47 protein-coding genes are annotated in these 56410 nt (G+C 73.5%); 22 read left to right on the plus strand and 25 right to left on the minus strand.

All coding sequences use genetic code 11. The features are described from left to right. Positions 1-290 precede the first annotated feature (290 nt). Positions 291-1046 carry a BTAD domain-containing putative transcriptional regulator gene (locus tag ACIGXM_RS09855; protein WP_396558771.1) on the plus strand — a complete coding sequence of 252 codons (756 nt, stop codon included), beginning with the start codon at positions 291-293 and terminating at the stop codon, positions 1044-1046. A gap of 45 nt (positions 1047-1091) precedes the next feature. Here the strand turns inward: ACIGXM_RS09855 and ACIGXM_RS09860 are convergent, their stop codons facing one another. Then, positions 1092-2294, minus strand: a complete 1203-nt coding sequence (locus ACIGXM_RS09860) for an FAD-dependent oxidoreductase (protein ID WP_396558773.1) — start codon at positions 2292-2294, stop codon at positions 1092-1094. A gap of 222 nt (positions 2295-2516) precedes the next feature. Here ACIGXM_RS09860 and ACIGXM_RS09865 point away from each other — a divergent pair, with 222 nt between their 5' ends. Then, complete coding sequence (locus ACIGXM_RS09865) at positions 2517-4616, plus strand: HAD-IIB family hydrolase (RefSeq protein WP_396558775.1); 2100 nt, start codon at positions 2517-2519, stop codon at positions 4614-4616. Positions 4617-4644: 28 nt separating this feature from the next. On the opposite strand, the gene ACIGXM_RS09870 is transcribed toward ACIGXM_RS09865, so the two are convergent. Beyond that, a complete protein-coding gene (locus ACIGXM_RS09870; protein ID WP_396558777.1) occupies positions 4645-5292 on the minus strand; it encodes a phosphatase PAP2 family protein in 648 nt (215 codons plus the stop codon). A gap of 336 nt (positions 5293-5628) precedes the next feature. Between ACIGXM_RS09870 and ACIGXM_RS09875 the strand changes: the two genes are divergently transcribed. Both ACIGXM_RS09875 and ACIGXM_RS09880 read left to right on the plus strand, forming a co-directional pair. Then, a complete protein-coding gene (locus ACIGXM_RS09875) occupies positions 5629-6606 on the plus strand; it encodes an aminoglycoside phosphotransferase family protein (RefSeq protein ID WP_396558779.1) in 978 nt (325 codons plus the stop codon). Then, on the plus strand, positions 6603-7130 hold the full coding sequence (locus ACIGXM_RS09880) for a DUF6817 domain-containing protein (protein WP_396558781.1): 528 nt from the start codon (positions 6603-6605) through the stop codon (positions 7128-7130). Before ACIGXM_RS09875 ends, ACIGXM_RS09880 begins: the two co-directional genes overlap by 4 nt. A gap of 148 nt (positions 7131-7278) precedes the next feature. On the opposite strand, the gene ACIGXM_RS09885 is transcribed toward ACIGXM_RS09880, so the two are convergent. Next, positions 7279-7797 (minus strand): SgcJ/EcaC family oxidoreductase, encoded by a 519-nt coding sequence (locus ACIGXM_RS09885; protein ID WP_396558783.1) that lies wholly within the window; start codon positions 7795-7797, stop codon positions 7279-7281. A 182-nt stretch (positions 7798-7979) separates the two neighbouring features. On the opposite strand from ACIGXM_RS09885, the gene ACIGXM_RS09890 reads away from it, so the two are divergent. The 5 genes from ACIGXM_RS09890 (at position 7980) to ACIGXM_RS09910 (ending at position 11429) form a co-directional block, all read left to right on the plus strand. Next, positions 7980-8666, plus strand: coding sequence for a ribonuclease H (locus tag ACIGXM_RS09890; RefSeq protein WP_396558785.1), 687 nt, complete (start codon positions 7980-7982; stop codon positions 8664-8666). 401 nt (positions 8667-9067) lie between these two features. Then, positions 9068-9652: an aminoacyl-tRNA hydrolase gene (pth, locus tag ACIGXM_RS09895; protein WP_396558787.1), complete on the plus strand. Its 585-nt coding sequence runs from the start codon at positions 9068-9070 to the stop codon at positions 9650-9652. Positions 9653-9928: 276 nt separating this feature from the next. Then, positions 9929-10243 (plus strand): hypothetical protein, encoded by a 315-nt coding sequence (locus tag ACIGXM_RS09900; RefSeq protein WP_396558789.1) that lies wholly within the window; start codon positions 9929-9931, stop codon positions 10241-10243. A 214-nt stretch (positions 10244-10457) separates the two neighbouring features. After that, complete coding sequence (locus ACIGXM_RS09905) at positions 10458-10868, plus strand: hypothetical protein (protein ID WP_396558791.1); 411 nt, start codon at positions 10458-10460, stop codon at positions 10866-10868. Between the two features lie 42 nt (positions 10869-10910). Next, complete coding sequence (locus tag ACIGXM_RS09910) at positions 10911-11429, plus strand: hypothetical protein (RefSeq protein WP_396558793.1); 519 nt, start codon at positions 10911-10913, stop codon at positions 11427-11429. A 64-nt stretch (positions 11430-11493) separates the two neighbouring features. On the opposite strand, the gene ACIGXM_RS09915 is transcribed toward ACIGXM_RS09910, so the two are convergent. Genes ACIGXM_RS09915 through ACIGXM_RS09930 form a run of 4 tightly spaced genes read right to left on the minus strand, consistent with a single transcriptional unit; the run spans position 11494 to position 15678 of the window. Further along, positions 11494-12315, minus strand: a complete 822-nt coding sequence (locus ACIGXM_RS09915; protein ID WP_396558795.1) for a class I SAM-dependent methyltransferase — start codon at positions 12313-12315, stop codon at positions 11494-11496. Positions 12316-12342: 27 nt separating this feature from the next. Continuing rightward, positions 12343-13104 carry an SDR family NAD(P)-dependent oxidoreductase gene (locus ACIGXM_RS09920; RefSeq protein WP_396558797.1) on the minus strand — a complete coding sequence of 254 codons (762 nt, stop codon included), beginning with the start codon at positions 13102-13104 and terminating at the stop codon, positions 12343-12345. Further along, positions 13097-14530, minus strand: coding sequence for an aldehyde dehydrogenase family protein (locus tag ACIGXM_RS09925; protein WP_396558799.1), 1434 nt, complete (start codon positions 14528-14530; stop codon positions 13097-13099). Before ACIGXM_RS09925 ends, ACIGXM_RS09920 begins: the two co-directional genes overlap by 8 nt. Continuing rightward, positions 14530-15678, minus strand: coding sequence for an AMP-binding protein (locus ACIGXM_RS09930; RefSeq protein ID WP_396558801.1), 1149 nt, complete (start codon positions 15676-15678; stop codon positions 14530-14532). Before ACIGXM_RS09930 ends, ACIGXM_RS09925 begins: the two co-directional genes overlap by 1 nt. A gap of 594 nt (positions 15679-16272) precedes the next feature. Here ACIGXM_RS09930 and ACIGXM_RS09935 point away from each other — a divergent pair. Further along, positions 16273-18072, plus strand: coding sequence for an alkaline phosphatase family protein (locus ACIGXM_RS09935; protein WP_396558803.1), 1800 nt, complete (start codon positions 16273-16275; stop codon positions 18070-18072). An 87-nt stretch (positions 18073-18159) separates the two neighbouring features. Here ACIGXM_RS09935 and ACIGXM_RS09940 read toward each other — a convergent pair whose 3' ends face one another. Then, positions 18160-18852 (minus strand): uracil-DNA glycosylase, encoded by a 693-nt coding sequence (locus ACIGXM_RS09940; RefSeq protein ID WP_396559164.1) that lies wholly within the window; start codon positions 18850-18852, stop codon positions 18160-18162. Between the two features lie 248 nt (positions 18853-19100). Between ACIGXM_RS09940 and ACIGXM_RS09945 the strand changes: the two genes are divergently transcribed. Continuing rightward, entirely contained in the window at positions 19101-19238 is a 138-nt protein-coding gene (locus tag ACIGXM_RS09945; RefSeq protein ID WP_396558805.1) for a hypothetical protein, read from the plus strand. A gap of 37 nt (positions 19239-19275) precedes the next feature. Here ACIGXM_RS09945 and ACIGXM_RS09950 read toward each other — a convergent pair whose 3' ends face one another. Beyond that, entirely contained in the window at positions 19276-20670 is a 1395-nt protein-coding gene (locus ACIGXM_RS09950) for an NADP-dependent succinic semialdehyde dehydrogenase (RefSeq protein WP_396559166.1), read from the minus strand. Positions 20671-20781: 111 nt separating this feature from the next. Between ACIGXM_RS09950 and ACIGXM_RS09955 the strand changes: the two genes are divergently transcribed. Then, complete coding sequence (locus tag ACIGXM_RS09955) at positions 20782-21582, plus strand: DNA-formamidopyrimidine glycosylase family protein (RefSeq protein ID WP_396558807.1); 801 nt, start codon at positions 20782-20784, stop codon at positions 21580-21582. A gap of 30 nt (positions 21583-21612) precedes the next feature. On the opposite strand, the gene ACIGXM_RS09960 is transcribed toward ACIGXM_RS09955, so the two are convergent. The 3 genes from ACIGXM_RS09960 to ribA form a co-directional block, all read right to left on the minus strand. After that, positions 21613-22071: a hypothetical protein gene (locus ACIGXM_RS09960; protein WP_396558809.1), complete on the minus strand. Its 459-nt coding sequence runs from the start codon at positions 22069-22071 to the stop codon at positions 21613-21615. A gap of 266 nt (positions 22072-22337) precedes the next feature. Then, entirely contained in the window at positions 22338-22838 is a 501-nt protein-coding gene (locus tag ACIGXM_RS09965) for a VOC family protein (protein ID WP_396558811.1), read from the minus strand. A 42-nt stretch (positions 22839-22880) separates the two neighbouring features. After that, positions 22881-23621 (minus strand): GTP cyclohydrolase II, encoded by a 741-nt coding sequence (ribA, locus tag ACIGXM_RS09970; protein WP_396558813.1) that lies wholly within the window; start codon positions 23619-23621, stop codon positions 22881-22883. 94 nt (positions 23622-23715) lie between these two features. Between ribA and ACIGXM_RS09975 the strand changes: the two genes are divergently transcribed. The 4 genes from ACIGXM_RS09975 to ACIGXM_RS09990 all read left to right on the plus strand — a co-directional run bounded on the left by ACIGXM_RS09975 (position 23716) and on the right by ACIGXM_RS09990 (position 31765). Then, a complete protein-coding gene (locus tag ACIGXM_RS09975) occupies positions 23716-24189 on the plus strand; it encodes a MarR family winged helix-turn-helix transcriptional regulator (protein WP_396558815.1) in 474 nt (157 codons plus the stop codon). 105 nt (positions 24190-24294) lie between these two features. After that, positions 24295-25803, plus strand: coding sequence for a CHAD domain-containing protein (locus ACIGXM_RS09980; protein WP_396558816.1), 1509 nt, complete (start codon positions 24295-24297; stop codon positions 25801-25803). A gap of 499 nt (positions 25804-26302) precedes the next feature. After that, positions 26303-30334 (plus strand): Pls/PosA family non-ribosomal peptide synthetase, encoded by a 4032-nt coding sequence (locus tag ACIGXM_RS09985; protein ID WP_396558817.1) that lies wholly within the window; start codon positions 26303-26305, stop codon positions 30332-30334. 39 nt (positions 30335-30373) lie between these two features. Beyond that, positions 30374-31765 carry an aspartate aminotransferase family protein gene (locus ACIGXM_RS09990; protein WP_396558819.1) on the plus strand — a complete coding sequence of 464 codons (1392 nt, stop codon included), beginning with the start codon at positions 30374-30376 and terminating at the stop codon, positions 31763-31765. 285 nt (positions 31766-32050) lie between these two features. On the opposite strand, the gene ACIGXM_RS09995 is transcribed toward ACIGXM_RS09990, so the two are convergent. Then, entirely contained in the window at positions 32051-33271 is a 1221-nt protein-coding gene (locus tag ACIGXM_RS09995; RefSeq protein ID WP_396558821.1) for a DUF4190 domain-containing protein, read from the minus strand. Between the two features lie 187 nt (positions 33272-33458). Here ACIGXM_RS09995 and ACIGXM_RS10000 point away from each other — a divergent pair, with 187 nt between their 5' ends. Together ACIGXM_RS10000 and dacB are read left to right on the plus strand one after the other, a co-directional pair. Then, positions 33459-33812 carry a hypothetical protein gene (locus tag ACIGXM_RS10000; protein ID WP_396558823.1) on the plus strand — a complete coding sequence of 118 codons (354 nt, stop codon included), beginning with the start codon at positions 33459-33461 and terminating at the stop codon, positions 33810-33812. A 167-nt stretch (positions 33813-33979) separates the two neighbouring features. Further along, entirely contained in the window at positions 33980-35572 is a 1593-nt protein-coding gene (dacB, locus tag ACIGXM_RS10005; RefSeq protein WP_396558825.1) for a D-alanyl-D-alanine carboxypeptidase/D-alanyl-D-alanine-endopeptidase, read from the plus strand. Between the two features lie 87 nt (positions 35573-35659). On the opposite strand, the gene ACIGXM_RS10010 is transcribed toward dacB, so the two are convergent. The 9 genes from ACIGXM_RS10010 to ACIGXM_RS10050 all read right to left on the minus strand — a co-directional run bounded on the left by ACIGXM_RS10010 (position 35660) and on the right by ACIGXM_RS10050 (position 46260). Beyond that, positions 35660-37381, minus strand: coding sequence for an acyl-CoA dehydrogenase (locus tag ACIGXM_RS10010; RefSeq protein ID WP_396558827.1), 1722 nt, complete (start codon positions 37379-37381; stop codon positions 35660-35662). A 26-nt stretch (positions 37382-37407) separates the two neighbouring features. Beyond that, the gene (locus ACIGXM_RS10015) at positions 37408-37950 is read right to left on the minus strand and encodes a PadR family transcriptional regulator (RefSeq protein WP_396558829.1); all 543 of its coding nucleotides are present in this window, start codon (positions 37948-37950) and stop codon (positions 37408-37410) included. A gap of 77 nt (positions 37951-38027) precedes the next feature. After that, positions 38028-38771, minus strand: a complete 744-nt coding sequence (locus ACIGXM_RS10020) for a PIG-L deacetylase family protein (protein ID WP_396558831.1) — start codon at positions 38769-38771, stop codon at positions 38028-38030. Positions 38772-38854: 83 nt separating this feature from the next. Next, on the minus strand, positions 38855-39658 hold the full coding sequence (locus ACIGXM_RS10025) for a methyltransferase domain-containing protein (RefSeq protein WP_396558833.1): 804 nt from the start codon (positions 39656-39658) through the stop codon (positions 38855-38857). A gap of 168 nt (positions 39659-39826) precedes the next feature. Further along, positions 39827-41011 carry an ABC transporter substrate-binding protein gene (locus tag ACIGXM_RS10030; protein ID WP_396558835.1) on the minus strand — a complete coding sequence of 395 codons (1185 nt, stop codon included), beginning with the start codon at positions 41009-41011 and terminating at the stop codon, positions 39827-39829. A gap of 32 nt (positions 41012-41043) precedes the next feature. Continuing rightward, complete coding sequence (locus ACIGXM_RS10035; RefSeq protein WP_396558837.1) at positions 41044-41469, minus strand: roadblock/LC7 domain-containing protein; 426 nt, start codon at positions 41467-41469, stop codon at positions 41044-41046. Next, on the minus strand, positions 41466-43700 hold the full coding sequence (locus ACIGXM_RS10040; RefSeq protein WP_396558839.1) for a nitrate- and nitrite sensing domain-containing protein: 2235 nt from the start codon (positions 43698-43700) through the stop codon (positions 41466-41468). The genes ACIGXM_RS10035 and ACIGXM_RS10040 overlap by 4 nt, the downstream gene beginning before the upstream one ends. A gap of 397 nt (positions 43701-44097) precedes the next feature. Then, complete coding sequence (locus tag ACIGXM_RS10045; RefSeq protein ID WP_396559168.1) at positions 44098-44859, minus strand: ArsR/SmtB family transcription factor; 762 nt, start codon at positions 44857-44859, stop codon at positions 44098-44100. Between the two features lie 123 nt (positions 44860-44982). Further along, positions 44983-46260, minus strand: a complete 1278-nt coding sequence (locus ACIGXM_RS10050) for an MFS transporter (protein ID WP_396558841.1) — start codon at positions 46258-46260, stop codon at positions 44983-44985. Positions 46261-46406: 146 nt separating this feature from the next. Between ACIGXM_RS10050 and ACIGXM_RS10055 the strand changes: the two genes are divergently transcribed. Beyond that, positions 46407-47504, plus strand: a complete 1098-nt coding sequence (locus tag ACIGXM_RS10055) for a DUF5937 family protein (protein ID WP_396558843.1) — start codon at positions 46407-46409, stop codon at positions 47502-47504. Between the two features lie 89 nt (positions 47505-47593). Here ACIGXM_RS10055 and ACIGXM_RS10060 read toward each other — a convergent pair whose 3' ends face one another. From ACIGXM_RS10060 to ACIGXM_RS10070, 3 genes are all read right to left on the minus strand, one after another. Next, positions 47594-49897, minus strand: coding sequence for a HelD family protein (locus ACIGXM_RS10060; protein ID WP_396558845.1), 2304 nt, complete (start codon positions 49895-49897; stop codon positions 47594-47596). Between the two features lie 452 nt (positions 49898-50349). Then, positions 50350-50892, minus strand: coding sequence for a GNAT family N-acetyltransferase (locus ACIGXM_RS10065; RefSeq protein ID WP_396558847.1), 543 nt, complete (start codon positions 50890-50892; stop codon positions 50350-50352). A gap of 107 nt (positions 50893-50999) precedes the next feature. Beyond that, entirely contained in the window at positions 51000-51899 is a 900-nt protein-coding gene (locus tag ACIGXM_RS10070) for a helix-turn-helix transcriptional regulator (protein ID WP_396558849.1), read from the minus strand. 115 nt (positions 51900-52014) lie between these two features. On the opposite strand from ACIGXM_RS10070, the gene ACIGXM_RS10075 reads away from it, so the two are divergent. The 3 genes from ACIGXM_RS10075 to ACIGXM_RS10085 all read left to right on the plus strand — a co-directional run bounded on the left by ACIGXM_RS10075 (position 52015) and on the right by ACIGXM_RS10085 (position 56392). Beyond that, on the plus strand, positions 52015-53643 hold the full coding sequence (locus ACIGXM_RS10075; RefSeq protein ID WP_396558851.1) for an MFS transporter: 1629 nt from the start codon (positions 52015-52017) through the stop codon (positions 53641-53643). A 252-nt stretch (positions 53644-53895) separates the two neighbouring features. Continuing rightward, positions 53896-54783 carry a 4Fe-4S domain-containing protein gene (locus ACIGXM_RS10080; protein WP_396558853.1) on the plus strand — a complete coding sequence of 296 codons (888 nt, stop codon included), beginning with the start codon at positions 53896-53898 and terminating at the stop codon, positions 54781-54783. 244 nt (positions 54784-55027) lie between these two features. Continuing rightward, entirely contained in the window at positions 55028-56392 is a 1365-nt protein-coding gene (locus ACIGXM_RS10085; protein WP_396558855.1) for an amidase, read from the plus strand. Positions 56393-56410: the final 18 nt, after the last annotated feature.

Here is a 56410-nt window from a genome sequence, read left to right on the forward strand (position 1 = left end):
CCCCGCGCCCCGCCCCCCCCCCCCCCCCCGGGGGGGGGGGGGGGGGGGGGGCCGCCCCCCCCCGGGGGGGGCGCGGCCCCCCCCCCCGCGGGGGGGGCGGGGCCCCCCCCCCCCCACGGAAGGTCTTCGGTCGCTACCGTCGATCGGTCGCTACTTCCCTGGAGCCGGCGGCGCAACAGTTGGATCGTTTGCGGATAGCATGACGAGATGGCGAGGGGGCGCCGACCAATGCCCTTGCCCGAAGACCGGTTGGCAACCGCCAACCCCGAGATCTTCGAGCGGAGTCGAGAGTGAACGCCTTCAGGATTCTCGGGGCACTCGAGTTGTTCGACGGGCTGGTCTGGAAGCCCGTCGAAACACCGAAGATCCGGATCCTGTTAGCCGTGCTGCTGTCCGCCTCCGGCCGGGTCATCTCGATCGAGCGACTGGTCGAGGAACTCTGGTACGAAGGTGCGCAGCAGAAATTCGATCAACGCAACCTGGTCCAGCAGTACGTGATGCGGCTGCGCCACCAACTCGGCGACCGGGACCGCAGCGTCCTGGTCACCAAGGCCCCCGGCTACCGTCTGGTCTTCGACCCCGCCCGGTTGGACGCCCACCGCTTCGAGGTCCTGCACGCGGAGGGCCAGGACCTGTTCGCCGCCGGCGCCGACCAGCGGGCGTTCACCGTGCTCGGCGACGCCCTCGCGCTCTGGCGCGGCGGCGCCATGGACGACGTCCCCACCTCTCCCATCGTCCGGGCTGAGGCCGAACGCCTCGAGGAGGCCCGCCTGGCCGCCGCCGAGATGCGGATCGACGCCAGCCACCGGATCGGCGGCCACGCCGCCACGCTCGCCGAACTGCGCGCCCTGCGCCGCTCCAACCCGCTGCGTGAGGGCCTCTGGGAGAAGGAGATGATCGCCCTCCTGGAGTGCGGCCGCCGCGCCGACGCCCTCGACCTCTACCAGCGCGCCCGTCGCACGCTCCACGAGGAACTCGGCCTCGAACCCGGAACCGCCCTGCGCCGCCTCCAACAGCGCATCCTCACCGAGGACTTCGCCCGCTAGTACCCCCTACCGGTCCGGCGCCGGCCCGGCTGCCACCGGGGCTCCTCAGGCGGGTCGACGCGTTCCCGGCAGCGGGGTGTCCCAGTCGAGGAGTCGCAGCAGTTCCTCGTCCACCCGCGGGGCGGGGCGTTCGGAGTCCCGCGCCGGTGGCCCGTCGGTGCCGGGCGGCGGGGTCCGGTCCGTGGTCCTGCTGGTGGTGAGTTGGGCGCTCACCGTGATGTTCCGTTCGACGCGGGGCCGGCGGTGCCGCTCGTAGGCGTCCAGCGCCGCGCCGGGGGTGTCCGCGTCGCGTAGCGCCTTGGCCAGCACCACGGCGTCCTCGAGCGCCATCGAAGCGCCCTGGCCGGTCGCGGGCGAGGCCGCGTGGGCGGCGTCACCGATGAGCACCGTGCGCCGGCCGTGCCAGCGGGTACCGGGGCTCAGGTGCAGGGCGTTGGTCGCCATCAGCCTGTCGTCCGTCGCCGCGACGATGTCCGCGGCGGGCGTGCGATCGGGCCGCAGGATCGGCAGGAGGTGATCCCGCCACTGCCCCGGCGTCGTCCTGGTGACCACCTCGGCGGTCAGCGCCGGGCCGGGCACCCGGGCGAACCAGAAGGTCTCGCCGGCGGGGGAGACCAGGTAGCCGAACGCGGCGCCGCTGCCGCGAACCATGGTGATCCGGCCCGCCGCGTCGTCGGGCGCCGCCGCCTCGGTGGTGTACCCGTAGAAGACACGCTGACCCGCGTAGTCCGGCCCCGCCGCGGTCGGGTCGAGCTGGGACCGCACGGTGGAGTGCAGCCCGTCGGCTCCGACGACCAGGTCGCCGCTGGCCGAGTCGCCGTCCGCGAAGGTGACCGTGACGCCGGTCGCGCTCTCGGTGACGGAGGTGAGCCGTGCCGCGTACCGGATCGGGATCCCACGGCGCCGGACCTCGCTCTGCAGAACCGCGCCGAGTTCGGCGCGGCGCAGGCAGCGGTAGCGGGCCAGCGGGTTCTCGTGCTCGCCGAGCGGCACGGCAGCCAGTTGGGCTCCGGCCTCGTCGACGACGTCCATGGTGGTGATCGGGAATCCGATGTCGGCGACCGGTTCGGCCGCGTCGAACTGCGCGAGGGCGCGCATGCCGTTGCTGGCCAGGGTGAGGAAGGCGCCGATGTCCTCCCCGGTGCTCGGGTGCGCCTCGTGGACGGTGACCTCGAATCCCGCCTTGTGCAGCGCCAGGGCGGCCGCTGCCCCGGCGATTCCACCGCCGATGACCATGATCCTCACCAACGCGGTCCCCTTCCTCGCGCCACCCGACCGACTCCGACGGATGCCTACAACGTCCCCTGCCGACTCTAGCGTTGGCGTCAAACCGTGATCACGCCCGTCGTGCGCGACGCCTGACCGGCGTCCGCCCGCTTTGCCGACTGATCGTCAGAAGTACGGCGGACTAGTCGTGTTGGGCGAAACCGTCTCTTCGCTCAATTGTGTGATCCTGTTAACATCCGGCAGATGTTGAGGATTCTGGTCACCGACCTGGACGGCACGCTCCTGGGCGGTGACGAGGCGGAGCGGCGTCGGCTGCACGCCGCTCTGGCCCGCCATCCCGAGGTGACGGTGGTGCTGGCCACCGGCCGCGGCCTCTCCTCGGTGCGCGAGATCCTGCGGGATCCGCTGGTGCCGAAGCCCCGCTGGATCATCGCCGACGTCGGCGCGAGCGTGATCGACGGGGAGGAGTTCGCACCCGTGTCGGCCATCCAGGACCAGCTGCGCGCCAGCTGGCCCGGCCGACGGCGGGTGCGCGAGGCGATGGCCCGCTTCCCCGAGCTGTCCTACCAGGAGGGCGTGGCCCAGGACGGTCGCTGCTCGTACCACCTGGCCCCGGACGCGCTCAGCGAGCGGATCACCGCGGCCGTCCACGCGCTCGGATGCGGCTGGCTCTACTCGGGTGACCGCTACTTCGACGTGCTGCCCGCGGGGGTCTCCAAGGGCAGCGCGCTGCGGGCGCTGGCCGAGAAGCTCGACTGGCCGGTGGAGTCGATCCTGGTCGCCGGCGACTCGCTCAACGACCTGTCGCTCTTCCAGCTGGGTGCGCACGGTGTGATCGTCGGCGGGGCCGAACCCGCCCTGCTCGCGGCGGTCCCCGAGTCCGCCCTGGTCCACCGGCCCGAGGAGCGGGGTGCGGCCGGGATCCTGGCCGCCCTCGACGATCTGGGGTGGATACCGGAGTCCGAGCGCGCGGGCCGCGGACACCCGTTGGTGGTCGGCTACCACCGCCCGCCGGTGAGCTGGACGCCTCAGGGGTGGCAGCCGCCCGCCAGTCCCAACGGCATCCTGCCGACCCTGAACAGCCTCTTCTCCAGCGGCCTTCCGGGAGTCTGGGTGGCCGCCGCCGTCGGCGACCCCGGCCTCGACCCCGCCGCCGCGCAGCACCCCGGTGAGCCGCTGTCGCTGCTCCCGCTGACCGCCGGCGAGTGGGCCGGCTACTTCCACCGGGCCTGCAAGGAGACCCTCTGGCCGGTGCTGATGTCCGAGCCGGACCGGCTGCGCTTCGACGCCACCGCGTGGGCGGACTACCGCACCGTGAACGCGCGCTTCGCCGAACACATCGGCCGGCAGGCAGCGCCCGGGGCGACCGTCTGGCTGCACGACTACAACCTGTGGTTGGTACCCGGGCTACTCCGCGGCGCCCGGCCCGACCTGCGGATCGGACTGTTCCACCACACGCCGTTCCCGTCTCCGGAGATCTTCGCCGCCCTGCCCGGGCCCGTCGCCACCGAGATCCGCACCTCACTCGGCTCGCTGGACTGGGCCGGGTTCCACACCGAGGCCTTCGCCGACCGCTTCCGGCACACGCTCGCGGGCCGGTCCGGGAGCCGGCCCGGGCTGCCGCGCCTCGGCGTCCACCCGCTCGGCATCGACCGCCCGGCGATCGAGGAGCTGGCCCGCGACCGGCTGGCGCACCGTCGAGCGGGGCACGGTCCGCTGGTGCTCTCGGTGGAACGCCTCGACTACGCCAAGGCCCCGGTGCAGAAGGTCGAGACGATCGCCCGGCTGCTCGCCCGGCACCCCGAGCTGCGCGGGCGGTTGACCTTCCGGCTGGTCTGCCCGCCACCCGAGCCGGGCATCACCGCCTACGACACCACTCGCAGGCTCCTCGAACAGCGCGTCGACGACGTCAACCACACGTGGTCGGAGGGGAGTTGGCGCCCGGTCGACTACCTTCCGCGTGGCCTCCCGTTCGCCGAGGTGATCGACCAGTATCTCTCGGCCGACGTGCTGTGGGTGACCTCGCTCCAGGACGGGATGAACCTGACCGCCAAGGAGTTCATCGCTGCCCAGGCGGTCCTGGCCCGGTCGACCGCCGGACGGTCCGGCGTGTTGGTGCTCTCCGACCGCACCGGCGCCGCCACGGAACTCGCGACCGCCGCGCTGCTCACCGACCCCCGGTCGCCCGAGGACCTCGCCGCCACCCTGACCCGCGCCTTGGCCCTCACTCCCGCCGAACGCCGTGCCCGCCTGGACCGCCTCTCCGCCCTGCTGGGCCACGAACGCCCCGCCGACTGGGCGGCCCGGATCGTCCGGGCCATCCGGAGCCCCGCCGGCGGTTGATCACGGTGGGGCGGCGGCCTCGCCGGGCTCAGCGCGCGGCGTGGGCTCCGGCGGGGGAGGCGGTGAGCAGCGGTTCGAGCGCTCCGGCGCGCAGCCGCGTCACCAGGGGGAGCGCGGCACGGCCGAGGAACCGGCTGGCCAGGAGGGCGACCGGCAGCGCGAGGACGGCGGCGCCGATGACGTCATGCGGGTAGTGGTCCCCGAGGTAGACCCGGGTGAATCCCTCGAAGAAGGCGAAGGCGAGGGCGATCGCGCTCAGTCGGCGGTCGAGGAGGTAGAGGGCGGCCACGGACGCGAAGGCCGTGGTGCTGTGACCGCTGGGGAAGGCGTAGTCGCTGCGGACCGGGCAGCTGTCGACGAAGTAGGCGTGCGGCAGTGAGTAGCACGGCCGTACTTCGGCCACCAGCTTCTTGGCCACCTCGGCGACGGCGAAGGCGAACCCGACGGCGACCGGTGCGGCCAGGGCGAGCGTCATGGCGCGGGTGTCGCGCCGGCGGGCGTTCCACCAGCCGATCAGCATGAGGATCGCGAACACGCCCAGGCCCGCGTTGGTCCACAGGTCGATCGGGGTGTTGAGCCACTTCGTGTCTCGGGCGAAGTCGGTGACGCTGGTGAACAGGGAGCCGTCGATGCCGGAGCCGTCGAAGGCGAGCGGGACCGCGGAGTGGGCTGTCATGGGGGCGGTTCTCTCTGGGTCGGTCGGGGCTGCTGCCCGAAAGGTCTACGCGACTGTAGACGGTGAACGGGTGAGATCTTACTCATGAACGCCAGGCGTACGGCAGTCGCCCTCTGACGGCGGGCCAGGTACTGGAGCGCGGTCTGGTTCTCGGAGCGCGTGATCGCTCGCCATCGCCGGTGGCACCGTTCGCCGCGGGGGATCGTCACCATGAGTGACGCTTCCGCACCCGCGAGCTGCGCCGCGAACGGCCGCCCGGTGCCCTGGTCGGAGATGTGGTCCTCCTGGTCGGAGGGTTGCCTGGCGGCGGCGTCCGGCCGGCCGTAGGGTGCCCGGATGATCGGGATTCCAGAGGAGTTCGTGCGGACCACCGTCGAGCGGGAAGGAGAGCCCGGAGCGGCATGGCTCGCCGAACTGCCCGGGATCGTGGATGAGTTGCTCGGACGCTGGGGGTGCGTGCCGGACGGCGAGGTCATGCACGGGGGCGTCGGGGTGATCGTCCCGGTGCGACGGCGGGTTGAGGAGAGCGCGGTGCTGAAGGTGTCGTTCCCGCACCCCGGTAACGTTCACGAGCCGGATGCGTTCACGGCGTGGGGCGGGCGCGGAGCCGTCCTGCTGCACGAGCGCGACGACGAGCGGTTCGCGATGCTGCTGGAGCGGGTCCGGGCGTCGACGCTGGCGGAGGTCGAGGACGACGACGAGGTGGTGACGGTCGCCGGGCGGATCAATCGCCGCCTGGCCGTCTGCGCGCCGTCCGGCCTGCCCCGACTGCGGGAGCAGGCCGACGTCTGGGAGGAGCAGCTGCGCGGGGACGCCGAGGAGCTGACGCACACGCTGTCGCGTGACGTGGTGGACGCCGCCATGGCGACCGTCCGCGAGCTGGGCCGCGTCCAGCCGGACACCCTCGTCCACGGCGACCTCCACGCGAGGAACATCCTGCGCGCGGACCGTGAGCCGTGGCTGGCCGTCGACCCCAAGGGGTACGCGGGAGATCCCGCCTACGACGCCGGCACACTGCTCAAGTCGCGCGCGCTGACGCTCCTCGAGGCGGACGACCTGCGCAGGGCTGTCCACCGCACCGTGGACGTCTTCGCCGATGCGGCCGAACTCGAACGCGCCCGGCGCTGGGCCCAGTTCCATGCCGTCCGGGCCGCGTTCCGGGGCCGCCGCCACGGGTTCCGGGTGGCCCGCGACGGACCACGCTTGGACCGGCTCATCGAATTCGCGGATCGCCTGGCGGAGTTGCTCACGGAGCGCGCTCCTATGATCGGGACCAGGCAGAATCCGACCCTCGGAAAGGCGGTAGCACCGTGACCGAGCAGGCACTGGCGATGTTGCGGGCGGCCGGAGCGGAGGCGATCGACCATCCCGGCGGCCATCTGATGGCTCATCTGCGCCGGGTCAGCGCCCTTCTCGCCTCCTGGGGCGCCCCTCCGGTGCTGGTGTCGGCCGGATTGTGCCACGCCTTCTACGGCACCGACGGATTCCCCGGCGCGCTGCTGCCACTGGAGCGGCGGGGCGAGCTGGTACAGGCCATCGGCGACGAGGCCGAGGCGCTGGTGTACTTCTACGCGTCCTGCGACCGCAAGGCCTCCTACCACACCCTCGCCGCGGACGACGCCGAGTTCGCCGACCGTTTCACCGGCGCGCGGACCCGGCCGACCGCCCAGCAGCGCCGGGACTTTGCCGAACTGACGGCGGCCAACGAACTGGACATCGCCGCCGTCAGCCCGGAGATGCGCGACCGCTTCGGCCCCGCGCTGCTGGAACTGTTCACCCGTTGGCGGCCCTTGCTGTCCGAGCCCGCCTGGGAACACTGCCGCGACGTACTGGGCTGATCGAGACGTCCAGCGGATCCGACAGTGGCTCCGGACCGTGGGGGAGGGCTGTCGCGGCCGGGTCCCGGGCCGACCCGGGACCCGGCCGAGGGTACCGAGGGGTACCGAACAGGCCTTCCGGGTCCGGTGGTTGACGCCCGAGGACGCGTCAACCGGTGGGCACCGCGGAGGAATGATGGTTGATGATCAGCCACTTGCCTCCGCGCAGCTCGTAGACGAAGGTGTAGCGGGCGTCGACCTCGGTCTTGCTGCCGTCCTTCTGCGTCAGCGTGAACTGGTAGAGGCCGGTGTCGATCGCGGTGGTGGGATCCGGGATGTTGATGAACCGCTCCTGGATCTTGCCGACCGGCTTGTTCACCAGGAAGTGCTGGAAGTAGTCGACTATCCCGGCCCGGGTGGTGCGGATTTCGGCGGAGACGGTCGGTAGCAGTACCGCGTCGGGAGCGTAGAGGTCCGCGACACGGTTCGGGTCGCCGGTGGCCAGGGCCGCGTTCCACTGGTCGAACAGGGCGGCGATCTGTCCCGCGGAGGGCATCTGGGTGCTGCTGACGGCGGCAGTGCGGTCGACCGGGTACAGAGCGTGGCTTCCGGTTGCGTACGTCGCTCCGGTGCCGGCGAACAGGGTGGCGGTGGCGAGCGCGATGCCCATGGCGTGCCTGCGTCTCATGGCGCTCCTCCTGCGTGGTCGGTGATCAGACGGAGGGATAGCCCCAGGCTGACCCACCACAGCCGATCCGGCACGTCGGAGCGGCCCGGAGCACCTTCTCGCCGGGACGGTCCCGGCGTGGACCGTGACTGCCGACCGCTCGGTGTGACCGGCCGGGGCGCGGCGCCTGCGATCATAGGGGCATGGTCGAACGAGTCATCGCAGCATGTGACGGAGCAGCCAAGGGCAACCCGGGCCCGGCTGCCTGGGCCTTCGTGGTCGCGGACAGCACCGGAACGCCCCGGCGCTGGCAGGCCGGCCCGCTCGGGCACAGCACCAACAACGTGGGCGAGTTGACCGCCCTGGAGCAGTTGCTGGAGGCGACGGATCCGACGGTCCCGCTGGAGGTGCGGCTCGACAGCACCTACACCCGCGACGCGGTCACGAAGTGGCTGGCCGGTTGGAAGCGCAACGGCTGGAAGACCGCCGGGGGCAAGCCGGTAGCCAACCGCGAGCTGATCCAGCGCATCGACGCGCTCCTCGCGGACCGTGACGTCACCTTCGTGTACGTGCCCGCGCACCAGGTGAACGGTGACCCGTTGAACGCGATCGCCGACAAGGCCGCCAGCGACGCCGCGCGCAGCCAGCAGGCGGCCGGTGGCACCGCGGCCGATCTCCCCGCGCCGGACCCGGTCAGCGCCCCCGCCGCCCGGAGCAAGCGCCGCGCGCCGGCCGCGACGTCCGGTGCCGGAGGCCGCCGGGCCACCCTCGCCGCCCGGTTCCCCGGGACCTGCCCGTGCACCCGTCCGTACGGCAAGGGTGACCTCATCACCAAGGTGGGAGGCAGCTGGGGCCACCCCGAGTGCGCGCAGGCGCAGGCGCAGGCGTGAAGGTGTGAGTTCGGGCGCGCTCCTTCCGTGAGCGGCGGTCACCGGTGAGGTGCCGCCCGGGCTGCCGAGCGCCCACCGGGTCGGCGCGGGCCAGCTCGCGGGAGGCCTTCCGCACCACGCGGTCGCAGTCACCGGTCGGCGGACGCCTGGTCAACGACGGTGCACCGTCCGCGTATTCGCCGCGTCCCGACTCCATCGCCCGCACCAACGGCCAGACGCGCCGTGCTCGGACTGACCCACGCCCTCTCGCCGCGGATCCTGGACTGCCCGGGCGGCCCGTGGCAGTGCGTCGGCGCTGGTAGGCTCGCTGGTCCGGCCGGACGGGGCGTCCGGCGTCTTCATCACCGGCCGAGTGCCGGGGCCGCGGCCGGTGGTGAACTGGTACCTGGGGGTTCGCGTCGATGAAGGCTGAAGAGCGCTGGCTGGTCGCGGGGCTCGGCAACCCCGGACCCTGGTTCGGCGGGACGCGGCACAACGCCGGGTTCCTGGTCGTCGACCGGCTCGCGGAGCGTCACGGCGCCAGGTTCAAGCTGCGGGGGATCAGCTGCCGGGTCGCGGAGATCGAGGTCGACGGCCGTCGGGTGGTCCTTGCCAAGCCCCTCTGGTTCATCAACCTGTCCGGCCGCCCGGTCGTCTCCGTGTTGCGGGCGCACGGCGTGCCGACCGAGCGCCTGCTGGTGGTGCAGGACGAGCTGGACTTCCCCTTCGGTGTCATCCGGTTGAAGCGCGGCGGCGGTCCGGGTGGACACAACGGGGCACGTTCGGTCGGTGACGTGCTGGGAACGCGCGACTTCCTCCGGCTCCGTTTCGGGCTCGGACGCCCACCGAAGGGCCAGCCGGTCGGGAAGTTCGTCCTCCAGGAGTTCTCGCCGGCCGAGCAGGCGGCCTTGCCGACCCTGCTGGACCGCTGTGCGAACGCCGTCGAGGCGCTGGTGGTCCGCGGCCTGAACCGGGCACAGGACGCACTGCACACCGCCGACGCATGAGCCGTGGCCGTCCCGTCGCGGACGGTGAACCAGGCGGGGTGCCGTTCCCGCTCGCCAGGAGCGCGGCCGGCGACCAGCATGGAAGTAGCGGGGCAGTACCCCGAATCCCCGTTCGCGGAGGTGAACTGCGATGACTCTGCCCGCACGACACCGAGGCCGGCTGGGTCAGGGCGTCGCTCGCCGACGGAGTCCTGAGGATCACCATGCCCGGGGCGAGGACGGCCAGGCGCCGCCACGTCGAGACCGCGGCCCGACCTCACCTCCCAGCCCCGCCCCATGACCGAGGGCGAGATCAGGCTCAAGGCCATCGCGGCGCTCACGGGGCTGCGCAGTGGTGTCGGGACCGACTACGTCTCGGACCTGCTCGGCGAGGTGATCCCCGACCACTTCCTGGTACCGGTCGGCGCGGACGCGAGGGAGGTCGGGATGTCCGTGCTGGGCCAGCTCTCCGAACCGCTGAGTGCCCTGGTCAGCGGGTTCGTCATGGCGTTCGAGGCGGTTGCGGACGCCTACGACGAGACGGAACCCACGACCTCGACGGAGGAGATCCTGCAGGCGCTCGCCCTCGAGATCGCACGGGAGGGCGACTGATCCGTCGGCCGCCGCCCCCGTGCCGAGGGGCTTGCCAACGCCGACGAGGCTGGAGTATATGACCGGTATGCATGGATATGCGTCGACAGCGGAACGCGAGCGCGAGGCCGATCCGTACGAGCCCCTTCGGTGAGCGGGACCGGCGGGAGGCCACGCGCCCGCCCGTGGGCGACCGGCTGACGAACAGCATGCGCGGGTGGAGGAGGTGGACCCGGTGATCACGGAACTTGCCCTGGAGCGTGCGGAGTTCACGTGTGGCCACTGCTGGAACCGGTGGAGCATCGACTACGACGTCCAGCACTACCGCGACCTGGAAGGGGACGACTGGGAGTACTTCTCGCGGGACGGTGTCGTGGTGGGCTCCCCGTACACCCCCGCGGGTGCCCCGCCGTGCCCGGAGTGCGGGCGGCGCTGGGTGGGCCGGATCGTGGCGCGCCGGTTGATCCCGATGCCGCCGGGCCCCACCGGCACGCCCCGCCAGCAGATCGGGGACCGCGTCGGGCACCGGTCCGAGCGTCATGGCGCGCCGCTGCTGGCCGCCCAGGCCCACGTCCAGCCCGAACAGCTCGGACCACCCGACGCCGAGCGCCGAACCGCGGGCACCGGTTGGCCGGCCGGCGGCTGACCGGGCGGACGGAGCGGCGACGCAGCGGGAGGGGAGGGAGCGATGGCCAGGCTGACGGCCGAGGGTGACCGGCTGCTGGTCCGACTGGCCTGGTGGGAGCGGGCCGCAGCCCGGCACGGTGACATCGAGGTGCCGCTGACGGCGGTGGACCGGATCGCCGCCCAGCCGGACCCGTGGCGCGCGCTGCGGGGCGAGCGGGAGAGCGGCCTGCTGATTCCCGGTGCGCTCTGCCTGGGGGTGTGGCGGCATCCGGGTGGGCGGGACTTCTTCGCCGTCCGTCCCCGGCGTGGCGGTGTGGTCTGCGTCGATCTGCGCCGGCCCGCGCCGTTCGCCCGGATCGCCGTCACCTCGGCGTTCCCGGAGCCGACGGTGGCCGCGCTGCGGGCCGCGAGGAGCCGGGCGAGCACCGTCGGGAGCACCGCGGAACCCGATCGCGGCGCCGGACGACCCGAGGCGGAGCCGGGTGGCGCGCCCGTGACGGCGCCGGTCGGTGTGTCGCCCCGGCCCGGGAAGCACGGTTCGGGGAAGCACGCCACCCCCGCGGCGGGTGCCCTCGCGTGAGTCCCGGCGGCGAGTGCGGGCCTGGGGCCGGGCCGGACCCGGATGGCCGGGGAGCCGGGGACGCTCAGCGCGGGCGGTAGCCCCAGCTCTGCACGAAGGCGGGCGAGAGGTCCCAGAAGCCGGGGTCCTGCAGGCGGTCCAGCGCCGCGGTCAGCGCGTCCTCGGTGAGGTAGCCGCCGTCCAGCAGGGCGGGGCCGGCGGCGGCCAGTGTTCGGCGCCAGAAGTCGGCGACGGCGTTGCCGCCCTGCAACTGCGGGACGGCGGTCTCCACGCCCAGCCGGTCCAGCCCGGCCGCCCGCAGCGGCAGCGGATGGCTGCGCGACCAGCGGGCGTCGGTGCCGATCCGGTCGCGGGTCAGCCGGCAGTGCGCGTCCATCGCCTGCCGGTAGTCCTCGTGCGGCGAGGAGTCCAGCGGGAACCAGCCGAACGAACCCAGCACCAGCCGCCCGCCCGGCCGCAGCCAGCGGGCCATCTGGTGCAGGATCTGGCGGCGCCGCGGCAGGTGGCTGAGCACGAAGCGGACGTGGATCAGGTCGAACGAGCCGTCGGGGAACGGGTCGACGGTGACGTCGTGGCGCAGCACGGTGAGGTTGCGCTCGGCCGGCGGCCCGAGCAGCTCGGGCGCCAGGTCGGTGGCGACCACCTCGCCGTCCGGGAGTCGCCGGGAGAGCCAGCGGGCCACCGAGCCGGCGCCGGTGCCGACGTCCAGACAGCGTGCTCCCGGTGGGATCGGCGCGCTCGCCAGGCAGCGGAAGGTCAGCGGGTCGAAGACCTCGCCGAGGAGCCGCAGCCGCCGGTGTTCCGGCTCGTCCAGCCGGAACAGGTGGTCGCCGTAGCGTTCGGTGCGGGTTGCCTCGGGGGCGAGGCGGCGGGTACCGCTGGGCATCTGTCGTCCTTCCTGGCGCGCTTGGGGTCAGACCGGCCGCGACGCGGCCGGGAGGATGCTGCCGAGTCCGCCGTCCACGGTGAGCACGGTCCCGGTCACCGCGGCGGCGAGCGGGCCGACCAGGAAGGCGATCGCGGCGGCGACCTCCTCGGGCGCCACCAGGCGGCGGATCGGCATCCGGGCCCGCAGGTCGTCCAGCGCCGCCGGTGGATCGGCCGCCGAGGCGGCGAGCGCGGCGATCGCCGGGGTGTCGGTGGTGCCCGGGCTCACCGCGTTGACCCGGATCCCCTCGCCGACCAGGTCGGCCGCCATGGCCAGGGTCAGCGCGTGCACCGCGCCCTTGCTGGCCGCGTACATCGCCCGGTCCGGCAGCCCGGTGGTCGCGACCATCGAGCAGAGGTTGACGATGGCCGGGTGCGCCGAGCGGCGCAGGTGCGGCAGGGCGGCCCGGCTGGCGCACACCATGCCGAGCACGTTGACCTCGTACACCTGTCGCCACAGCGTGAGCGGGTGCTGCTCGACACCGCCGGCCCCGCCCGCCACGGCCGCGTTGTTGACCAGCACGTCGAGCCCGCCCTGCGCCGCGGCCGCCGCGTCCACGGCGGTCCGCACGGCCGCCTCGTCGCGCAGGTCGGCGGTCACCGCCCGGGCCGGTGCCGGTACCCGGGACGGGTCGAGGTCCAGCGCGGTCACTCTGGCACCGCGCTCGACGAGGGCCCGCACGGTGGCCAGGCCGATCCCGGAACCGCCGCCGGTCACCACGGCGGACCGGCCGACCAGATCACTCATCGGTCAACTCATCTTCACTGTGGTGGAGTTGGTGGTCAGTCAGGGTCTTCGCCCGCATCAGGAACTCGCCCGGGTAGCCGTCGTGCGGCGAGCCGGCCGGCCAGTCCCAGGTCGGGGTGGGCCCGCGGTGCAGCAGCCGGATGGTCGGCTCGGCGGCGCACCGGCCGAAGAAGTGGTCGTCCGCGCCGAGCACGGTGAGCGCGAGCGAACCACGCAGCGGCCGCACGCCGTCCCGGGGTGACCAGGGCAGTACCCAGACGCACGGGAACGGCAGCTCCACCCCGGCCGCCGGATGGTCGACGCGGTCGAGCAGGAACACCGCCGGGCGCAACGCCGCGCTGCCGTCCCCGAGCTCGGCCACCAGGGCGCCACGCGAGGCCAGTTCGGGCGCGCCGCCGGCCTGCCTCAGCGCGGTGGCGGTGATCGCCCGGGCCCGCTCGGCCGGCAGCACGGGCAGCGCCGCCCGTGGGTGCTCCGGGGGCAGCGCCGGCAACCGGGAGAGCCGGTCCGCGAGCGCCGCGGCGAGCCCGGCCGGATCGTGCTCGGCGAAGACGGCGGTGGCACTGGTGCAGAGCACCCCGCCCTGGTCGGCGACCGAGGCGGCGACCACGTCCAGCGCCGTCCGTGGGTCGGTGTCGCGGCCGACCAGGATCTTGGCCCGGCCCGGGCCCTCCACCCGCACCCGGGCCCGGTCGCCGTAGCGGGCCTGCAGGTCGGGACCGCCGAAGAGGACCGCGAGGTCGGCGGCGGCCACCAGGGTGTCCAGGGCGTCGTGCTCGGTGGGCAGCAGCGAGCAGTACGCCGGGGCCAGGCCGGCCGCCCGCAGGGCGTGCACCAGCCGGCGCGCCGTGAACGGGTCACGGTGCGAGGGCCGCAGCGCGACCCGGTAGCCGAGGCCGAGCGCGGGCAGCCACACGGCGTGCGCGCCGGGATGGTTGCCGGCCGCGCTGACCGCCAGCGTGCGACCGCGCCGGGACCACAGCGGGCGCCCGGTGCGCAGCGCCTGGCGCCAGTCGGTGGTCACGCCGGCCGGCCGCTGCCGGGCGAGGTCCTCGCGCAGGCCCGCGGTGCAGGAGGCGATCAGCGCCAGGCCACGACGGGCCACCGTGCTCGGCGCGCCGGAGCACCTGGCCTGGGCGTGGCAGTAGTCCTCCGGGGACTCGCCCGCCAGCGTGGCGGTGGCGAACAGCTCGCCGGCGGTGGCGATGGCGGCGAGTCGGTCGTCGGTGCGCTGGCCCGGCGCGGCCACCTGCTCGGCCAGGACCTGGCGGACCAGCAGTCCCGGCGCGAGCGAGAGGTCGGCGAGGTGCTCGCCGCTGACCGAGCGGATCGGCCGGCGCAGCAGCGACCGGTACTCGCCGGACGGCCGGACCACGTCCACCGCGGTGACGGCCGACCGGTTCACCCGGGCCCGCCCGAGCAGCATCAGTACACCCCTTCGAGGACCCCGGCGGGCCACTGCCCGATCGGGCGCACCCGGGCCACGCCGTCCCACGGGAACGCCGGCACCGGGGCGATCCGCATCGCCAGGTCGCGCTCGAGCGACTGCGGCAGCAGGAAGTCGCGGTTCAGGTGGTGGATCCGCACCTGGCCGGTCTCGCCGTAGCCGACCTCCGCACCGGTGGCGGGATCGACCACCGACAGCATGGTGTAGGGGTGGTGCGGCTGGAACACGCACGGCTCCGAATCACCGTCCTGGCTGGGGCGTTGTGGGGCGGTGCCCATCAGGGTGTTCCCGTACAGCCCGACCAGCGCGACCCCCGGCAGCAGCTCCTCACGCACCAGCCGCATGGTCTCCGGGTCCATCGTGGTCCCCGCCCAGAGCACGGCCCGCAGCTGCGAGCGCAGCAGGTCGAGCAGCGCGGGCCGGCCGGCGATCTCCTCCAGCAGCGGCGGGGTGGCGAACAGCACGGCGATCGGTTGCGAGCGCAGCAACTCCACGGCCTGGTCGGCCAGGTGGGCGACGTACTGCCGTGCGTCGTCCGGGCGGCCCAGGCGCAGGCAGCGGCGGACCCAGCGCGGGTCGAAGTCGACGGTCAGGCAGGGGGCCTGCCAGCGGTCGGCCATCAGCCGGACCAACTGGGCGATCCCGTGCGGGCCGGTCGGCCCGAGGTAGAGCCAACTCGCCCGGCCCAGACCGTCGTCGGCGTGTTGGGCGAGCAAGTGGCAGGCCCAGCCGGCGATCCGGCCGAAGGCCGTGACGTCGATGATCCGCTTGGGCGGGCCGGTGGTGCCGCCGCTCTCGTAGACGGCGGGCGGCCGGACCCCGGTCAGGCTGCCGCGCGGGACCAGGTCGGCCACCGGCACCGTGCGCCACTCCTCGGCGACGTCGGGGAAGAGCAGCAGATCGGCGGGGGACTTGACGTCGGTCCGCGGGTCGAAGGGCAGGCTGCGTGCCTTCCGCAGCCAGTACGGCGAGCCGGTGCGCGGGCCGAAGTGCCAGCGCATCGCCAGCTGGACCAGCTCGTCGGGCGAGGGTGGGGCGTCGAAGGGACGCTCGAAGTCGGCGGTGTCGCCGAAGCCGGTGCCGGGCTGGGCGTCGCAGACGCCGGCGAGGTCGGAACGGGTGGTCATCTCGGGCTCCTGGGAGACGTGCGGGCAGGTACGGGCCGTGGGACCGGGCCGGACGTCGCCATCGGCGCCCGGCCCGGACGGCGGTCCGCGCGGGCGCGCCTCAGACCAGGGTCGGGTGGCCGAAGCAGGTGTCGATCTTCTGGTCGAGGAACTGGCCGTCGGTGGGACGCGACACGGGGTTCCACCTCTCTGGTTGGGCAGGGCAGCGGCCCTGGGGACGGAGGCCTCCCGGCCGCGGGCAGCGCGCGGCGGCCGGAACTCCGGCGTGGGAGCCGGGAACACCGACCGGGGGAGGAGGCGGGGACGGGACGGGAGATCGGGAGCGAGCGCTGCACGGACCGGTCGGGACCAGGGCGGTACCGCCCGATCGCGCCTGTCCGACTACGAATTGTGACAGAAATGAAACACAACGCAACGACCGTTGGTGCGGCGTGCCCCGGGGCGGGCGGTCCGAGCGGCATCTCTTGCGCCGGTGTTGGCCTGGCGTTCCCCGCCCGGACAGCCGGGACCGTTAGCAATGACCCGGCACTGACGGACGTTCACCTCGGCCGGTCACACCGGGCCGGTCACACCAACCAGGATGGGTTACCGGAGATGAGACGACTTTGGCGAGCGCTCGGTTGCGTATTCGCCCTGCTGGGCGCGCTGCTCGCGGTGACGCCCGCGAGCGCGGGCGCGGCCACCACCAGCGGGAACCTGATCGTTAACGGCGATGCCGAGGCCGGGTACTGCACCACCGACTGGACCGCGGCCACCACCATGCCGGGCTGGACGGTGCTGTCCGGCAGCCCGGACGTCATCTGCTACTCGGCGGGGAGCTTCGCCCACCCGGCCAGTCCCGCGCCCGGCACGGCGTTCTTCGCCCCCGGCAACCAGGGTGACGGCGCGATGGAGCAGACCGTCGACGTCTCCTCCGCGGCCACCGCGATCGACGGCGGCGGCGTCAGCTACAACCTGTCCGGCTGGCTGGGCGGTTGGACCACCTACGCGGGCTACGTCCAGGTCTCGCTGCAGTTCCGGAACGGCTCGGGCCAGCAGCTCGGCAGCACCGCCGAGCTGCCCACCGTCTCCGCCGCCGACCGCTCCGACGCCACGTCGTTCCTCGCCCGCAGCAGCACCGGCGCCGTCCCGGCCGGTACCCGCTCGATCCTGGTCGAGGTGCAGTTCCTGCAGAGCTCCGGGGAGTCGGGCTACCTGGACAACCTGTCGCTGACCCTGTCCACCCCCGTCACCGCGGCCGCCCTCACCCCGCCGGTCTCCAAGGTGCCCGGCTACGACCACGTCTTCATGGTCATGATGGAGAACACCGACTACTCGGAGGTGATGAACGACCCGACCGACACGCCGTTCCTGCACAGCCTGATGGCACAGGGCGCGTCGATGTCGAACTACCACGCCGTGTACCACCCCAGCGACGAGAACTACCTCGCCGTCGCGGGCGGCGACACCTACACCACCGGTGCGACCTACTGGCCGCACGTCAACGACCCGGGCACCAACCTGGGCGACCGGATCGAGGCGGCCGGCAAGACCTGGAAGGCGTACGAGCAGGGGATGGGCACTCCCTGCAACACCACCACCCAGTACGACTCCTACTACGAGCCGGACGACGCGCCGTTCATCAACTACACCGACGTCAGCGGCAATTCGACCCGCTGCGCGGCCCATCTCTTCGACACCAGCCAGTTGACCACCGATCTGCAGAGCGCGGCCACCACCCCGGCGTTCTCCTGGATCGCCGCCGACGACTACTACGACGGTGAGTCCTCCGGCAACGGCAACGCCACCAGCCTGAAGACCCAGGACGGTTGGCTGAAGCAGACCCTGACGCCGATCCTGCAGTCGCCGGCCTGGACCACCCAGAAGTCGCTGCTGATCGTCACGTGGGACGAGGACAGCAGCCAGCCCGACAACCAGGTGGCCGCGATCGTCGACGGCTCGCAGGGCACCGTCCCGGCCGGCACCACCAGCGCCACCCGCTACGACCACTACAGCACCGCCCGCACCATCGAGGCGGCGCTGGGCCTGCCCGGCATCACCGCCAACGACACCTACGCGACGCCGCTCAACGACGCCTTCGTCCCGAACTCCACCCCGGCGCCGACCAGCACGCTGACCACCGGCACGCCGAGCGTGGCCAACGGCGCGAGCGTCACCTTCCAGTACTCGACCCCGGCGTCGACCACCAGCTCGACCAACTGGATCGGGATCTACCCGACCGGGGTGACGCCCGGCCAGCAGTCCTCGCTGACCTGGCAGTACGCCCCGAGCGGGAGCGGCAGCCTGACCTTCGGCACCAGCAGCCTCTCCGGTCCCGGCACGTATGCCGTCTGGTACCTCTACAACGACGGCTACACGGCGCTGGCGGGCCCGCTCACCCTCACGGTGAGCTGACGACCGGCCGAGCCGACCGCTGAGATCCGCCCGTTCCTCCGGCGCACCCCGTCGCCGCCGGAGGCACGGGCGGTCGCGGTCGCCGGATCAGGCCGGCGGCGTTCCCGGACGGAGGCCCGCCGCCTCGGCTGCCGCCCCCAGCGCGTCCAGCAGCATCGGGCGGGTGAGGCGCCCGGTGGAGGTGTTGCGCGGGCTGACGTGGTAGCAGCCGAGCAGCGTCAGCGGCGGCCCGTCGTCCGCCGCGGCCAGGGCGATCCGAGCCCCGTGCGCGAAACCCGGTCGCGGTCGCGGGAGTTGCCAGCCGGCGGTGGCGAGCGCCGGCAGCGTCGCCTGCCAGGCGAAACCGCCGAGCACCAGTACCGCCCGCAACCCGGGCCGGAGCAGGACCAGTTCGCGTTCCAGCCAGGGCCGGCAGGTGGTGCGCTCGACCGCGTTCGGCCGGTTGTCCGGTGGCGCGCAGTGGACCGGGTTGGTGATCCGCACTCCGTACAGTTCCAGTCCGTCGCCGACCCGCTCGGAGACCGGGCGGGAGGCCAGCCCGATCTCGTGGAGCGCGCCGTACAGCAGATCGCCGGACGGATCGCCGGTGAAGATCCGGCCGGTCCGGTTGCCGCCGTGCGCCGCCGGGGCCAGACCGACCAGCGCCAGCGGGGCGTCCGGCGGTCCGAAGCCGGGCACCGGCCGGGCCCAGTACGTCCAGTCCCGGAAGGCGCGGCGCTTGGTCCGGGCGGCCTCCTCCCGCCAGGCGACCAGCCGCGGGCAGGCCCGGCAGTCGATCATCAGCTCGTCCAGCGTGCTCAGCGAAGCTGCGCCGCGGGCGAGTTCGGCGGGATCGGGGGAGGTTCGGGCCACAACTGCATGGTAGATCGCCGGCCGCCCGTACCGTGCGCCGTTCGGGGCCATCCCGGCCGCCCGGCGGTTGGGACACGATCGATCTGGGTAACGACCAGCCCATGATCGCCCCGGGCCGGCGCAACGCGACCCGGGGCGCTCACCGGAAACCGATCACCGACCGAAGGAGAGCGCAGATGGAGAACGAGGGTGCCAGCCCGGGCGAGCCGGCCGACATGGCGGAACAGGTCCAGCGCGTCGCCCGGGAGGACGAGCCGGTCGACCAGTTCGACGCCGACGACGCCGAGTGGTACGCGGTGCTCGGCGAGGACTGAGCTCGGCGGGGACTGAACCGCACGCGGTGCGAGCCCGTCAGCTCGCGCCGATCCAGACCGTGGTGGCGTTGCAGAACTCGCGGATGCCGTGCCCGGACAGCTCCCGGCCATAGCCGGAGCGCTTCACGCCGCCGAACGGCAGCGCCGGGTGGGAGGCGGTCATCCCGTTGAAGAAGACGCCGCCGGCCTGGATGTCGCGGACGAAGCGCTCCTGTTCCTCCTCGTCCCGGGTCCAGACGTTGGAGCTGAGCCCGAACGGCGTGTCGTTGGCCAGCGCGAGCGCTTCGTCCAGGCTCTCGGCCCGGTAGAGCGTGGCGACCGGGCCGAACGCCTCCTCGTGGTGGATCCGCATCTCCGGCGTGATGCCGGTCAGCACGGTCGGCGGGTAGAACCAGCCGGCCCCCAGCTCCTCCGACCGGTGGCCGCCGTGTTCGATCCGGGCGCCCTTGGCCACCGCGTCGTCGACCAGCTCGGCCAGTTCGTCCAGCCCCTGCCGGGTGGCGATCGGGCCGACCTCGGTGGCCTCCTCCAGCGGGTCACCGATCCGCAGCGCGGCCATCCGGGCGGTGAAGGCGGCGGTGAACTCCTCGTAGACGTCCCCGTGCACGATGAAGCGCTTGGCCGCGATGCAGGACTGGCCGTTGTTCTGCACCCGGGCGGTCACCGCGGTCCGGGCCGCCGCCGCGACGTCCGCCGAGGGCATCACCACGAACGGGTCGCTGCCGCCCAGCTCCAGCACGGTCTTCTTGACCTCGTCGCCGGCCGTCGCGGCCACCGCCCGCCCGGCACCCTCGCTGCCGGTCAACGTCGCCGCGGCCACCCGCGGGTCGCGCAGCACGGCCTCGACGGCGGCCGACTCGATCAGCAGGGTCTGGAAGCAGCCCAGTGGGAATCCGGCGCCGCGGAAGAGGTCCTCCAGGTAGAGCGCGGTCTGCGGCACGTTCGAGGCGTGCTTGAGCAGCCCGACGTTGCCCGCCATCAGGGCCGGCGCGGCGAACCGCACCACCTGCCAGAGCGGGAAGTTCCACGGCATCACGGCCAGCACCACGCCGAGCGGGCGGTAGCGCACCCAGGCCCGGGCCGCGCCGGAGTCCTCGACGTCGACGGCGGCCGGGTGCTCGTCGGCGAGCAGCGCGGGCGCGTGCTCGGCGTACCACCGCATCGCCTTGGCGCACTTGGCGGCCTCGGTGCGGGCGGCGGTGAGCGGCTTGCCCATCTCGGTGGTCATCACCCGGGCGATCGTCTCCCGGTCGGCGTCGAGCAGTTCGGCGGCCCGGTTCAGCAGCTGCGCGCGGCGGCCGAAGTCGGTCAGCCGGTACTGTGCGAAGGTCTCGGTCGCCCGGGCCAGCCGCTCCTCGACGGCGGCGGGGGAGTAGGGCTCGAAGGTCCGCAGGGTGTGCCCGGTCGCCGGGTTCACGGTCGCGATCGCCATCGTCGGCTCCTCTCGACGCGGGCGCTGCCCGCCCATCGAGGGTATCCCCGGCCGGGCGGCGGTGCGGTGCGGGTAGGCGGTGCGGTGCGGGCGGTCGGGCATGCTGGGGGCATGCCCGAGGGTGACTCCGTCTTCCGTACCGCCGCGCGGCTGCACCGGGCGCTGGCCGGCCAGGTGCTGACCACGGCCGAGCTGCGGGTCCCCGCGCACGCCACCGCCGACCTCACCGGGCGCGCGGTGCTGGACGTGACGCCGCGCGGCAAGCACCTGCTCACCCGGTTGGACGGCGGCCTCACGCTCCACACCCACCTGCGGATGGACGGGCGCTGGCAGGTGTTCCGGCCCGGCGAGCGGTGGAACGGCGGGCCGGCCTGGCAGATCAGGGCGGTGCTGGGCAATCCGCAGCAGATCGCGGTGGGCTACCGGTTGCCGGTGGTCCAGCTGCTGCGCACGGCGGACGAGGCGATGGCCGTCGGTCACCTCGGGCCCGACCTGCTCGGGCCGGACTGGGACCAGGCCGAGGCGCTGCGGCGGCTGGCCGCCGACCCGGGCCGCCCGGTCGCCGAGGCTCTGCTGGACCAGCGCAACCTGGCCGGCATCGGCAACGTCTACGCCAACGAGCTGTGCTTCCTGGGCGGGGTCACGCCCTGGTCGGCGGTCGGCGAGCTGCCGGGGCAGGAACGGGTGCTGGCGCTGGCCCGGCGGCTGCTCCGGCTCGGCTGCGAGCGCCCCGGCCACATCACCACCGGGGAGAGCCGACCGGACCGGCGGCACTGGGTCTACGGCCGAGCCGGCCGGCCCTGCCTGCGCTGCGGCACGGTGATCCGTACCGCCGACCACGGCGAGCCGGCCCACCGGCGAGTGGCGTACTGGTGCCCGCACTGCCAGCGAGGCCCGAGCCCGACCGGCTGAACGGAGGCCCTGGGGCTTGTCGGACAAGCCCTAGCGAGCCCGGGCCGCTCCCGCGCGGCGCCGGGCGCCCGGGAGCGCGCCGGCCGACGCGGCGGTGTACAGGGCGGCGAGGCTGAGCGCCAGCAGGGTGACCTCCACACCGACGCTGACCAGGGCCAGCGGTTCGGTCCAGTTGCCCTTGTCGTCGCTGTAGTCGGGCAGCCCCGGGCCGCGCGAGAGGACGAACCCGAGCAGTGGGCCCAGCGCGACCCCAGCGGCCAGAGCCCAGGTGTTGCGCCGCGTCCGGGCTCCGGCGCGCGGCCGGGCGAGCAGCAGCGCCGCGCAGAGCACGCCGGCCGCCTCCAGCAGGTAGTAGCCGATGCCGACGTAGTGGGGTGTCTTGTCGCCGGGGAATCCGCCCTGGTCCTGGACGTGGATCCAGGACACCGCGAGACAGAGCGCCGCGGCCACCACGCGGGGCGCGGTGCGGGTGTGTACGGGTGCGGGCATGAGGGCCTCCATCGCCGTTGCGGACCTGGGCTGTCGGCCCGGCCGACCCGACAGCCGGCGGGCCGACCTCGACACGAGGGCAACTCGGTTCAGTCGAAAGCGAGTTGGTGCCGCCAGGTGGTTGACGCTGTTCGGTCAATGGTGCTGCCGGAGCCGGCCTCCGGGCCAGCGATCCAAGCTCTCAGCTTCCTCTGAATCGCCGAGCGCCGCCGTCCGGCTTCGGACGGCGGCGCTCGGCGACGGCGGGTGGCGGCTCCGGACGGTGCTCAGGTGGCCGACCCGGCGGCGGCCCCGGTGGCGAGGTCGGTGCCCCAGCGCGCGATGGCCGCGGCGAGGTCGAGCCGGCGCATGCCGGGCTGCGCGTCCGGGCCCGGCCAGTCCTCCCGGGGGACCCGCCACATCACCTCGAACTCGTTGCCGTCCGGGTCCTTGGCGTAGAAGGACTTGGAGACGTGGTGGTCGGTGGCGCCGACCAGGGCGCCGCGTTCGTCGAGCCGGCGGCCGATCTCGGCCAGCTCGCCGAGGGTGCCGACCTCCCAGGCCAGGTGGTACAGGCCGACCTGGCCGGGCTGCGGGCCGGGCGCGTCGGCGCCGATCGCGAAGAGGCCGAGGTCGTGGTCGTTCAGGGTCTCCTGGGCGCTGAGGAAGGCGGCGCGGCCGGGGATCTCCACATCGACCTTGAAGCCGAGCACGTCGGTGTAGAACTCGACGGACCGGGCCACCTCGCGGATGTACAGCACGGCGTGGTTGAGACGGCGGACGGGCATCGGGGTTTCTCCTTGCCGTGGGGGCTGGGGCGGACCGGGTGGTCAGCGGGCGACGGGCAGCAGGCGGAGGGCGTGGCCGAGGGTCTGCCTGGTGCCCGCGGCCTTGGTGTGCAGGTAGCGCAGGTTGCTGGGGGAGGAGTGCACACCGGTCGGCACCCGGCCGCCCACCTCGATGCCGAGCGAGGCCAGCTGGCCGGCCTTGTCGGGGTTGTTGCTGAGCAGGTCGATCCGGGTGGCGCGCAGGGTGTGCAGCATCTGGGCCGCGGCGGTGTAGTCGCGGGCGTCCTCGGGCAGGCCGAGCGCGGCGTTGGCGGCGTAGGTGTCCAGACCGTCGGCGCCGTCCTGCAGCGCGTAGGCGTCGAGCTTGTTGTAGAGGCCGATGCCGCGGCCCTCCTGGCGCAGGTAGAGCAGGTAGCCGCCGACCCCGGCGATCCGTTCGGCGGACTCGCGCAGCTGGGGGCCGCAGTCGCAACGGGCCGAGCCGAAGACGTCGCCGGTCAGGCACTCGGAGTGCAGCCGGACCAGCGGGACCGCCGCCCGGTCGCCGGACGTCGACGGGTCCGACGTTCCGAGCCCGGCGGGTCCGCCCGGCCCGCTCGGTCGGGCCGGGTCGCCGAGGGCCAGGGCCAGGTGCTCCGCGCCGTCCGCCAGGCCGTGGAAGGTGATCACCTCGGCCTCGACCTGGAAGCCGTCGGCGAAGTGCAGCGGGACGCGTACCCGGGTCCGCACCCGGGCGGGCGGGAGCGGGTGCTGCTCGGCGGTGGTGCGCTCGGGTGCGGGCATGTTCCGTTCTCCGGGTCTGGAATGGTTCAAATTTGAACTCTGTCTGGACAGTACACCTCGCTTCAAATTTGAACAACGGCGCTAGGCTGTGCCCATGGCAGAGACCCGGTGGCTGGACGAGCAGGAGATGGCGGCCTGGCGAGGCTTCGTCGCGGCGAGCAACCTCGTGGCGCGCCACGTCGAACAGCAGCTCAAGGACGACGCCGGGCTGTCGCACACCCAGTACGAGATCCTGGTCCACCTCTCCGCCGCCCCGGACGGCGCACTGCGGATGACCGAGCTGGCCGAGCGCCTGGTCACGTCCAAGAGTGGCCTCACCTACCAGGTGGCGCAGCTGGAGAAGGCCGGCCTGGTCGGCCGCCGGTCCTGTCCCAGCGACGTGCGCGGCGTCTTCGCCGAACTCACCGAGCAGGGCGCGGCAGTCCTGCGGGCGGCGGCGCCGGGGCACGTCGGGGCGGTCCGCGCGGCGCTGATCGACGTCCTCGACCGGGACCGGCTCGGGGTGCTGGCCGAGTCGCTCGGCGAGGTGGCTCGGCGACTGCGCGCACGGGACCGCGGCACGGGGTGACCGGAGGCGGGCCGGGCCCGCGCGGCTCCTGATGGGCTGTCGGGCCGCCCGGGGGGCGCGTCGAGGGTGTGGCGGAGCGGCCCTTGGCGCGGGAAGCTTGGTCCCATGGCGAAGCTTCCCGCGGAACGCGCCCGGACCTACCAGGGCCTGCTGGACCGGCCGGTCCGCCCCGGCGGGCTGCCGGGCGTCGCCGAGGTGGTGGAGGCCGGCGCGGAGGACTCGGACGCCGTCCACTACGACACCGCCGACCTGCGGCTGCGGGCACACGGGGTGGCCCTGTGGCGCCGCACCGATGGCGGCCGGCCGGGCTGGCTGCTGACCCTGCCGGGCGAGGCCGGCGCGCTCCGGGAGCTGAGCTGGGCCGAACCGACCGACGCGCGGCCGGCCGAGCAGGCGCCCGAGATTCCGGCCGAGGCGACCGAACTGGTCCGCGCCTACGCGCGCGGCGCCGCCCTGCGGCCGGTGCTGCGGGTGCGCACCAGCCGCGCCCGCACCCTGCTGTTGGACGCCCGCGGCCGCACCCTGGCCCGGCTGGACGGGGACGAGGTCCGGGCCCAGGTGCTGGACCGCCGGCACGCCGAGACGGCCGGCTGGGCGCAGACCGCCGTCACCCTGCTGCACGGTCGGCGCCGGCTGCTGCGGGTGCTCGACCGCAAGCTGCGCCGCCGTCGGCTGCGGCCGCTCGCCCCGGCCGCCGACCGCTACCCGGGAGCGTCCGGCCCGGTGCCTCACCCGGTGCGGCCCGAATCCGGCAGTACGGGAGCGGCGCTCACCGCCTACCTGCGCGCGCAGACCTCCGCGCTGCTCGCGCTGGACGGCGCGGTGCGACGCGACGAGCCCGACGCGGTGCACCGGATGCGGGTCTGCGCCCGGCGGCTGCGCTCCGCCCTCACCAGTGCGCGGCCGTTGCTGCGGCCCGGGCGTACCGAGGGGTTGCGCGAGGAGCTGCGGCTGCTCGGCCAGGTCCTGGGCGCCGCCCGTGACGCGGAGACCACCGGGGCCCGACTGGCCGGCCAGGCCGCCGAGTTGCCCGCGGTGGCCGAACCCGCCCGGCTGGCCGAGTGGATCACCGACTGGTCCGACCGGCGGTATCAGGAGGCGCACCGGGAGGCCCGTGAATTCCTGGACGGCGAAAGGTACTTCGCGCTCCTCGCGGCCCTGGAGCAGCTGGCCGCCGAGCCCCCGCTGCGGGCCCGGGCGGCGCGCGGTGCCGCCGAGTCGTCCCGCCTGTTGCGCCGCGAGCAGCGGCGCACCCGGCGGCGGATCCGCGCGGCGTTGGCCCAACAGGTCGGCCCGCACCGGGACGAGGCGCTGCACGACGCCCGCAAGGCGGCCAAGCGGGCTCGCTACACCGCCGAGTTGGTCGGCCCCGGCGGAGCCGAGCTGGCCCGCCGGATGCGGGCGGTCCAGGAGGCCCTGGGCGGCTACCAGGACGCCGTGGTCGCCGAGCGGCTGCTCCCCGAACTCGCCTCGGTGGCAAGCTCGGAGGGCCTGGACGGGTTCGGCTTCGGGATCCTCTACGCCCGCCAACGGCAGTACGCCGAGGCGGAGCTGGCGACCGCGCGGACGGCCTGGCGGAGGGCCGCCAAGGCGAGCTTGGCCGAGCTGGGTTGAACCCGGCCCGCCACCGGGTCCAGGCGCGCGGGAACGCGCGGAACATCCGGCCCCGGCCGCGGCGGCTATTCCGGCGGGCTGATCCCCGCCGCTCCCCGGGATTCGAGAACCGACGGGTGAACTCCCGGGCGGAACTCGAAAACGAGAAATCGACGAGAGCCACTTACCGTGCTTCGACGGGTGGCCGTCGGGCCGACCCGCTCATTCCTCCGCATGCCCGGCCAGGAGGCCGTCGGTCGCGCAGACGAGTGGTTCTCGCACAGATGGCGGCCAGCCGACGGGGTCACGGCCGAGCGGTCGGCCGGTCGGACTGACGCTCGACGTTCACTATTTCGGTTGGCCCTCGGTAGCCTTTCCGGCTGCCCCCATGTGGAAATATTACCAAGCCTTGGTGTGTCCGTGAAGGTTTAATAAGGACGTCCAACGAGCGGACGTGATACGCATTTACCGCATCCATTTATTTCGCAGAACAGGAGGGGCCGTGTCAGGTGTGGAACCAATGTCGCAGCTTCTCGCGCCGGGAGACATGCCGGACGCTTCACCGCCCCCGCAGCTCCGGATCCCGCCGCGGGTTCGCCGGCTGGCCGAGTACTTCGAGCGGACCTGCGACCGGGTCCCGGACAACACCGCGGTCAGCTGTGGCTTCGCCAGCCTGAGCTATGCCGAACTCGACCGTCGGGCCAACCAGTTGGCCCGACTGCTGAGGAAGCCTGGGGCCGCCGGCGGCCGGCCCGTCGGAATCCTGCTCGAACGTTCCCCGGATACCTATGTCGCGCTTCTCGCGGCCCTCAAGGCCGGGGTCTGCTACGTGCCGCTCGACCCGCTGTTCCCTGCCGACCGGGTCGAATTCATCGCGCGGGACGCCGGACTGGGCGCCCTGGTGACCACCTCCGGGCTGCGCCGGCTGACTCGGGGCCTGCCCTGTCATGTTCTCGAACTCGACCAGCTGGAAGGCGAGTTAAAGGATCAGTCGGATGACCGCCTGCTCGTCGACGCTGATCCGGAAGCGGCCTGCTACGTCATCTACACCTCCGGCACCACCGGACGGCCCAAGGGCGTGGCCGTCTCCGGTGCCAACATCGTCAACTTCCTGCGGGTGGTCGCACCGATCTACCGGGTCGCCGAGCAGGACCGGGTCTACCAGGGCCTGTCGATCGCCTTCGACTTCTCGATCGAGGAGATCTGGCCGGCGTGGGTCGCGGGCGCCGAGCTGGTGGCCGGACCGACCGACGACCGCCGGGTCGGAGAGGGGCTGGGCGCCTTCCTCACCGAGCAGGCGATCACCGTGCTCTGCTGCGTACCGACCCTGCTGAGCACCATCGAGGCCGAACTGCCCGCGCTGCGCAACCTGTTGGTCAGTGGCGAGGCCTGCCCGCCCGACCTGGTGCGCCGCTGGTCCCGGCCGGGCCGCCGGATCCTCAACGTGTACGGTCCCACCGAGTCGACGGTGAGCGCGACCTGGACCGAACTGTCGGCCGGTCGACCGGTGACCATCGGCAGGCCGCTGCCCAGCTACCGGGTCTACCTCCTCGACGAGGAGCTGCGCCCGGTCCCCGACGGCGCGAGCGGCGAGATCTGCGTCGGCGGCCCCGGCGTGGCGATCGGCTACCTCAACCGGCCGGAACTCACCGCCGAGCGGTTCGTCGTCAACCCGGTGGAGACCGACCGGGCCGCGAGCCCCCGGATCTACCGCACCGGCGACCTGGGACGGATCGGCCTGTCCGGCGAGATCGAGTTCCTCGGCCGGATCGACACCCAGGTCAAGATCCGTGGCTACCGGGTCGAACTCGCGGAGATCGAGCAACTGCTGCGCGAGGACCCGGCGGTGGAGAACGCGGTGGTCACGCCCCGGGAGCAGGACGGCGTCGTCCAGGACCTGATCGGCTACGTCACGCTGACCGACCGCGTCCCGGCCGCCGACGGATACCGTGACGAGCTGCGCGAACGCCTGCACGGCTCGCTGCGGCGCCGGCTGCCCGACTACATGATCCCCTCCCACGTCGAGGTGCTCGACGGCTTCCCGCTGCTGGCCGCCGACAAGGTGGACCGCGCCGCGCTGCCCGCGCCCGTCTCACCGCCGCTCGGCCGGCGCTCCCGCCCGCACGCCGCGCCCCGGACCCCGCTGGAACACCAACTCGCGGGCGTCTGGCAGGAGATCCTCGGCGGTCCGGAGCCCTCGGTCGAGGACGACTTCTTCTGCGACCTCGGCGGCCACTCGATGGCGGCGGCCCGCCTGGTCTCCCGGCTGCGCCGGGTGCCGGAGCTCGGCCACCTCGCGATGGCCGACCTCTACGCCCACCCCACCGTGCGCGGCCTCGCCGAGTTCGTGGCCGACACCCCCACGCCGGCCCGCCGGTCGCCGGCGGTGCAGGCCCCGCCGGCCCGTCGGCACTCCACCGCCCGGGTGGCCGCCTGCGGCCTGGCTCAGGTCGCCGTGCTGTACGGCTGGTTGCTGCTGACCGGTCTGCCGGCCCTGGTGCTGCTGTACCGGCTGCTGGCCGCCTGGCGGGTGCCGCTGGCCGGGCTGGCCGCCGGCAGCCTGCTGGGGCACCTCGCGCACCTGGGCGTCGCGGAGTTCGTGCCGCTGGAGATCGGCTGGGTCCTGGCGGACCTGCTGCTGCTCCCGGTGCTCGGCTGCCGGCTGCTGCTGGCCGGCGTCCGCCCGGGCCGTTATCCGCTCTGGGGCGTCACCTACCTGCGGTTCTGGCTCTACACCAAGGTGCTGGCGCTGGCGCCGGTCGGCCTGCTGGCGGGCTCCCCGCTGCTGCCGCCGCTGCTGCGGCTGCTCGGTGCCAGGGTCGGCCGCGGCTGCCACCTGTCGTCCCCGCCCGGCCTGCCCGGCCTGGTGGAGATCGGCGACGAGGTGAGCGTCGGCTACGGCGCGCGGGTGCAGTGCTACTCGGTCGAGGACGGCTGGCTGCGGCTGGCCCCGGTCCGGCTGGGCGACCGGAGCCACCTGGGGACCAACAGCGTGGTGCGGGCCGGGAGCGTGCTCGGCCGGGGCGCCTCGCTCGGCGAGCAGTCCCTGCTGCCCGCGGACCAGGCCGTACCGGACGGTGAGCACTGGGCCGGCTCCCCGGCGGTCCGCCAGGAGGCGGCGCCGCCGGTGCTCCAGGCCATGGCCGCGGACCCCGACGACCGGCCCTGGCCGGTCCGGGTGCTGGCCGGATACCTCGCCGGGGCGCTGCTGCTCCTCCTGACGCCGCTGTTGATCGCCTCCGCCGGCTCCTCGATCGTCGGCCTCGCCGCCTGGGCGGGCGGGCTGGGCTGGGCACTGACGGCCACGGTGGCGGCCGGACCGGTCTTCGTGCTGACCACCTGCACCCTGGTGGTCGCGGTCAAGCGCGTGCTGCTGCCCCGGGTCCGGGCCGGCATCCACCCGGAGCGCAGCGGGTTCGGGGTCCGCAAGTGGATCAGTGACGGTCTGCTGACCACCAGCCTGACGCTGACCCAGTCGCTCTACTCCACGCTCTACCTGGTGCCGTTCCTGCGGCTGCTCGGCGCCCGCACCGGCCGCTGGGCCGAGGTGGCGACGGTCAGCTTCGTCGACCCGGACATGCTGGTCATCGGCGAGCGCAGCTTCGTCGCGGACGTCAGCGTGGTGGCCCCCGCGGTCTTCCACCGCGGCCGGATCGCGCTGGCCCCGGCGGAGGTGGGCCGGCGCAGCTTCGTCGGCAACGGCGCGCTGCTGCCCGGTGGCTGCCGGATGGGCGAGAACAGCCTGCTGGGCGTGCACTCGGTGGCGCCGGACAGCCCGATCGCCTCCGAGGCGACCTGGCTCGGCTCACCGGCGCTCTTCCTGCCCCGCCGCGAGGAGAGCCAGGCCTTCCCCGCCAAGTACACCTACGACCCGAGCCCCGGGCTGATCGCCGCGCGCCTGCTGATCGAGTACTTCCGGGTGACCCTGCCCTGGACGATCGGCGCCTTCGGTGCCCTGGGCGCGCTGTACACCGGCATCGAACTCGCCAGGCTCTGCTCGCCACTGCTGGTCCTGCTGCTCGGCCCGGCGCTGCTGCTGGGGATGGGGGTGTTCGACACACTGGTCGTGGTGTCGCTGAAGTGGCTGGTCATCGGCCGCTACCGGCCGCGGGTCGAACCGCTGTGGGGGGTCTGGGTTCGCCGGACCGAACTCATCACCGGCCTGTTCGAGAACCTGGTGGTGCCCGGCCTGCTGAGAGGGCTCACCGGGACTCCGCTGTCCTGCTGGGTGATGCGGCTGTTCGGTGCCCGGATCGGCCGCCGGGTCTGGCTGCAGACCACCTACCTGACCGAGTTCGACCTGGTCGAGGTCGGCGACGACGCGGCCGTCGACGAGGTCACCTCGCTGCAGACCCACCTGTTCGAGGACCGGGTGATGAAGATGTCCAAGGTCACCGTCGGACCGGGTAGTTCGATCGGCCCGCGGTGCGTCGTCCTCTACGACGCCGAGGTCGGTGCCGGTACCGCACTCGACGCGCTGTCGTTGGTCATGAAGGGCGAACGCCTGCCGCGGCACACCCGGTGGCGCGGCATTCCCGCCCGGCCCAGCTGACTCCACCCCCTCCCGGCTCCCCCTAACCCTGGAGACCTGATGACCCTGCTCGACCAGCCCGACACGTGGACCGGTCCGTACGTCGGCGGCGACCTGCCCGGTCCCCGCTCGGCCGAACTCCTCGCCCGTCAGGAACGCCACGAGTCCAACGCCCGCAGCTACCCCCGGCGGCTGCCGATCGCCATCGCGGAGGCGTCCGGCAGCCTGGTCCGGGACGTGGACGGCAACGTCTTCATCGACTTCCTGGCCGGCGCGGGGGTGCTCTCGCTCGGCCACAACCACCCCGAGCTGGTGGCGGCCGTGACCGCGCAGCTCGGCCGGCTCACCCACGGACTCGACTTCCCCACCCCGGTCAAGGACGCGTTCACCGAGGCCCAGCTCTCCATGCTGGACCCGCACCTGCGGGACCGCATGAAGATCCACTTCTGTGGTCCGACCGGTGCCAACGCCGTCGACGCCGCCCTCAAGCTCTGCAAGACCGCCACCGGGCGCGGGGACGTGATCTCCTTCCAGGGCGGCTTCCACGGCAGTTCGCACGCCGCGATGGCGCTCACCGGGCTGGTCTCGCAGAAGCGCCCGGTGCCCAACGGCGTGCCCGGGGTGCACTTCTTCCCGTACTCCTACTGCACCCGCTGCCCGATCGGCCTGACCCGGGCCAACTGCGAGACCAACTGCGCGGGCTACCTCGAACGGTCGCTGCGCGACGGCAACGGCGGGGTGCCGCTGCCGGCCGCGGTGGTCCTGGAGATGGTGCAGGGCGAGGGCGGCATCGTGCCCGGCACCCGGGAGTTCGTCCAGCGGGTCCGCGCGCTGACCCTGGAACTCGGCATCCCGCTGGTCGTCGACGAGGTGCAGACCGGCTGCGGTCGGACCGGCACCTGGTTCGCCTTCGAGCAGTACGGCATCGAGCCCGACGTCATCGTCGCGTCCAAGGCGCTGAGCGGTATCGGAGCTCCGGTCGCCGTCATCCTGTACGACGCGAAGCTGGACACCTGGGCGCCCGGTGCCCACACCGGCACCTTCCGGGGTAACCAACTGGCCTTCGCGGCAGGGGTGGAGGCGATCCGGATCATCCGCCGGGACGACGTGCTCGGCAACGTGGTCCGCCGTGGCGAGCAGATCGCGGACCGGCTCGCGGGGCTGGCGGACCACCCGTGGGTGGCCGAGGTGCGCGGCCGGGGCCTGATGTGGGGCGTGGAGTTCACGAATCCCGAGACCGGTGAGCCGGCGGGTTCGGTGGCGGCGGCGGTCCAGGCCAGAGCGCTGCGCCAGGGGTTGATCGTCGAGGTCGGCGGCCGGGACGACGCGGTGGTGCGGCTGATGCCCCCGCTGAACGTCACCGCCGAGACCGTCGAGACGGCCTGCTCGATCCTGCTGGACGCGATCACGCAGGCGCTCCGGGTCACCACGGAGTACCAGCTGGAGGCGTGAGCGGATCACGTACCGAGCGGCGGCCGGCAGCTCCTGCCCGGCCGCCGATCGGCTCTCTCACGGAATGATCGTCAGATTGCCGGAAAAACGCCGATTTGACACCGTGATCCCGCTTCTGGATGACAATTCCCGTCCCCGGCCCGAACGGCGCGGCGAACCGGGAGGTGGCGCGACGGGTGCGGTGGCCGCGGCGGGCCGAGCGCTCGACCCGGCGGTCGGGGTGGACCTGGCGGGTCTTCGACCACCGGGTACGCCGGCTCGGCTTCGCCTTCACCCCGCCGGCCGTCACGCGCTGGCGGCCGAGGCCGGGCCGGCGGCCTGGGGGTCGGGGGCCTCGTAGGCAGGCTGGGCGGTGAGGCCGAGGGCGGCCCGGGCGGCGCTCTCCTGCTGCTGCGAGCTGAGGGCGAGCGCCGAGTCGAGCTGGTCGGGATCGACCGGCCCCGCCGCGCCGGGGGTGACCTGCCGCCAGGTGGGCTCCTCCGCGCGCAACTCGGTGACCAGGGCGGCGATCTGCGTCTTGGCGGTGTCCGGCCAGCCCGGCTTGTCCAGCCCGGTCTCGGCCTCCTCCAGGCCGGCGAGGTAGGACTGCGCCCACTCGGTCAGCTCGTCCGGGGTCGCCCCGGACAGGTCGGCCGGGCGGTCGCGGGTGGCCAGGTCCAGCGGGCCGACCGCGGCGAGGAAGTCGACCTGGTCGGGGGTCAGGCTGTCGGTGTCGAGGCGCAGCTGCCGGGAGAGCTTGCCGTCGCGGTCCTCCAGCAGGCAGAGGCCCGTGTGGTCGTTGGCGTCCCATTCGAGCGGGGTGCCCGGGTAGAGGTAACTGGTGCGCACCGAGCGCGGGACGGTCCAGAGGTCCCGGACGTACGTCTCGGCGGAGCCGGCACAGCTCTGCCGGACCTCGGCGGAGGCGGCGCTCCGGCCGGGGAACGCCGGGTCCGACAGCTGTACGACGGTGATCGCCTCGTCCTGGTGCGGAGTGGTGCACGGGACCAGCTGGAGGCGGTTGGCGAACCGCCCGGAGAGGCGGTTGAAGCAGTCGCCCGGCTGGGCCCGGCTCATCGCGATGCTCCCGGCGGGCACGTCCTCGCCCGCGACGTACAGGGCGACGCCCCCGCCCACGCCGGCCAGCAGGCCGAACCCGCCGAGGACCACGCCCGCCACCGCCAGCGCGCGGCCGCGCTGGCGGCGCTTGGAGAGCTGGACCAGGGCGGCGATCCCGAAGCCGAGCGCGGCCGGCCAGAGGCAGCAGGTCAGGCCGGTGACCAGGGAGGTGATCGCCAGGCCGTTGACGCCGGTGTGGCTCGGCTGCTCGGGCGCGAACGGGTAACCGAAGGGACCGTACGGCTGGCTGGCGAACGGCAGTGCGCCGTACGGCGGTTGGCCGGGGCCGGGGCCGGGGCCGAGGGCGGGGGCGGGGGCCGGGCGGTCGACCGGCGGGGCGTCGGGGCCGGGCGGGGCCCAGGGGTCGGCCGGCTCCGGGGTGTGCTGCTGCTCGTCGTGCGTGCTCATGCTGTCGGTTCCCCGCCCTCGCGCTGTCGCGCATCCGTTCGATCGAAGTGGGACTCTAGCCGATTCGCGCACCGACCGACCGCGCGATTCCGGGCTGGGCACGGACTGCGGACGGCGCCGGGCGGAGGCAGGATGGAAGCACGCGTGTCGTGCCGGCACCGCCGGCCCGATCCTGGAGGAGGCCGCGATGCAACCGAGAAACGAAGGCGAGCGGGCGGTCCCGGCGGTCGCGACGCAGCCGCGGCACGAGGCCGCGACCGCCGCCGCCGCCACCGCCGCCGCGGGGACCCCGCCCGCCAAGAAGCCCGGGCTGCTGCGCCGGGCCCTGGAGGGGCTGTACAACCTCCGGATCTCCACGGTCTTCTACTGGTTCTGGGCCTCGCTCGGACTCGGGCTGGCGGGTGCGCAGATCCAGACCAAGGGCGTGGTGGTGGCCTTCGCGGTGTTCTGGGGGATCACCGTGATCGCGATGCTGGGCCTGGCGGCCCGGATGATCGGGAACTGGAACGCCCGCCACCACCGTCCCGCGCCACACGCCTGACCACGCTCCCCCCTCCCCGGCCGGTCGCCCCGCCCCGCGCGGCGCGGCCGGCCGCGGGCCGTCCGGATCGGCCCGGGATCGCCCGGCTGCCGGCGCGGCGGAACCCGGGGCGGGCGGAACGTGCTCGTTAGCCTCCGAAGCGTGACCATCTCCGCTCTGGAGGAGCCGTGACCCGATTCCGTCATCGTCTGGTGATCCCGCTGGCCGCCGCGAGCCTGCTGGCCGGCCTGCTCGGCATGGCCCGGGCCGACCGGCCCGCCGGCGTCACCCTGCGGCCCGCCACCGACTCCACACTCGGCGCGGACCTGGACGCCCTGCTGACCGATCCGCGGCTGGCCGGCGCGCAGGCCGGCGTCCTGGTCCAGGACGCGAGCACCGGCGAGACCCGCTACCAGCACCAGGCGGACGGCCTGCTGCTGCCCGCCTCCACCCTGAAGCTGGTCACCTCCGCCGCGGCCACCCACGCCCTGGGTGCCGACCACCGCTTCGGCACCGACGTGCTGCGCGCGGGGGAGCTGCGGGGCGGGGTGCTGGACGGTGACCTGGTGCTGCGCGGCGGCGGCGACTTCAGCCTGCAACCGGGCGACCTGGACGGGCTCGCCCGGCAGGTCGCCGACGCCGGAGTGCGCGAGGTGACCGGCGCGCTGGTCGCCGACGACACCCGGTACGACGCCGAGCGGCTCGGCACCGGCTGGGCCTGGGACGACCTGTCGGACTACTACGCGCCGCAGATCTCCGCGCTCACCCTCGCGCCGACGCCGGACGACGACCTCGGCACCGCACTGCTCACCATCACCCCGGCCGCCGGCGCGGGACGCCCGGCCACCGTCCAGATCAGCCCGCCGGACACCCCGATCCACCTCAACGGGCACTTGGAAACCGGGAGTTCGGGCAGCGAGACGACAATCTCGGTGCGGCGCCGACCCGGTGGCAACGAGGTCGACCTGAGCGGCACGGTCCCGGCCGGCAGCGCGCCGCAGCAGCAACTGGTCACCGTGGACGACCCGGCGGGCTACGCGGCGGCGGTCTTCCGGGCGGACCTCGCCCGGCACGGCGTCACCGTGGACCGGCCGACCGCCGAGCGGGCGACCGCGGCCGGTGCCACGGTGGTCGCCTCGCACTCCTCGGCCGCGCTGGGGGAGTTGCTGGCGCCGCTGCTGAAGGAGAGCAACAACGGGATCGCCGAGCACCTGGCCAAGGAGCTGGGTTACCACGCGCGGGGCCTGGGCAGTTGGCAGAACGGTCTGCAGGCGGTCGCCGACTACCTGCACGGCCTGGGCATCGCGCCGAACGCGATGCGCCAGCGCGACGGCTCCGGACTGACCCGCTACAACGCGGTGACCGTCCGTCAGATGGCCACACTGCTGCGCTCGGCGCAGTCGGAGCCGTGGTTCGCCGCCTGGTACGACGCGCTGCCGGTGGCCGGCGTCCCGGAGCCGGTCGGCGGCACCCTGGCCGACCGGATGACCGGTACCGCCGCCGCCGGCAACGTGCGCGCCAAGACCGGCTCGATGACCGGCGTGTACGCGCTGGCGGGATACGTCACCGATCCGGGTGGGCACCGGCTGGTCTTCTCCGCCGCCTTCAACGACACCCTGGGCGCCGACCCGCGCCCGATCCTGGACGCCATCGCGGTCCGGCTGGCGACCGGCCCGGCGCCGCGCACGCCGGTGGCCGGGCCGGTCGCCCGGCAGCCCGCGGCCCGGCGGCACGGACCGGGCTTCGACCCGGACCGCTGCGGCAGCGCGCCGCACTGCTGACCGGTCGGCCGGGTCCCGTCCGCCCCCCGGCGGGCGGAACCCGGCCCGCTCGGGGGCCCGTTGCCGGGGAGCGGCGGGTGGCGGACCCTACGGCCGCATCTCGTAGGCGCCGGAGAGCGCCTCGACCTGCGCCCAGACCCGCGCGGTGCGCTCGGCGTCGGCCACCGGCCGCCGCAGGTGTGCCAGCGCCCAGGCGGCCTGCTCCTCGGTGGTCGAGGTCTTGCCGTGCAGCTCGGTGGCGTGCGCTGAGAAGTCACGGACCAGCACGTCGAAGATCTGGTCCAGCAGGTCGCCGTCCAGGCCGGTCAACTCGGCCTGCTCCAGCACCAGGTGGCCGTAGACCACGAGCGCGAAGAGCTGGCCGATCTCCAGCAGGAAGTCCAGGTCCTGCTGCTGCGCCTGGTCCGGCGCGTGCGCGGCGAGCAGCGCGCACAGGCCGTCGGCCTGCTCGCGGAACCGGGCCACGTTCGGCACCTGGGCGTGCCGGTCGTAGGCGCCGCGCCAGTCGTGGAAGCGGATCGCGCCGAGGCCGCGGGCCGGACCCTGCTGGAACAGGAAGGTGTCGTCCGCGGCGTCGTCGCGGGTCGGCACCGCCGGGTACTCGGCCGGGTTGAACAGGTAGTTGCCCATGAACTTGAGGATCAGCGCCAGGTTGACGTGCACCGTCCCCTCCAGCTTGGGCAGGCCGCGGATGTCGCGGGCGGCCTTGTCGAAGTAGGTGTCCGCCTCGAAGCCCTTGGCCGCGATGACGTCCCACATCAGGTCGATGACCTTCTCGCCCTCGGTGGTGACCTTCATCTTGGTCATCGGGTTGAAGAGCAGGTAGCGGCGGTCCTCGGGGGAGGCGGTGCGGAAGTAGTCCACCGCGCGGGCACTGAACAGCTTCATCGCCACCAGGCGCGCGTAGGCGTCGGTCAACTCCCGTCGCACGTGGGGGAAGTCGGTGACCTTCCGGCCGTAGAGCACCCGGTTGTGGGCGTGCGTGACGGCCTCGTACATCGCGTGCTCGCAGATGCCGATCGAGGCCGTGCAGAGGTTGAACTTGCCGACGTTGACGGTGTTCAGCGCGGCGTCGAAGGCGGCCTTGCCGGTGTGCAGCACGTCCGCGGCGGAGACCGGGTAGTCCTCCAGGCGGAACTCGCTGACGTACATCTGCGCGTTCACCACGTTCTTGACCAGGTGGTAGGCCTGGTGACGGCTGTCGGCGGCGAAGAAGACGTAGCCCTCCGGGCCCTCGACGTCGGAGCGGCGGCCGAACACCGAGACCAGGCCGGCCACGTTGCCGTTGCCGATGTAGTACTTGGAGCCGTTGGCCCGGAAGCCGCCCTCGCCGTCCGGGGTGAGGATCAGGTCGGTGGAGTAGATGTCGGCGCCGTGGGTCCGCTCGGAGAGACCGAAGGCCATCACCTGGCCCTCGCTCAACAGCTGGGCGGCGCGGGCCCGCAGGGCCTCGTTCTCGCTCTGCCAGACCGGCCCGAGGCCGAGGATGGTGACCTGCCAGGTGTACCAGTAGCCCAGGCCGTAGAAGCCGAGGATCTCGTTGAGCGCGGCGATCCGGGCGGTGTCCCAGCGCTTGGCGTCATCGCCCGCGGCCTGCTCGGCCGGGGTCAGGAAGGCGGCGAACAGGCCCTCCTTGGCGGCGAACTCGAGGAAGTCGGCGTACCAGGCGCGGTCGATGTAGGTGTCGATCAGCGCCTTCTTGCCGCGGGTCTCGAACCAGTCGACGGTGGCCCGGAGCAGTCGCCGGGTCGGCTCGTCGAACTGGGCGGGGTCGTAGCTGCGCGGGTTGAACAGCAGGGCGTCGGCCATCGGACATCCAAAGGGTCTGGTGAGGGTCAGTTGCTGAGGCGGTGCAGGGTGGCGAGCACGTCGTCCAGCCAGGCCAGCGTCATCCGCTCGAACTCGATACCGCCGCGCAACACCACGTGCTGGAGCTGCTGTTGGGTGTCGAGCGCGTCGAGGTCGGGGAAGTCCCGCTGCTCGCCGGTGAGATAGCGGTCGAGCAGCTCGGCGTGCGCGGCCCGGTGGCGCTCGACCTCGGGGATCAGCGCGGCCGGATCGTCGAAGGCGGCGGCCCGGATCCGCACCGCCATCTCGTGCCGGACGGTCTCCGGTTCGACCGGCTGCCGCAGCCAGGCGGCGAGCGCGGCCCGGCCGGGCTCGGCGACCGAGTAGAGCTTCTTGTCCGGCCGGCCGCTCTGCGGGACCAGTTCCACGGCCAGCCGGCCGTCGGTCTCCATCCGCCCGAGTACCCGGTAGATCTGCTGGTGGGTGGCGGTCCAGAAGCGGCCGATCGAGCGCTCGAAGCGGCGCGCCAGCTCGTAGCCGGAGCCGGGTTGCTCCAGCAGGGAGACGAGGATCGCGTGCTCGAGGGCCATGGCCCCAGCTTGCTATGCAACAAGTTGCATAGCAAGAGGGCGGTGGCGGCGTGAGACGCAGCTCACCCCGTGCCCGACTACGGGCGCAGGGTGATCACCTCGAAGGCGGCGGCGAAGCGGACCCCGAGCCGGCTGCCGGCGGCCCGGGCCGCCCCCTCCAGGAAGCCCTGAGCGTCCGCCATGTCCCCCTCCAGTGCCTCCAGGTAGGCCTGGTGCGCCTGCAGCGAGGCCAGCCCGACCTCGAAGTAGTCGGTGGTGTCCGCGGCGTGCCGCGCCAGCGGCGAGCCGGCCGCCCAGAGCTGCCGCACGCCGTTCCACGGCTGGTAACGCTCGGCGGTCAGTTCGCGGAAGACCCAGCGGTTGCCGGCGTCCCGCACCGCGTCCAGGGTGGCCCGGCCCACCGCGATGTGATCGGCCTGGTTGGGGAGGACCCCGCCGTAGCTGTCCCGGAAGTTGGTGGTGATCACGATCTCCGGGCGGTGGCGGCGGACCAGCCGGGCGATGTCCCGACGCAGCGGCAGCCCGTACTCCAGCATGCCGTCCGGATGGCCGAGGAACTCCACGGTGTGCACCCCGACCAGCCCGGCCGCGGCGACCTGCTCGGTCTCCCGGACCGGCCGGCACTCTCCCGGGTCGAGCGAGTCGATCCCGGCCTCGCCGCTGCTCACCATGGCGTAGACCACGCTCTTGCCCTGGTCGGTCCAGCGGGCGACGGCGGCCGCCGCGCCGTACTCCAGGTCGTCGGGGTGGGCGACCACCGCCAGCGCCCGCTCCCAGTCCTCGTCGAGCGGCTGAAACGGCTCCGGGGGCAGCTCGGTCATCTGAGTCCTTCCGTGGCGGGGACGGTCGGCCGCGAGGACCGACCAGGGAACACCGCCACTATCGCCCAGCGGCCCGGCCCCGCCTACGAACGGCGCCGGACTCGGTGCGGGCGGCGACCGGAGACCGAGACCAGGGTGTAGGAGAGCGCGGCGAACTCCGGGCGGCGGACCAGCGCGCGGAACCGGCCCAGCTCGTCCTCGGTCAGCCCGCCGGCCAGCAGCCGGTCGGCCAGCTGGCGCGAGTTGATCTCGTGCAGCCGGGCGCCGCCGTCGCCCGTCCAGCTCTCGGCGTGCGTGGTGGTGCGCACCTCGGTCAGGCCCGCCGCCTCCATCGCCGAGTACGCCCGCTCGGCCCAGCGCAGGTCGGCGCCCCGCTCGGTGAGCGCGGCCAGCACGCCCTCGATCACCCGGGCGAAGAGCGCGCGCTCGGCGGGTTCGGCGCCGGCCAGCACCCGCAGCGGGCTGCGGTCGAACTCCTCCACCAGCAGCACTCCGCCCGGGCGCAGCGCGCCGGCCAGGGTGGCCAGCACCCGCTCCCGTTCGGGCAGGTGGAGCAGGAGCAGCCGGGCGTGGATCAGGTCGAAGGCGCCCGGCGGCTGCTCGGTCCGCACGTCGTGGTGGAGCGGCGCCAGCTGCGGGGCGGCGCCCCGGAACCGGGTCAGGTCGAGGTCGCTGGCGACCACCCGGCCGCTCGGGCCCACCCGTTCGGCGAGCAGCCGCGCGATCGAGCCGCCGCCGGCGCCGACCTCCCAGCAGTGGGCGCCCGCCGGCACACCCAGGTGGTCCAGTCGGCGGGTGGTGACCGGGTCCAGGTAGGTCTCCAGGACGGCGAGTTGGGACTCGGCGTCGGCGGCGCGGTTGTCGAAGGCGTACTGGGTGGCGGTCAACGGGGAACCTCCGGATCGGGGGCGGCAGGGGTGGCCCGCCGGCTGGACGGGGTGAGGCCGGCCGCCGCGACGAGGAGCGGTGGCCCGGAGGCCACCCCGTCCACGGCCGGGACCGGGTGCGCGCCGAACCGGCCCACCGGGCACCCCCGGCTGTGCTCTGACGTGCTGTCAGTTACCGATGGTGGCCAGGTCCTGGACGGTCAGGTTGGACAGCGTCCGCCCGTCGCTCTGCACCTGGCGCAGGTACCACTTCTGCACCGGCGAGTGCGTGGTCCGGCCGAACTGCCAGGCGCCGCGCGGGCTGTCGATCTGGCCCAGCCCGCCGATCGCGGCGTTGAGGGTGTCCGGGGTCAGGTCGCTGCCGGCCGCCGCGATCGCCTTGTCCAGCACGGCCGCCGCGTCGTACGAGGCCATCGCGTAGGTGGTGGGCGGGCCGGCGTGCTTGGCCTGCCAGGCGGCGACGAACGCCCGGTTGGTCGCGTTGTCCAGGTCGGGCGCGTAGTTGAGGACGGATCGGATCCCCTTCGCCGCGTCGCCCTGGGCGTTCAGCACGCCGCCCTCGGTGAGGAACCCGGCCGCGTAGAGCGGGACGTCCTTGACGTCCGACTGGGCGTACTGCTTGACGAAGTCCACCGCCGCCTCGCCCGCGTAGAAGCAGTAGACCGCCTTGGCACGGGAGTTCTTGATCTGGTTGAGGTACGGGGTGAAGTCGGTGGTCTGCGGGAACGGCGTGAAGAGCGTCTTGCCGCCGGGGTTGGCGAGTTGGCCGCCGTCCTTGGTGAACGCGTCGGTGAAGCCCTGGAGTTCGTCCCAACCGCCCTGGTAGTCCGGGCCGATCGCGAAGACCGGGCCGGAGACGGTGTCCTTGACGTACTGCGCGATCGCGGCGCCCGGCTCGTTGGAGAGGAAGCTGGTGCTCCACTGTCGGCTGACGTCCTTGACCACCGGACGACCGTTGGAGCTGATCAGCGGGATCCGGTTCTGGGTGAGCAGCGGGGTGACCGCGGCCACCGAGTCGGCCCCGACGATGCCGGTCAGGGCCAGGATCTTGTCCTGCTTGACCAGCTTGGTGGCGGCCGGCAGCGCGGTGGACGCGCCGTTGCCCTCGTCGGCCACCAGCAGGTCGACGGTGCGACCGCCGAGCTTGCCGCCGTGGGTGTCCAGGTAGAGCTGGAAGCCGTCGCGCAGGTCGGTGCCGACGGACTGGTAGGTGCCGGTGAGCGAGGCGAGCAGGCCGATCCTCACCGGGCCGTCGGCGGCGGGGGAGCCGCCGCCGGCCGAGCAGCCGGTGGCGCAGAGCGCGGTGGCGAGCAGCAGTGGTCCGGCGGCCCGGGCAAGGCTTGCCGAAGTCATGGGAGCTCCAGGAGAGTTGGTGAGGGCGGCGCTCAGGAAGCGGCGGCGGCTTCGGAGTTCAGCAGCAGCGCGCGGGCGGCCGGGGCGAGCGCCGGGCCCACCTGGTTGATCAACTCTGCCATCTCGTAGGAGACCTGGCCGATGTCGCAGGCCTTGGTGGCCAGCACCAGGAGCGAGGCGCCGCTGCTGACCGCCATCGAGAAGAGGAAGCCGCCCTGCAGCTCGGTCAGGTTGCTGATCACCGGCTCCGCCTCCAGCAGCCGTCCGGCACCGGCCAGCAGGCTGACCAGACCGGAGGCGATCGCCGCCAGCTGGTCGCCGCGCTCGGGCTGGACGTCGCGGGTGGCGGCGATCAGCAGGCCGTCCGCGGAGACCGCCACCGCGTGGGTGATCTCCGGCACGCGGGCCGCGAAGTCGTTCAGCAGCCAGTCGAGGTCGGGGGTGGAGGTGCTGGTCACGGGTGTTCCTTCGGTTCGGGGTCGGACAGGACGGAGGTGGGGGCGGGGCGCCCGGTGCGGCTGGCCCCGATGCCGCGGGCGTAGGCGGCCATCGCGGCGGAGACCCGGGCGGGGTCGCGACGCTCCTCGGGAGCCGGCGCGGTGTCGGGCGCCGGTGCGGGGTGGGGCGCCGCGCTTCGGATCGCGGGCTCGGCGGCGCGCGGGCGGCGACGGGGGAGGCCGGCGCTGGTGGTGCCGACCGGTCCGGCGGGGCGCGCGGGCGTCCGGACCGCGGCGGGTGTTGCGGGGAGGGCCGGGGCCGGCTCCGCCGGCTGCTTGGGAGCGTCCGTCGCGATGCTGAACACCTCTGCCGGCAGGGTGACTTCGGCGATCGTGCCGCCGCCCGGGCGGGGCCGCAGCTCGACCCTGATCCGGTACCAGGAGGCGAGCTGGCCGACCACGGCGAGGCCCATCGCGCGCACTCCGGTGAGCTCCACCGGCGGCGGGCTGGCCAGCCGTTCGTTGACCTGCTGCCACTGGTCGTCCGACAGGCCGATGCCCCGGTCACAGACCAGCACCGCGACCCGGTCGGCCAGCAACCGGGCCTCCACGGTGACCTGGTGCTCCGGCTTGGAGTAGGCGGTGGCGTTGTCGAGCAGCTCGGCGAAGAGGTGCACCAGGTGGTCCACCGCCTTGGCCGAGATCAGCACGCCCGGGTCGAAGGTGCCGAAGTCGACCCGGGTGTAGCGCTCGATCTGGCCCATCGCGGCCCGCAGCACGTCCTCGACCGGGGCGTCCTGGCCGCGCACCCGCGCCGAGGCCTCGCCGCCCAGCACCAGCAGGCTGTGGTTGTTGCGACCCATCCGGCTGGCCAGGTGGTCCAGCGCGAACAGCCGCTCCAGCCTGGCCGGGTCGTGCTCGTCGCGTTCGGCGGCGTCCAGCGCCTTGATCAGCGCGCCGGTGAGCCGCTCGCCACGGCGGGCCAGACCGACCAGCACGGTGCCCAGCCGGTCGCGCATGGCGGCCTGTTCGGCGGCGATCCGGACCGCCTCCCGGCTGACCGTGTTGAACGCCGCGCCGACCTCGGCGATCTCGTCCCGTCCGCGCACCCGCACCGGGTCGCCCGCCGCCGCGGCGAACTCCGCGGGGGTGGCCGTGCCGAGCGCCCCACGGGCGGTCAGCGCGGTGACCGCGGCGGGCAACCGCTCGTGCGCCACGGCGTGCGCGGCGTCCCGCAGCCGGCGCAGCTCGCGGATCATCGGACGGCCCAGCCGGATCGCCAGCACCACCACGGCGATCACCGAGAACAGCACGGCCAGGCTCTCGCCCAGGGTCCACATCCGCTGCTGGTCGCGAACCTGGGTGACCTCGGTCAGGATCGAGGCGTCGATCCGCTGGTCGACCTGCTGCAACCGGTCGACCCGGTCGTTCATCGCGGCCGTCCAGGCGTCCGTCGCGGGCAGCGGGTCACCGGGCCGGGCCCGGGCGACGTCGTCCTCCATCCGGCCGGCGTCGATCACCAGGTCGCCGGCCAGGTTCTGGTCCAGCCAGGACTGCCAGTCGGGGTCGGCGGTGCGGTCGAAGTCCAGCACGGCCTCGGTGTAGCCGCTCCGCGCGGCGGCGATGTTGTCCTGGGCGGCCGGTGTGAGCCCGCCGGCGGCCTGTGCGCGCAGCACGGCCAGCTCCTGCTCGCTGGCGTACTCGGCGGCCTGGGAGAGGGCGACCGAGCTGTTGATCCGGGCTGCGACGGCGGCGCCGGCCCGGCCGGCCTCGGCGGTGTCACCGCGGTAGCCGAGCAGGTCGGCGACCAGGATCCGGTACTGGAAGGTGGTGGCGGACAGCTCGGCGCTGGGGCTGGACTCCACCTGTTTGCGCAGCGCCGGGAGTTGGGCGAGCTCCTGGTCGGTGGTCTGCAGCATGCCGTTGGTGTCGCCGGACAGCTTCGCCAGGTGCTCGCGCAGCCGGTGGTAGGTCGTGATGTCCTGGTCGGTGTTGCGGATCTGCGCAAGATAGGTGGCGGTGAGGGTGGCGCTGTCGGCCGGGTTGCTGGAGAGCACCAGCGCGGCGTCGGTGCGCTCGTCCTGGAGCTGGTGGGCCAGTTCACCGGCCTGGGCGCCGAGGGCCACCAGGGCTCTCAGTCGGGCGGCGTCGAGGGCCTGGCCCGCGGTGGTGCGCAGGGCCAGCGCGGCGAAGGCCAGTACCGCGACGAGTGGGACGGTGGCGAGGAGGGTGAGTTTCCGGGTGATTCTCACCTGGCCCGGCCCTCCGGCTCAGCCGGATCGCCTGGTGCGGCCGCGCTGTGGAGGGGCCGGGCTATTCGAGTCAGCTGACGGTGTGTCATGTAGGTGCCTTGGCTGCGATCTCGGTCCGACGGGGGAGCGGACCGGGCGGGGACTCGGTGCGTTGGGCGGGGTGCTGCGGCGACGCCGCGCGGTCCGAGGGCAGGCATGGAGACCCATGGTCAGGTACCTGACATGCGATTCCCGTACGCGGGATCGACCCTTGAAAGGATCATCCGGATGCGGTGTCAGGCGGGAGCTTAGCTTACGAATGTGGCGTCAGGCGCCAGCCGGTCCCGGGCCGTTGGCACGGCGTCGCACTAGGGGTGTATAGGGGTGGCCGGCGAAGCCGCCCCGGTACACCCCTGGGTCAGTGCCGTGGCACCAGCCACGGTTCCTGCGGGAGCGGCCTCCCGGTCTCGACGAAGGTCTTGAGGTTGGACAGCACCGCCGACCAGCCGGCGGCCGCGTCCGCCCGCTCGGTCGCGTCGGCCAGGTCCTCGTGGGTCACCGTGAGCCGGACGATGTCGTGGTACCGCTCGACGGTGAAGGTCACCCGGGAGGGGGTGGCTCCCTCGCCGCCGGGCGCCGACCAACTGGTCACCAGGCGGGTCGGCGGCTCACTCTCCAGTACTGTCCCGACCACGTCCGCGATCCCGCTGCCGTCCGTGCGTCGGTGCTCCCAGGTGGAACCGACCTGCCAGTCCGAGACGTTGCTGTGCCCCCAGTACCGGCCGGTCAGCTCGGCGTCGGTCAGTGCCCGCCAGACCTTCTCCGGGGTGCTCTGGACGTAGCTGACATAGACGACCGTCGGCCTGTCGGCCATGGCTTCCTCCGCTCGTTGTTCCACGGCGCTGAGCGCGCGCAGCCGCGGGCGTTCGAACTTGTCGATCCACCGCTCCTCGATCTCCTGGAGCGGCACCGGGTTGAGGTAGTGCAGCCGCTCCCGGCCCCGCCGCACGGTGCTGACCAGGTCGGCGGCCTCCAGGACGGCCAGGTGCTGGCTCGCCGACTGCCGCGTCATGGCGAGCCGTGCGCACAGTTCGCCCAGGGTCTGCCCGTTCTGCTCGTGCAGCAGGTCCAGCAGGTAGCGGCGGGTCTGGTCGGCCAGCGCCTTGAAGACCTTGTCCAGCTCTGCGCTCACACTTCACGTTATGCAGGTAAATACCTGCGTGTCAATCGAGGGGATCCGGGCGGGGTGGCCGCCCGGAGTGGCCGCCCGGAGTGTCCGCGTGCGTGGACCGGGCGCCGGGCCTCAGGAGGCCGGGCCGAAGCGGGCGACGGCGGCGGCGCCCAGCAGGGTGACGGCGGCCAGCGCACCCCAGAGCACTCCTGGCCCGACCGCCAGCAGCGCGGTCAGGGTGGCCGGCGCGAGGGTGCGCCCGACCCCGGAGGAGAACTCCCAGCGGGCCAGCGCCCGCCCCAGCAGTCGTGGCGGCGCGTCGGCCACCACCAGCGCGGTGCCGCTCCCGGTGTAGAGGATCTCCCCGAGCGTGTACGGCAGCGCGACCGCCGCCACGGCCGCCGCGCCCGCCGTCCCACCGGCCGCCCCCGCCGCCCAGAACCCCAGGTACGAGCCGGCCAGCAGCACCCCGGCCCAGCCGAACGCGGCACGCCGGGCCCGCCCGGCGAGTCGGCGCACCACCGCCAGCTGGACGGCGATCACCATCACGGTGTTGCCCACGAAGATCCCGGACGACCAGGCGGGTGAGGCGTGCAGCCGGGTCACCAGCAGGGCGGGCAGGGCCACCTCCAGCACGTCGAAGCAGAACGCGAACGGGAGGTTGGCCGCACTCAGCAGCCGGATCCGGCGCAGCAGCGCGCGGTCGGCGGCGGGGCTCTCGACCGGAGCGTGCCGGTCCACCGGACCCGCGGTCGGACGTGCCGTCACCCGCAGCGAGTGGACCAGGCCCGCGGCCATCGCGCAGGCCAGCGCGGTCAGCGCGGCCAGTGCCCGCAGCGCGCCGGCCCCGCCGGCCAGGGCGAGGGTGGCGAGCAGCGCCCCGGCGCCCAGCCCCGCGTTGCGCAGCGCCCGGCCGGCCGCGAGCGCGGTGTCCCGGGCCCGCCCCACCGTCAGCTCCGCCACCGTCGCCGCGTGCGCGGTCGGGAAGGACTGGCTGCCGACGCCCAGCAGCACCGCGGCCGCCGTGAAGCCGGCCGGCCCGCCACTCGCCAGCAGCAGGCCGCAGCCGGCGGTCCGGACCAGCAGGGTGGCGGCCACCACCGAACCGCGCGCGCCGCGGTCGATCCAACGGCCGGTCAGTGGCACCACCAGCAGACCGGCCAGCATGCCGGCCGACATCGCCAACCCGGCCGCGCCCGGCCGCAGTCCGAGCACGCTCACGCCGTACAGCAGCAGGAACGGCCGGAGCAGACCGGCGCCCAGCGCGTCGACCAGCAGCGCGGCGGCGTACCGCGGCGGGCCCGCGACGCTCAGCGGGCCGAGCGGCCCGCGCCGCCTTCGCGTACCGGGGCGGACCGGATGCCGTCGCGCCGGCCGCGTCACCGTCGGGTTCACCGCTGTCGGCTGCATGGCTGTCGGCTGCGTGTCTGTCGGATTCAGGGGTGCCGGATTCATGGCCGTCACGCTGCGCCCGGACCGGTCGGTCGGGCACGTCGATTGACGACTGCCGTCAACCCACGCCCCGGCCCGGCCGGACGGCTGGCAGGATCAGCCGGGTGAGCCTGACCATCGACATCACCGCCCTGCCCGCGGAGCGCGTGCGCTTCGCCCTTTCGCCGCTCGCCGAGCTGACGGCGATGCTGCACGTGCTCGCCGAGCCGGCCCACCACCCCGCTCTGCACGGCTGGGCCGCCTCGACCACCGAGATGCTCCAACCATCCCTCGCCGACCGGCTGTTGGAGGCGGACTTCCTCTGGCGCTCGTCCCGTGCCGACTTCCTGCTCCCAGCCACGCCCGGCCACACCCTCGCCGAGGAGCTGGACGCCCTGGACCGGCTGGACGACGAGTCCTACGTCGCCACCGCGCTGATCACCAGCTGCGGTTCGGACCGGCTCGGCTTCCGGGGCGGCTCACCGTTGACGGATCCCGTCACCCAGCAGCGGGCCCGCGAGCTGGCCCTCGCCCGGGGCCCGCGCCAGGCGGCCTTCGCGGACCGGCTGCTCGCCGACCCGCCGGCCGTCCGGGCCGTGGTCCGCCGGCTGTTGGAGGACTGCGCGGACGCCTTCTTCGCCACGGCCTGGCACCGGGTGCTGCCCCAACTCGCGTCCGACGCACGGCAGAAGGCCGACCTGCTGGCCCGGCGCGGCCTGCCGGAGGCGCTCGCCGCGGTCTCCCCGTCGGTGACGCTGGACGAGAGCGAGCCCGGGCGGCGCCGGATCGTGATCGACAAGCTGCAGGACAACGCGACCAGCGGCACCGAGGCCGGCGGGGTCACCTTCCTTCCCACCGCCTTCGGTCGCCCGCACCTGGTGGTGGTGCACACCCGCGGCCTGCGTCCGGTCGTGCAGTACCCGGTGGCCGAGGACGGGACGCCGGAGCCGGTCTCGTTGGCGCTGGTCCAGCGCCGGCTGGAGGCACTGGCCCACCCCGTCCGGCTCCGGCTCGCCCGCACGATGGCGCGCGGGCCGCACACCACCGGCGAACTCGCCGCCGCCTGGGAGCTCACCGCCCCGGAGGTCTCCCGCCACCTCGCGGTCCTGCGCAAGGCCGGACTGCTCACCACCCACCGCCGCGGGCGGTACGTCCTCTACCAGCTCGACCTCGCCGGCTCGGCCCGGCTCGGCGGCGACCTCCTGGAGGCGGTGCTCCGCTGACCTCCGGCCGTGGTCCCTCGCCGTGGTGGCTCGCCGAGGACCGAAAGGGTGTGCGGCGCGTCCGTCCTCGACCCGCACCCACCCCGCGGTCAGCGGGGGTCCAGGCCCTCCAGCATCTCCGGCAGCTCCCGGCTGTGGATGACCCCGAGGCTCTTCGTCGCGCGCGTCAGCGCGACATAGAGGTCGTTCACGCCGTGGGTGTGCGCCGCGAGGATCTCCGTGGGCTCCACGACGAGGACCACGTCGAACTCAAGCCCCTTGGCCTGGGCGGCTGTCATCAGGACGACCGGCGAGTCCAGTGCCGATGGCCCGTCAGTGACCGCGACGCCGTCCAAGTCGGCCAGCCCGTCGCTCAGTTCGGCCCGGGAGGCCGGGGCGTGGATGATCGCCATCCGGCCGCCGTCCAGCGCCGCGATCTCCTTCCTGACGGCGGCGCGCAGTGCCGGTCCCCGGTCCTCTTCGGGGATCCGCAGGCTCCACGGACGGATCCCGCCGCTGCGCACCGCGCTCGGGGCGGTGAGCGCCGGGTTCACCGCCCGCAGGACGCCCTCGGTGACTCGCATGATCTCGGCCGGGGTCCGGTAGTTGATGGTGAGTTCCACCGTGCGCCAGCGTCCCGCCGTGTACTCGTCGAGCGCCTCGCTCCAGGAGCTCAGTCCGGCCGGTGCGCCGGTCTGCGCCAGGTCGCCCACGATCGTCATGGAACGGCCGGGACAGCGGCGGGCCAGCAGCCGCCAGGCCATGGGGGACAGCTCCTGCGCCTCGTCCACGATCACGTGCCCGAAGCCCCAGGTCCGGTCCTCGGCCGCGCGCTCGGCCAGCGGGCGGAGCGCCTCCTCGCCGCGGTACTGGCGCGTCAGCATCTCCGCGTCGATCTCGGCCAGCCCCTCGCCGAAGTCCTCGAGGACGACCTTCGCGAACTCCAGCTCCTCGGCCGCGGCGGCGACTTCGGCCTGGTGGGACGGGCTGCCACCGGGAAGCGGGCCGAGCAGTTCGGCGGCCTCGTCGAGCAGCGGGACGTCGGCGGTGGTCCAGGGGGCGGCCTCCTGGTCCCGGCCCGGCTGTCGGCGCAGTAGTGCGGCACGCTCGGCCTCGGAGAAGTCCGGCATGGCCCTCGTCAGCAGCTCCGGGGAGCCGAACAGGGCCGTGAGCAACTGCTCCGGGCTCAGCAGCGGCCACAACTTCCCGGCCAGGGCCTGGAACTCGGGCTCGTCGACGAGCGCGTCGGCGAGGTCCGCCACGGCGTCCAGGTCCATGTCCCCGCCCCGGTCCCTGGCGATCCGCAGGGCCAGCTCCGAGGAGAGCCGCTCGACCAGGGCGGGTCGGGCCGCGTTGTGGGGTTCACCGGTCCTGCGCGCGGCGGCGTGGGCCCGCTCGCAGAGGGCCCGGCTGATGTGGAGTTCCTCCCGGTAGGGCGACGTCCTGCCCACGGTGATGGTCCATGACGCCTCCGGCAGCTGCCGGAGGCCGTCCAGCGCGGCGGCGAGCACCCGCGCCATCCGTGCGTCGCCCTTGACGGCGGCTGCCTCGGGCGTCTCCGCGTCGGTCGCGGTCACACCCGGGTAGAGCGCGCCGATGCTGCTCAGCACGACCTCGCTCTCGCCGAGCGCGGGGAGCACCTGGTCGATGTAGCGCAGGAACGTCGTGTTCGGCCCGATGACCAGCACACCGCGCTTGGCCAGCCGGTCGCGGTGGGTGTACAGCAGGTACGCGGCGCGGTGCAGGGCGACCACGGTCTTGCCCGTCCCCGGACCACCCTGCACGACCAGTACGCCGCCGAGCTCGGAGCGGATGACCCGGTCCTGCTCGGCCTGGATGGTGGAGACGATGTCGCCCATCCGCCCGGTCCGGGTCGCCGTCAGCGAGGCGAGCAGGGCGGTCTCCCCGCTGAGCTCGGAGCGGTCCCGGCCCTCCAGGGCACCCAGGCCGAAGGCGTCGTCGTCGAAGTCGACGATGGTCCGGCCCTTGCTCCGCAGGTGTCGTCGTCCCGCCACGCCGCCGGGCACGGCGGGCGTCGCCCGGTAGAACGGCTCCGCCGCCGGCGCCCGCCAGTCGGTGAGGAGCGGCTCGTGGTCGTCGTCCGCCAGGGCGATCCGGCCGATGTACCGCCGCTCGCCGTCGGCGCTTTCGATCCGGCCGAAGCAGAGCCCGTACTCGGCGGCGTGCAGTTCCGACAGCCGGCGGGTGTGGTGGATCTCCATCGTGTCGCGTTCCATGCGGGACTGGAGCGTTCCGCCCCTGTCCTGGAGATGGGTCTCGCGCAGCCGAGCCGTCGCGATTTCGCGCTGGGTCTCGAGGCGGTCGTACAGCTCACCGACGTACGCGTTCTCCGCCCGCAGCTCCCTGCTCCGCCAGTCGTCGGAGGGCTGAGCGTTGTCGTCGTCCGGGTTCACTCCGTTTCCGGCTCCGGAACTGACGACCGAATCGAGTTCGGACGAGGACGACGGGGTGGGGACCAAGGCTAGCTCCATTGGCTCGGGACTCTTGACTGATCGAGCAGTTGAGGGCGGATCGACGTTTCCGTGCGACCCGTACGTCGACAACGGAACACGCATTCCGCGACTCTCGTTTCCGCGGGTTTCCGACCTCGGCCGACGATTCTGCGGCATGACCGGGGCCTTGCCGCAAGCCCCCCGGTGGGATATAAGTTGAGAGTGGAGGGGAGTGGGTACTCTCCTTCTCCCCTTTCTCCCCTTTCTCCCCTGTCGGGCTCCCTTTCTCGCGCCCCTGCCGCAGTCACGGAACGAGCAGATCCCCCGCTCTCCTCGGCAGGGCCGCCTCGAACGTTCTCCGTTGGTCGTCGTGGGCCATCACGTTGTTGGCGCCGCCGCCCTCGTCGCCGCCATCAACGAGTGGCTGTGACGTACTGGTCCGACGACAACTCGAACACCCGTACTCGCCGACCGCCGGTGGGATTGACGGTCTCACGGACCGGATGCATCCCCAGCTTGGTCATGATCCGTTCGGAGGCGTCGTTGCCCACTTGAGTGATGCTGATGATCCGTGCCAGCCCTCGCTCTTCGAACCCGAACCGTACAGCGGCCGCAGCGGCCTCGGTGGCCAAGCCCTGCCCCCAGTGGGAACGTCCCAGCCGCCAGCCGACCTCAACCGCCGGCAGTACCTCCGGCAAGAAGTTGGGCACCGAAAGGCCGGTGAACCCGGCCAGCTCGCCAGTGGACCGGATCTCCACGGCGAACAGGCCGAAGCCCTGTGACTCCCACTCGCTCTCCCACGCCTCGACCCCGGCGCGAGTCTGCTGTTCGTCACGGACGCTGCCGTCACGGATCCACCGCATGACCTCGGGGTCGGCATTGACGGCAGCCATGGGCGCGACGTCCTCCTCGCGCCAGCGACGCAGGATCAAACGGGGAGTCTCAAGCGTGACCATCCAGTCATTCTGGAGCGCGAACGGGACATCCGCCATCCTCACCAGGCACTTCCGACGCACGCCCTCGGAGGGCACGGCGCGGAGCGAGCCGTACCGGTCGGCTCGGGTCAGCTCCGTTCGGTCCTCGCGTGCGGGCGGGCGGGGGACGCCGCACCGGAGGCGGTGAAGCTGCCGAGGAAGTTCAGTGCCTCCTCGGCAGGGCTTCCGGGCGGGGCCGTGTAGATGACGAGCAGGTGGTGGGCGGCGCCGGGAACCTGAAAGGTCTCGTAGTCGAGCGTCACGTCTCCGACGGTGGGGTGCCGGAAGCGCTTGGGCCCGTGGGTCTTCTCGTGAACGTGGTGGCTGGCCCACAGCCCACGGAAGGCCTTGCTGCCCAGTGACAGTTCGCCGACCAGGCGCACGAGTTCCGGGTCGTGCGGGTGGCGTCCGGCGGCCATCCGCAGTATGCCGACCGTGGTGCGCGCCGCCTCGTCCCAGTCGAGGTGGATCCGTCGCGCGTCCGGGTCCAGGAAGATCCGGCGGGCCATGTTCCGCTCGCGTGGCGCGAGGTTGGGGAAGTCGGCGATCAGCGCGGCTGCCAGTCGGTTCCAGGCGAGCACGTCGTTGCGATCGTTCATGATCACGGCTGGGGTGGTCGGGATGGCCTCGACGACCTGCCGCAGGGTGGAGCGCAGCGCGTCGCCGCGTCCGGAGGTCGCGGCCGTCGCCGTGGTGCGGCGGGGTGGTCGGGCCAGGTCGTACAGATGGGCGCGCTCGGCGGACCCGAGTCGCAGCGCCCTGCTGAGTGCCTCGAGGACCTCGTCGGAAGGGCGGTCGGCGCGCCCCTGCTCCAGGCGTACGTAGTAGTCGGTGCTGAGCCCGACCAGTTCGGCGACCTCCTCGCGGCGCAGGCCGGGCACGCGGCGGCGGCCGGTCGCTGGTAGGCCCACGTCCGCGGGTGACAACAGGGCTCGCCGGGCCCGGAGGTAGTCACCGAGGCTGTTGGCGATCGCGTTCGTGTTGGCCATGGGCCTCAGTATGGGGGGCGTGGCCGCGGGCGCGGTGGGCCGGAAGGTGGTCCTGGCAGTCCCAGGGAACCGCGGTCCCTTCATCCACCGGCGGCCCTCGCGAAGGATCGAGGGCATGTCCACCTCCTCCCTCGACGGCTCACGTCGGCCCGCTCCGGATCGCACTCGTGGCGCGGGCGGCCCCGGAGCCGACCCGTCGCTCGTACCGGCCCCGACCCGACCCGGGTACGGCGGCGGGCGCGGCTACTGGCTCACGGTGGTCGCGGTCGCGTCCGCCAGCATGATGCTGCCGTTCTGCGTGACCGGGGCCGCGGTGGCCCTGCCGAGCATGGCGGCACACTTGGGCTCCTCGGTCGGCAGCGCGCAGTGGATGCTGAACGCCTTCAACATCACCTTCGCCGCGCTGCCGCTCGCGGCCGGCGGCCTCGCGGACCGGCTCGGCAGGCGCCGCGTGCTGCTGTCCGGCATCGCGCTGGTCGGCGGGATGTCCCTGCTGGTCGCGCTGTCGCCTTCGATGGCCGTGGCCGATGCGGCCAGGGTGTTCCAGGGATGCGGGGCGGCGGCCGTGCTGGCCTCGGGCGCCGCCGTGCTGGCACACTCCACCTCCGGGCGGCAGCGGCAGTTGGCCTTCGGGATCCTCGGCACCTCCTTCGGCACGGGCCTGGCGATCGGACCGCTGGTCGCCGGGGCCCTGGTCGAAGCCGCCGGGTGGCGGTCGGTGTTCCTCCTGGCCGCGGCCGTGTCCGTACCCGCGTGGCTGTGCGCGACCCGGGCTCCGGAATCCCGCAACCCCGAGCAGCCCGCCCTCGACGTGGCCGGGCTGCTCACCTTCACCACCGGGCTGGCCTGTCTGTCCTTCGCCTTCGTACGGGCCGGAGCGGCGGGGTGGAGCGCGCCCGGCACCCTGCTGCCGCTCGCCGCGGCCGTGGCGCTGGTCGCGCTGTTCGTCGCGGTGGAGATCCGTCTGGCCGACCGCGCGATGTTCGACGTCCGCCTGTTCCGCAGGCCCGAGTTCGTCGCGGTGGTCTGCCAGCCCTTCACGGTCACCCTCGGCTTCGTCGTCCTGCTGGTCTACCTGCCCGCCTACCTCCAGGGCGTCGCCGACCGCACCGTCCTGACCAGTGGCCTGCTCCTGCTGCCGATGACCGCCCCGGTCCTGCTCCTGCCGCTCGCCGCCGGCCAGTTGGCCGCGCGCACCTCCGTGCGAGCGGTGCTGACCGGTGCTTCCGTGCTGATCGTGGCCGGCGCCCTGCTCCTGGCAACCCTGGGCAGCAACGGATCATGGCTGGCGCTGGTGCTTCCGCTGCTGCCCTTCGGCGCCGGGGTGGGTCTGGCGTTCGGGGTCATGGACAACGCCGCCGTCAGCACCGTCCCGGTCGAGAACGCCGGAGCCGCAGCGGGAATCTTCAACACGATGCGGGTCACCGGCGAGTCCGTCGCCGTCGCCGGCGCCGCAGCCCTGCTCACCAGGCTCACCGCCGCCCGGTTGAGCGGCAGCGGCCTCTCCTCCGAGTCGGCGACCCGCATCGCCGGGCAGGCCGTCCAGGGGCAGGTCGCCGGAGCACAGCACGCGGCCCTGGCCGCAGGCTTCACCAGCGCCTTCCACACCCTCGGCTTCATGCTCGCGGCCCTGTCCACGCTCGGCGCGGTCCTCACCTACCTGGCGCTCGCACCCCACCGCACTGCCACCGCACTGCCCCGCGCCTCCGCGGCCAGGACACCGCCGTCCCCGCACCGGCCCTGACCGGCGAGGTCACGGTCCACGGCCGGAGCATCGCGTGAGCGCGTCACGACAACGGCCCTCCCGGCAAACGGCGGCCGAGTACGCCGCCCGGGCAGAAAACCATTTCTGAAATCGTCAACCGGGTACGAAGGAGGCGTTCGAGAGCGGTGATTTCCGGAAAAGTCAACGGCATTTGCCGAGTGGTTCTCCGGCGTGGCACGTGATAATCAGTCAGAAGCCCATCGGGACCAGGCCGCACGGAGGGACCACACCATGAACGAGCACTCGGTCGAGGCCGGTTGGCGCGTCGATCACCGCTGCACCAACTGCGACGTCGCCCGGCAGCTCGCGCCGGAACTGATCGCCGAGGTCGCCGGTCGCTCCTCGGTGATCCGCCAGCCGCGCACCGACACGGAGGAAAGGGCGCTGCACGCCGCGGCGTTCGCGTGCCCCACCCGATCGATCCGGCACGGCGCGCGCGGACCGCACCCGGCGCTTGATCCCTTCCCGCTGCGACTCGCCGAGCACGTGCACCTGTGCGGGCACAACTCGCCGCACACCGCCGGCGCGAATTCCTACCTGCTGCGCCGGCCGGCCGGAAACCTGATGATGATCGACACGCCGCGCTTCAGTTCCGCCCTGGCCACGAAGTACGCCGCCCTCGGCCCGATCACCGACGTGCTGCTCACCCATCGCGACCACGCCGCGCACGGCCGCGAATACGCCGACCGGTTCGGCGCCCGCCTGTGGATCCACGAAGGAGACCTGGCCGCCGCACCGGACGCCGACAGCGTTCTGCGGGGCACCGAACCGATCGAGATCGCCGACGGCGTGACCGCGCACCCGCTGCCCGGACACACCGAGGGCAGCGTGCTGTACCTCGCCGACGACACCTACTGCTTCAGCGGTGACAGTTTCTACTGGTCCCGGAGCGCCGGCGACATCGCCGTCGCCGAGTCGGTCACCTGGTACTCCATCACCGAACTGGCCGCATCGCTGGTCCGTACGGCGCCACGGGTGCGCTTCGAGTGGCTGCTGCCCGGCCACGGCGACCGCAGGCGGCTGCCTGCCGACGAGTTCGCCGGTCGGATGCACGATCTGGCCCGCCGCACCGGAGAACTCTCACCCCGACCGATCGACTTCACCGCGGTGCGCTGGTGACCCACCCCGCTCCGCCGCTGCGCACGATCGCCGAGTCGGGCCGGGACCCCGCCGAGTCGAACCGGATCGTGCTCACCCCGGGTGGATCGGGCGAACGCGGCAGATCGGACCGCGACCCACCGCCGTGGTACGAGGGGCGGCGGGCCCTGGGCACTCGAAGGTGACGGCGGAACCCGCTAGGCTCCGACGGCCGTTGGCGGCGAGTCAGGTGGCGGGATCAGGTACTGAGCGAGGGGTGGGACCGATGGCGGACTGGGTCGGGCGGAGTGCCGGGGAGATCGCGGTGGCCGTGCGGGCCGGCGAAGTGACGGCGTCCGAGGTGGTCGCCGAGCATCTCGCCCGGATCGCCGCACTCGACCGCCGGGTGGGCGCGTTCCGGACCGTCACCGCCGACCGCGCGCTCGCCGAGGCGGCCGCCCTCGTCGACCGTCGCGACCTGGAGCGGCTGCCGCTGGCCGGCGTCCCGGTGGCGGTCAAGGACAACCTGGCGATCACCGGCGAGGCGAACCGCAACGGCTCCGCCGCCACCTCGGACCGCCCGGCCGCCGCGGACCACCCCACCGTCCAGCGCCTGCGGGCGGCGGGCGCGGTTCTGGTCGGCCTGACCAACGTGCCGGAGCTCTGCGTCTTCGGCACCACCGACAGCGTCTACGGCATCACCCGCAACCCCTGGAACCTCGCCCGCAGCGCGGGCGGCTCGTCGGGCGGCAGCGCGGCGGCGGTCGCGGCCGGGATGGTGCCGATCGCGGTGGGCAACGACGGCATGGGCTCGATCCGGATCCCGTCCGCCAACTGCGGGGTACTCGGCCTGAAGCCGGGCCGGGGCGCGGTGCCGGCCGAGGTGGGGGTGGACGGCTGGTTCGGGATGACCGAGAACGGACCGATCGCCGCCACCGCCGCGGACGCCCGGCTGCTGTACCGGGTGCTGGCCGGCCTCGACCCGGCGGACGAGTCAGGTCCGCACGACGGCCTGCGGATCGCGCTCTCCGGCAACTGCCCGACCCCGGGCCTGGCCGTCGACCCGGCGTACGTCGCCGCGGTGCGCGCCACCGGACGCCTGCTGGCCGACGCCGGACATCGGGTGACCCGGGCCGAACCGCCGTACCCGGCCTGGCTGGGCGCGGCCTCGGTGGCCCGTTGGCTGGCCGGCCCGGCGGCCGACGCGGCCACCCTGGACGCCCGGCTGCTCACCGCTCCGACCCGTCGGCACATCGCCGTCGGCCGGCTGGTCGCCCGTGCCGGGCTGGTCCGGGAACGCGAACGGCTGCGCTGGCAGGAGCGGTTGGCCGAGTTCTTCGCCCAGCACGACGTGCTGGTCACCCCCAGCCTGGCGCGCACCGCGCCGCCCGCGGTGGCCTGGCACACCCGCGGCTGGGGCGCCAACCTGGTCTCCAACATCCGCTACGCGCCGTTCAGTCACCCCTGGAACCTGGCCGGCTGGCCGGCGTTGGTCCTCCCCGCCGGCGAGCACCCCCGCCAGGGCGTCCCGCTCTCCGTCCAGCTGGTGGCCCCGCCCGGTGGTGAGGAACGCCTGCTCCGCCTCGCCGCCACCCTCGAACCCCGCCGCTCCTGGCCCCGCCCGGTCCCACTGACCGGTGGCGGAGCCTGACGGGCGGCGAAGTGTTGC

The sequence above is a fragment of the Kitasatospora sp. NPDC052896 genome (assembly GCF_044547075.1).
Taxonomy (GTDB): domain Bacteria; phylum Actinomycetota; class Actinomycetes; order Streptomycetales; family Streptomycetaceae; genus Kitasatospora.

What these genes read in the sequence shown, in the direction of transcription:
- ACIGXM_RS09865 (WP_396558775.1), top strand. Translation starts at nt 2,517, where the DNA reads ATGTTGAGGATTCTGGTCACCGACCTGGACGGCACGCTCCTGGGCGGT.
- ACIGXM_RS09870 (WP_396558777.1), bottom strand. Translation starts at nt 5,292, where the DNA reads ATGACAGCCCACTCCGCGGTCCCGCTCGCCTTCGACGGCTCCGGCATC.
- ACIGXM_RS09875 (WP_396558779.1), top strand. Translation starts at nt 5,629, where the DNA reads ATGATCGGGATTCCAGAGGAGTTCGTGCGGACCACCGTCGAGCGGGAA.
- ACIGXM_RS09885 (WP_396558783.1), bottom strand. Translation starts at nt 7,797, where the DNA reads ATGAGACGCAGGCACGCCATGGGCATCGCGCTCGCCACCGCCACCCTG.
- ACIGXM_RS09890 (WP_396558785.1), top strand. Translation starts at nt 7,980, where the DNA reads ATGGTCGAACGAGTCATCGCAGCATGTGACGGAGCAGCCAAGGGCAAC.
- pth (WP_396558787.1), top strand. Translation starts at nt 9,068, where the DNA reads ATGAAGGCTGAAGAGCGCTGGCTGGTCGCGGGGCTCGGCAACCCCGGA.
- ACIGXM_RS09900 (WP_396558789.1), top strand. Translation starts at nt 9,929, where the DNA reads ATGACCGAGGGCGAGATCAGGCTCAAGGCCATCGCGGCGCTCACGGGG.
- ACIGXM_RS09910 (WP_396558793.1), top strand. Translation starts at nt 10,911, where the DNA reads ATGGCCAGGCTGACGGCCGAGGGTGACCGGCTGCTGGTCCGACTGGCC.
- ACIGXM_RS09915 (WP_396558795.1), bottom strand. Translation starts at nt 12,315, where the DNA reads ATGCCCAGCGGTACCCGCCGCCTCGCCCCCGAGGCAACCCGCACCGAA.
- ACIGXM_RS09920 (WP_396558797.1), bottom strand. Translation starts at nt 13,104, where the DNA reads ATGAGTGATCTGGTCGGCCGGTCCGCCGTGGTGACCGGCGGCGGTTCC.
- ACIGXM_RS09925 (WP_396558799.1), bottom strand. Translation starts at nt 14,530, where the DNA reads ATGCTGCTCGGGCGGGCCCGGGTGAACCGGTCGGCCGTCACCGCGGTG.
- ACIGXM_RS09930 (WP_396558801.1), bottom strand. Translation starts at nt 15,678, where the DNA reads ATGACCACCCGTTCCGACCTCGCCGGCGTCTGCGACGCCCAGCCCGGC.
- ACIGXM_RS09935 (WP_396558803.1), top strand. Translation starts at nt 16,273, where the DNA reads ATGAGACGACTTTGGCGAGCGCTCGGTTGCGTATTCGCCCTGCTGGGC.
- ACIGXM_RS09940 (WP_396559164.1), bottom strand. Translation starts at nt 18,852, where the DNA reads ATGATCGACTGCCGGGCCTGCCCGCGGCTGGTCGCCTGGCGGGAGGAG.
- ACIGXM_RS09945 (WP_396558805.1), top strand. Translation starts at nt 19,101, where the DNA reads ATGGAGAACGAGGGTGCCAGCCCGGGCGAGCCGGCCGACATGGCGGAA.
- ACIGXM_RS09950 (WP_396559166.1), bottom strand. Translation starts at nt 20,670, where the DNA reads ATGGCGATCGCGACCGTGAACCCGGCGACCGGGCACACCCTGCGGACC.
- ACIGXM_RS09955 (WP_396558807.1), top strand. Translation starts at nt 20,782, where the DNA reads ATGCCCGAGGGTGACTCCGTCTTCCGTACCGCCGCGCGGCTGCACCGG.
- ACIGXM_RS09960 (WP_396558809.1), bottom strand. Translation starts at nt 22,071, where the DNA reads ATGCCCGCACCCGTACACACCCGCACCGCGCCCCGCGTGGTGGCCGCG.
- ACIGXM_RS09965 (WP_396558811.1), bottom strand. Translation starts at nt 22,838, where the DNA reads ATGCCCGTCCGCCGTCTCAACCACGCCGTGCTGTACATCCGCGAGGTG.
- ribA (WP_396558813.1), bottom strand. Translation starts at nt 23,621, where the DNA reads ATGCCCGCACCCGAGCGCACCACCGCCGAGCAGCACCCGCTCCCGCCC.
- ACIGXM_RS09975 (WP_396558815.1), top strand. Translation starts at nt 23,716, where the DNA reads ATGGCAGAGACCCGGTGGCTGGACGAGCAGGAGATGGCGGCCTGGCGA.
- ACIGXM_RS09980 (WP_396558816.1), top strand. Translation starts at nt 24,295, where the DNA reads ATGGCGAAGCTTCCCGCGGAACGCGCCCGGACCTACCAGGGCCTGCTG.
- ACIGXM_RS09985 (WP_396558817.1), top strand. Translation starts at nt 26,303, where the DNA reads ATGTCGCAGCTTCTCGCGCCGGGAGACATGCCGGACGCTTCACCGCCC.
- ACIGXM_RS09990 (WP_396558819.1), top strand. Translation starts at nt 30,374, where the DNA reads ATGACCCTGCTCGACCAGCCCGACACGTGGACCGGTCCGTACGTCGGC.
- ACIGXM_RS09995 (WP_396558821.1), bottom strand. Translation starts at nt 33,271, where the DNA reads ATGAGCACGCACGACGAGCAGCAGCACACCCCGGAGCCGGCCGACCCC.
- ACIGXM_RS10000 (WP_396558823.1), top strand. Translation starts at nt 33,459, where the DNA reads ATGCAACCGAGAAACGAAGGCGAGCGGGCGGTCCCGGCGGTCGCGACG.
- ACIGXM_RS10010 (WP_396558827.1), bottom strand. Translation starts at nt 37,381, where the DNA reads ATGGCCGACGCCCTGCTGTTCAACCCGCGCAGCTACGACCCCGCCCAG.
- ACIGXM_RS10015 (WP_396558829.1), bottom strand. Translation starts at nt 37,950, where the DNA reads ATGGCCCTCGAGCACGCGATCCTCGTCTCCCTGCTGGAGCAACCCGGC.
- ACIGXM_RS10020 (WP_396558831.1), bottom strand. Translation starts at nt 38,771, where the DNA reads ATGACCGAGCTGCCCCCGGAGCCGTTTCAGCCGCTCGACGAGGACTGG.
- ACIGXM_RS10030 (WP_396558835.1), bottom strand. Translation starts at nt 41,011, where the DNA reads ATGACTTCGGCAAGCCTTGCCCGGGCCGCCGGACCACTGCTGCTCGCC.
- ACIGXM_RS10050 (WP_396558841.1), bottom strand. Translation starts at nt 46,260, where the DNA reads ATGCAGCCGACAGCGGTGAACCCGACGGTGACGCGGCCGGCGCGACGG.
- ACIGXM_RS10065 (WP_396558847.1), bottom strand. Translation starts at nt 50,892, where the DNA reads ATGGTCACGCTTGAGACTCCCCGTTTGATCCTGCGTCGCTGGCGCGAG.
- ACIGXM_RS10070 (WP_396558849.1), bottom strand. Translation starts at nt 51,899, where the DNA reads ATGGCCAACACGAACGCGATCGCCAACAGCCTCGGTGACTACCTCCGG.
- ACIGXM_RS10075 (WP_396558851.1), top strand. Translation starts at nt 52,015, where the DNA reads ATGTCCACCTCCTCCCTCGACGGCTCACGTCGGCCCGCTCCGGATCGC.
- ACIGXM_RS10080 (WP_396558853.1), top strand. Translation starts at nt 53,896, where the DNA reads ATGAACGAGCACTCGGTCGAGGCCGGTTGGCGCGTCGATCACCGCTGC.
- ACIGXM_RS10085 (WP_396558855.1), top strand. Translation starts at nt 55,028, where the DNA reads ATGGCGGACTGGGTCGGGCGGAGTGCCGGGGAGATCGCGGTGGCCGTG.